At 57.8% G+C, this 57671-nt stretch carries 46 protein-coding genes and 4 tRNA genes (2 of these 50 cut by a window edge); 40 read left to right on the top strand and 10 right to left on the bottom strand.

Going from position 1 to position 57671, the window contains the following annotated elements; genetic code table 11:
• On the bottom strand, window positions 1–10 hold the 5' end (the start) of the coding sequence (locus tag PVT68_RS03960; protein ID WP_280321322.1) for an adenylate/guanylate cyclase domain-containing protein. The gene continues 1385 nt to the left of window position 1, outside the view; only the first 10 of its 1395 coding nucleotides appear in the window; the start codon lies at window positions 8–10; its stop codon lies off the left edge, out of view.
• A 470-nt stretch (window positions 11–480) separates the two neighbouring features.
• On the opposite strand from PVT68_RS03960, the gene PVT68_RS03955 reads away from it, so the two are divergent.
• The 3 genes from PVT68_RS03955 (at window position 481) to PVT68_RS03945 (ending at window position 2676) form a co-directional block, all read left to right on the top strand.
• Entirely contained in the window at window positions 481–1041 is a 561-nt protein-coding gene (locus PVT68_RS03955) for a nitroreductase family protein (protein ID WP_280321320.1), read from the top strand.
• A 188-nt stretch (window positions 1042–1229) separates the two neighbouring features.
• Window positions 1230–1317 (top strand) — tRNA-Ser (locus PVT68_RS03950).
• A 453-nt stretch (window positions 1318–1770) separates the two neighbouring features.
• A complete protein-coding gene (locus PVT68_RS03945) occupies window positions 1771–2676 on the top strand; it encodes a DUF2279 domain-containing protein (RefSeq protein WP_280321319.1) in 906 nt (301 codons plus the stop codon).
• 108 nt (window positions 2677–2784) lie between these two features.
• Here the strand turns inward: PVT68_RS03945 and PVT68_RS03940 are convergent, their stop codons facing one another.
• Both PVT68_RS03940 and PVT68_RS03935 read right to left on the bottom strand, forming a co-directional pair.
• Window positions 2785–4461 (bottom strand): GMC family oxidoreductase, encoded by a 1677-nt coding sequence (locus PVT68_RS03940; protein WP_280321318.1) that lies wholly within the window; start codon window positions 4459–4461, stop codon window positions 2785–2787.
• Window positions 4462–4516: 55 nt separating this feature from the next.
• Window positions 4517–5152 carry a TetR/AcrR family transcriptional regulator gene (locus PVT68_RS03935; RefSeq protein WP_280321317.1) on the bottom strand — a complete coding sequence of 212 codons (636 nt, stop codon included), beginning with the start codon at window positions 5150–5152 and terminating at the stop codon, window positions 4517–4519.
• A 279-nt stretch (window positions 5153–5431) separates the two neighbouring features.
• On the opposite strand from PVT68_RS03935, the gene PVT68_RS03930 reads away from it, so the two are divergent.
• The 10 genes from PVT68_RS03930 to roxA all read left to right on the top strand — a co-directional run bounded on the left by PVT68_RS03930 (window position 5432) and on the right by roxA (window position 21254).
• On the top strand, window positions 5432–6583 hold the full coding sequence (locus PVT68_RS03930) for an acyl-CoA dehydrogenase family protein (protein WP_280321316.1): 1152 nt from the start codon (window positions 5432–5434) through the stop codon (window positions 6581–6583).
• A 67-nt stretch (window positions 6584–6650) separates the two neighbouring features.
• Window positions 6651–7625, top strand: a complete 975-nt coding sequence (locus PVT68_RS03925; RefSeq protein WP_280321315.1) for an NAD(P)H-dependent flavin oxidoreductase — start codon at window positions 6651–6653, stop codon at window positions 7623–7625.
• Window positions 7626–7727: 102 nt separating this feature from the next.
• A complete protein-coding gene (locus tag PVT68_RS03920; protein WP_280321314.1) occupies window positions 7728–10529 on the top strand; it encodes a LuxR C-terminal-related transcriptional regulator in 2802 nt (933 codons plus the stop codon).
• Between the two features lie 209 nt (window positions 10530–10738).
• Window positions 10739–13072, top strand: a complete 2334-nt coding sequence (locus PVT68_RS03915; RefSeq protein ID WP_280321313.1) for a TonB-dependent receptor — start codon at window positions 10739–10741, stop codon at window positions 13070–13072.
• A gap of 91 nt (window positions 13073–13163) precedes the next feature.
• Window positions 13164–14378 (top strand): phosphotransferase family protein, encoded by a 1215-nt coding sequence (locus tag PVT68_RS03910; RefSeq protein WP_280321312.1) that lies wholly within the window; start codon window positions 13164–13166, stop codon window positions 14376–14378.
• A gap of 44 nt (window positions 14379–14422) precedes the next feature.
• The gene (locus PVT68_RS03905) at window positions 14423–15565 is read left to right on the top strand and encodes an acyl-CoA dehydrogenase family protein (RefSeq protein ID WP_280321311.1); all 1143 of its coding nucleotides are present in this window, start codon (window positions 14423–14425) and stop codon (window positions 15563–15565) included.
• Window positions 15566–15687: 122 nt separating this feature from the next.
• A complete protein-coding gene (locus tag PVT68_RS03900) occupies window positions 15688–17382 on the top strand; it encodes an AMP-binding protein (RefSeq protein WP_280321310.1) in 1695 nt (564 codons plus the stop codon).
• A gap of 28 nt (window positions 17383–17410) precedes the next feature.
• Window positions 17411–18517 carry an NAD(P)-dependent alcohol dehydrogenase gene (locus PVT68_RS03895; protein WP_280321309.1) on the top strand — a complete coding sequence of 369 codons (1107 nt, stop codon included), beginning with the start codon at window positions 17411–17413 and terminating at the stop codon, window positions 18515–18517.
• Window positions 18518–18526: 9 nt separating this feature from the next.
• Window positions 18527–18997 carry a DUF4334 domain-containing protein gene (locus PVT68_RS03890; RefSeq protein WP_280321308.1) on the top strand — a complete coding sequence of 157 codons (471 nt, stop codon included), beginning with the start codon at window positions 18527–18529 and terminating at the stop codon, window positions 18995–18997.
• A gap of 217 nt (window positions 18998–19214) precedes the next feature.
• The gene (gene roxA, locus PVT68_RS03885) at window positions 19215–21254 is read left to right on the top strand and encodes a rubber dioxygenase RoxA (RefSeq protein ID WP_280321307.1); all 2040 of its coding nucleotides are present in this window, start codon (window positions 19215–19217) and stop codon (window positions 21252–21254) included.
• A gap of 78 nt (window positions 21255–21332) precedes the next feature.
• Here roxA and PVT68_RS03880 read toward each other — a convergent pair whose 3' ends face one another.
• The gene (locus PVT68_RS03880) at window positions 21333–22337 is read right to left on the bottom strand and encodes an AraC family transcriptional regulator (RefSeq protein ID WP_280321306.1); all 1005 of its coding nucleotides are present in this window, start codon (window positions 22335–22337) and stop codon (window positions 21333–21335) included.
• A 169-nt stretch (window positions 22338–22506) separates the two neighbouring features.
• On the opposite strand from PVT68_RS03880, the gene PVT68_RS03875 reads away from it, so the two are divergent.
• From PVT68_RS03875 to PVT68_RS03845, 7 genes are all read left to right on the top strand, one after another.
• Window positions 22507–23715: an acetyl-CoA C-acetyltransferase gene (locus PVT68_RS03875; protein ID WP_280321305.1), complete on the top strand. Its 1209-nt coding sequence runs from the start codon at window positions 22507–22509 to the stop codon at window positions 23713–23715.
• A 39-nt stretch (window positions 23716–23754) separates the two neighbouring features.
• Window positions 23755–25908, top strand: a complete 2154-nt coding sequence (locus tag PVT68_RS03870) for a 3-hydroxyacyl-CoA dehydrogenase NAD-binding domain-containing protein (RefSeq protein ID WP_280321304.1) — start codon at window positions 23755–23757, stop codon at window positions 25906–25908.
• Between the two features lie 10 nt (window positions 25909–25918).
• On the top strand, window positions 25919–27091 hold the full coding sequence (locus PVT68_RS03865) for an acyl-CoA dehydrogenase family protein (RefSeq protein WP_280321303.1): 1173 nt from the start codon (window positions 25919–25921) through the stop codon (window positions 27089–27091).
• Between the two features lie 20 nt (window positions 27092–27111).
• The gene (locus tag PVT68_RS03860; RefSeq protein WP_280321302.1) at window positions 27112–27882 is read left to right on the top strand and encodes an SDR family NAD(P)-dependent oxidoreductase; all 771 of its coding nucleotides are present in this window, start codon (window positions 27112–27114) and stop codon (window positions 27880–27882) included.
• Between the two features lie 198 nt (window positions 27883–28080).
• Window positions 28081–29244: a CaiB/BaiF CoA transferase family protein gene (locus PVT68_RS03855; protein ID WP_280321301.1), complete on the top strand. Its 1164-nt coding sequence runs from the start codon at window positions 28081–28083 to the stop codon at window positions 29242–29244.
• Window positions 29245–29267: 23 nt separating this feature from the next.
• On the top strand, window positions 29268–30059 hold the full coding sequence (locus tag PVT68_RS03850; protein ID WP_280321300.1) for an enoyl-CoA hydratase/isomerase family protein: 792 nt from the start codon (window positions 29268–29270) through the stop codon (window positions 30057–30059).
• Window positions 30060–30098: 39 nt separating this feature from the next.
• Entirely contained in the window at window positions 30099–30878 is a 780-nt protein-coding gene (locus PVT68_RS03845; protein WP_280321299.1) for an SDR family NAD(P)-dependent oxidoreductase, read from the top strand.
• 192 nt (window positions 30879–31070) lie between these two features.
• Here PVT68_RS03845 and PVT68_RS03840 read toward each other — a convergent pair whose 3' ends face one another.
• Both PVT68_RS03840 and PVT68_RS03835 read right to left on the bottom strand, forming a co-directional pair.
• Window positions 31071–32129 (bottom strand): phosphotransferase family protein, encoded by a 1059-nt coding sequence (locus tag PVT68_RS03840; protein ID WP_280321298.1) that lies wholly within the window; start codon window positions 32127–32129, stop codon window positions 31071–31073.
• Window positions 32130–32143: 14 nt separating this feature from the next.
• Window positions 32144–33367, bottom strand: a complete 1224-nt coding sequence (locus PVT68_RS03835; protein ID WP_280321296.1) for an acyl-CoA dehydrogenase family protein — start codon at window positions 33365–33367, stop codon at window positions 32144–32146.
• Between the two features lie 150 nt (window positions 33368–33517).
• Here PVT68_RS03835 and PVT68_RS03830 point away from each other — a divergent pair, with 150 nt between their 5' ends.
• Window positions 33518–34417, top strand: coding sequence for a LysR family transcriptional regulator (locus PVT68_RS03830; RefSeq protein ID WP_280321295.1), 900 nt, complete (start codon window positions 33518–33520; stop codon window positions 34415–34417).
• A gap of 68 nt (window positions 34418–34485) precedes the next feature.
• Complete coding sequence (locus PVT68_RS03825) at window positions 34486–35550, top strand: isoaspartyl peptidase/L-asparaginase family protein (RefSeq protein ID WP_280321294.1); 1065 nt, start codon at window positions 34486–34488, stop codon at window positions 35548–35550.
• A gap of 23 nt (window positions 35551–35573) precedes the next feature.
• On the opposite strand, the gene PVT68_RS03820 is transcribed toward PVT68_RS03825, so the two are convergent.
• A tRNA-Arg gene (locus PVT68_RS03820) sits at window positions 35574–35649 on the bottom strand.
• Window positions 35650–35788: 139 nt separating this feature from the next.
• A complete protein-coding gene (locus tag PVT68_RS03815) occupies window positions 35789–36472 on the bottom strand; it encodes a 2OG-Fe(II) oxygenase family protein (protein ID WP_280321292.1) in 684 nt (227 codons plus the stop codon).
• 452 nt (window positions 36473–36924) lie between these two features.
• On the opposite strand from PVT68_RS03815, the gene PVT68_RS03810 reads away from it, so the two are divergent.
• The 11 genes from PVT68_RS03810 to PVT68_RS03760 all read left to right on the top strand — a co-directional run bounded on the left by PVT68_RS03810 (window position 36925) and on the right by PVT68_RS03760 (window position 45868).
• Window positions 36925–37197, top strand: a complete 273-nt coding sequence (locus PVT68_RS03810; RefSeq protein WP_280321290.1) for a PA3496 family putative envelope integrity protein — start codon at window positions 36925–36927, stop codon at window positions 37195–37197.
• Window positions 37198–37475: 278 nt separating this feature from the next.
• Window positions 37476–37820 carry an STAS domain-containing protein gene (locus PVT68_RS03805; RefSeq protein WP_280321289.1) on the top strand — a complete coding sequence of 115 codons (345 nt, stop codon included), beginning with the start codon at window positions 37476–37478 and terminating at the stop codon, window positions 37818–37820.
• 16 nt (window positions 37821–37836) lie between these two features.
• The gene (locus tag PVT68_RS03800; RefSeq protein WP_280321288.1) at window positions 37837–39615 is read left to right on the top strand and encodes an ATP-binding SpoIIE family protein phosphatase; all 1779 of its coding nucleotides are present in this window, start codon (window positions 37837–37839) and stop codon (window positions 39613–39615) included.
• Window positions 39616–39648: 33 nt separating this feature from the next.
• A complete protein-coding gene (gene ccmA, locus PVT68_RS03795) occupies window positions 39649–40347 on the top strand; it encodes a cytochrome c biogenesis heme-transporting ATPase CcmA (RefSeq protein ID WP_280321287.1) in 699 nt (232 codons plus the stop codon).
• A complete protein-coding gene (gene ccmB / locus PVT68_RS03790) occupies window positions 40337–41083 on the top strand; it encodes a heme exporter protein CcmB (RefSeq protein WP_280321285.1) in 747 nt (248 codons plus the stop codon). Before ccmA ends, ccmB begins: the two co-directional genes overlap by 11 nt.
• Window positions 41084–41151: 68 nt before the next feature.
• Entirely contained in the window at window positions 41152–41904 is a 753-nt protein-coding gene (locus tag PVT68_RS03785; protein ID WP_280321284.1) for a heme ABC transporter permease, read from the top strand.
• A 10-nt stretch (window positions 41905–41914) separates the two neighbouring features.
• On the top strand, window positions 41915–42148 hold the full coding sequence (gene ccmD / locus PVT68_RS03780) for a heme exporter protein CcmD (protein ID WP_280321283.1): 234 nt from the start codon (window positions 41915–41917) through the stop codon (window positions 42146–42148).
• A gap of 62 nt (window positions 42149–42210) precedes the next feature.
• Window positions 42211–42660, top strand: coding sequence for a cytochrome c maturation protein CcmE (locus PVT68_RS03775; protein WP_280321281.1), 450 nt, complete (start codon window positions 42211–42213; stop codon window positions 42658–42660).
• Entirely contained in the window at window positions 42657–44660 is a 2004-nt protein-coding gene (locus tag PVT68_RS03770) for a heme lyase CcmF/NrfE family subunit (RefSeq protein ID WP_280321280.1), read from the top strand. The genes PVT68_RS03775 and PVT68_RS03770 overlap by 4 nt, the downstream gene beginning before the upstream one ends.
• A gap of 61 nt (window positions 44661–44721) precedes the next feature.
• Complete coding sequence (locus tag PVT68_RS03765; protein WP_280321279.1) at window positions 44722–45303, top strand: DsbE family thiol:disulfide interchange protein; 582 nt, start codon at window positions 44722–44724, stop codon at window positions 45301–45303.
• Window positions 45266–45868: an IMPACT family protein gene (locus tag PVT68_RS03760; RefSeq protein WP_280321278.1), complete on the top strand. Its 603-nt coding sequence runs from the start codon at window positions 45266–45268 to the stop codon at window positions 45866–45868. The genes PVT68_RS03765 and PVT68_RS03760 overlap by 38 nt, the downstream gene beginning before the upstream one ends.
• Window positions 45869–46101: 233 nt before the next feature.
• Here the strand turns inward: PVT68_RS03760 and PVT68_RS03755 are convergent.
• Both PVT68_RS03755 and PVT68_RS03750 read right to left on the bottom strand, forming a co-directional pair.
• Window positions 46102–46178, bottom strand: a tRNA-Asp gene (locus PVT68_RS03755).
• Between the two features lie 50 nt (window positions 46179–46228).
• Window positions 46229–46304 (bottom strand) — tRNA-Val (locus PVT68_RS03750).
• A gap of 175 nt (window positions 46305–46479) precedes the next feature.
• On the opposite strand from PVT68_RS03750, the gene PVT68_RS03745 reads away from it, so the two are divergent.
• From PVT68_RS03745 to PVT68_RS03715, 7 genes are all read left to right on the top strand, one after another.
• A complete protein-coding gene (locus PVT68_RS03745) occupies window positions 46480–47028 on the top strand; it encodes a cytochrome c-type biogenesis protein (RefSeq protein ID WP_280321277.1) in 549 nt (182 codons plus the stop codon).
• A complete protein-coding gene (gene ccmI / locus PVT68_RS03740) occupies window positions 47021–48325 on the top strand; it encodes a c-type cytochrome biogenesis protein CcmI (protein ID WP_280321276.1) in 1305 nt (434 codons plus the stop codon). The genes PVT68_RS03745 and ccmI overlap by 8 nt, the downstream gene beginning before the upstream one ends.
• A 230-nt stretch (window positions 48326–48555) precedes the next feature.
• Window positions 48556–52059 carry a chromosome segregation protein SMC gene (gene smc / locus PVT68_RS03735; RefSeq protein WP_280321275.1) on the top strand — a complete coding sequence of 1168 codons (3504 nt, stop codon included), beginning with the start codon at window positions 48556–48558 and terminating at the stop codon, window positions 52057–52059.
• Between the two features lie 120 nt (window positions 52060–52179).
• A complete protein-coding gene (gene zipA, locus PVT68_RS03730) occupies window positions 52180–53670 on the top strand; it encodes a cell division protein ZipA (protein WP_280321274.1) in 1491 nt (496 codons plus the stop codon).
• A gap of 143 nt (window positions 53671–53813) precedes the next feature.
• A complete protein-coding gene (gene ligA, locus PVT68_RS03725; RefSeq protein WP_280321272.1) occupies window positions 53814–55847 on the top strand; it encodes an NAD-dependent DNA ligase LigA in 2034 nt (677 codons plus the stop codon).
• A 232-nt stretch (window positions 55848–56079) separates the two neighbouring features.
• A complete protein-coding gene (locus tag PVT68_RS03720; protein ID WP_280321271.1) occupies window positions 56080–56514 on the top strand; it encodes a hypothetical protein in 435 nt (144 codons plus the stop codon).
• 188 nt (window positions 56515–56702) lie between these two features.
• On the top strand, window positions 56703–57671 hold the 5' portion of the coding sequence (locus tag PVT68_RS03715) for a class II fumarate hydratase (RefSeq protein WP_280321270.1). It continues 423 nt past the right edge of the window; only the first 969 of its 1392 coding nucleotides appear in the window; the start codon lies at window positions 56703–56705; its stop codon lies beyond the right edge, outside the window.

Below are 57671 nucleotides of genomic sequence, written 5' to 3'. Positions count from 1 at the left end.
GGTTCTGCATGAACGAAGGATCTTTCCGTGTCTATCTGATCGGGCTCAAGCCCTGGCGCTTGTAATTCTTTTCTCATCAACATTCGTTGCGCGGGCCCATATCTCTTCGAATATGGCAGCTGAGATGTCCATCTCCGGCACCTTCAGCTTGATGTAGGCGGCGCACTGAATTTGCGACACAACCTTCTGCGCTACTTCGTTGAGGGTGGTCTCTGCATTGAGATGTGGGCTTTGCTCCGTCGGCCTCGCGATTCTGTTTCACGAATTTTTTTTGATAACGAGGCTTGCGTCACTGAATGGCGCAAAGTCTACCTTTATGTGCTAGTGAAAGCGATGGTTAATGCGTCGCAGGTCAAATGTTGAGCGGTTGTTCTGCAACAGCGATTCGTCGAATAGGGTAGAATCGCCGCCGGATTTGCGGTCACTGTATCAGTGGCTATTGTCCATAGGATCAAACGTTCAATCAGCTCTGGAGACAAGATGGACGCATTGCAGGCCCTGCACAATCGGGTATCGGTCGGTGTCCTCACTGAACCTGCCCCGGACGCTACCCAGCGGGATAATATCTTTCGCGCTGCCCTGCGCGCTGCAGACCACGGCAACCTGCGGCCCTGGCGCTTTCTGGTGGTGGAGGGTGAGGCCCGCAATCGTCTGGGGGAAATTTACCTCAGTGCCAGTGATGCTGATGGTTCGCTCCCCCAGGCCCAGCGCGAGCGCTTTCTCGCCATGCCCCTCCGAGCCCCCCTGATCGTGGTGGCCATCACACGCCTTGAGGAGCACCCCAAGGTGCCATTTGCCGAGCAGCGTATGTCCACTGCCGGTGCCGTCCAGGCCATGCTCACCGCTGCCTTCGCGGAGGGGGTTGGGGCCTATTGGCGAACGGGTGAACTGGCGGAAAACCGCCTGGTCGCTAGTGCCCTGGGGCTCGCAGATAATGAAGAAATCAGTGGCTTCATCTATATGGGCACCCCACAAAAGGCCCCACGCCCCGCGCCAGAGCTTGCAGTGGCCGATTTCTTTGCCGACTGGCAGGGGGCCTGATTCGCAGAGTGGAGGCGGGTATCAGGTTTTTTTTCAAAATGCACTTGCACCCGCCGCCGCCTTTTTGTAAAGTGCGCGCTCGCTGATCGGGGCGCTATGTTACTGATTAGCAAGGCAAAAAAGCCAACGAGCCCGCAAGCGTGCGGACGGCAAGCTCGCTAAACAAACCGTGACAACGCATACAATTTGGTGAGGTGTCCGAGTGGTCGAAGGAGCACGCCTGGAAAGTGTGTATATCGAAAGGTATCGAGGGTTCGAATCCCTCCCTCACCGCCACTAAATGAAAAAGCCCGGCTATAAGCCGGGCTTTTTTGTTTAATGCTGTCGAGGTCGGGTAAGAACCCTCGCAGGGTTCGATCAACTCGCGCAAGCGAGTTGAGACCGAGGCGCAGCCGAGCCCTCTGGGTCAAAGCACGCCCAAGCGTGTTTTGAGTCCATCCCGACCGCAGCCCCATCGTAATGTCATCTGCCAATCATTCCGTCTTGTAGCGTCAGGGTCCGATCCCCCCACTCCAACAATCCGCAGAAACCATAAGCCGGCTGAAAAATTACCATTCAGACGCTATGCTAGCCGCCTCCGGAACCAATGATTGATACCCAGTGCAGAAAAAATGCACAGGTGTTGGGGGGGAAGGGCATTGAGTAAAACTTTTTATAGTCACCGGAATGCACTGTGAAAGTGCCGCTTTCGTAACTCGCAAGGCAATAATTTTTATGGCGAGGTATCCGTTGTTTATTCGTACGTTTTTTGTGTTGCTGGCACTGCTCCCGCTATCAGCGATGAGCGCCGAAGCGGCTGATTCTGAGTTGGTGCAGCAGGGGGCTTATCAGGGAGATTACCGGGGCTTCTGGCACGCAAGCCTGGAAAACTGGCAGGAAATCGGCCTGCTGGCCGGGGGTATTACCTACCTCGGGGTAAAAGAGTGGAACTGGGGGAATGCGGAGTTCAAGGTAAATGGAGAGGGCTGGTTTGGCATGGACACCGGCAGTGGTGGCAGTGACAAGCTGGGCCATTTGTATTCGACCTACGTGATGACCGAGTTTCTGACCCATCGGATGATGGAGAAAGGCTATAACGCGAGTTCCTCGGCGCTGTACAGCTCTATGGCTGCCTCGGCATTGATGCTCTATGTCGAGGTGTTTGACGGCTATTCAGCGGATCACGGTTTCTCGTACCAGGATCTTACGGCAAATACGATTGGTACCGGCATCTCCTATCTGAAGACCCGATACCCGGATACCCTGGGAGATACCCTGGATCTCCGTATTGAATATTTGCCCTCTGATGCCATGGATGGCTTCCACCCGGTCACGGACTATGCCGGTATGAAATATATGGCGGTGGCCAAGCTGAATGGGATCAATGCATTCAGGGATACCCCGTTGAAGTATTTCGAGTTGCAGCTGGGCTATTTTGCCCGGGGGTTCCTGAAAAATGAGCTTCCCTATGAGGACTACCGCACAACCGAGGCTTTTATCGGTATTGGTCTGAACCTGGATGAGTTGTTGTTCAAGCCTCTGGCGAAGCAGTTGGGGAGCGTGGGGCGGTATGGCAGTACGTTAACTCATTACTACCAGGTACCCGGAATATCACTGCGCTCTGATATTCACCAGCGGCAGGGGCCTACCCTCTGAGGCGCGAAGCAATCTGGTATCTGACAAGGCCCGGGAAGTGATTTTCGGGCCTTTTGTTTTGGGGTTTATCGCTCCCGCTGCTGATGTGCCGTCGGTCGCAGGCTGGTGTCAGGTGGTGGATGATAGTGCGGGGGTGCGAGACTTGTCCGTGTCGGCCTCTAGTTGGCTTTCAAGTATCAGGTCTGCAGCCCGTTCAGCCAGTGCAATAACCGGCGCATTGGTATTTCCGCTTACGATGTTTGGCATGACCGAGGCGTCAATCACGCGCAATCCTTCCAGTCCGTGCACTTTCAGCTCACTGTCTACAACGGCCAATTCGTCCCGGCCCATGCGGCACGTGCCGACCGGGTGATAGACGCTCTCTCCGTGCTGGCGAATAAACGCCTCGATCTTGTTGCGATCGTCGAGTCTGCCGTCCGGTAACCACCATCCTCGGAAATATTGCTGCAGAGCCGGCTGCTCGATGATTTCCCGCGCTTGTTCAACCCCTTCGATCAATACCTGCAAGTCTTCTTCTGCGTCCAGGTAATTAGCGTCGACAAGCGGCAGGTCTCCGGGATTGCCGGATTGCAAGCGCACGCTCCCGCGGCTTTTGGGGCGCAGGCCGCACACGTGCAGCGAATAACCGTAGCCACCGGGGCGCTGGCGGCCGTGATCAAATAGCGGTGCCGAAGTCAGGTGAAATTGCAGGTCGGAATATCCGCGCGCAAACGACGAGCGGGAAAAGCCGCCGGCCTCCGCGCCATTACTGGTGAGCATGCCTTTGTTGCGCCAGAGGAAGTCCGGCAGGCTGGCGGCCGCTTTGAGTGTGGGCCAGAGGGAATTGGAGAAAGTGATGGGGCGATTGACCTTCACCACCTGCGTTACGTCGAGATGGTCCTGCAGGTTCTCACCTACGCCTGGCAGATCCAGAAGCGGATCGATGCCCACTTGCTGTAGCTGTTGCGCGTTGCCGATACCTGAGAGCTGTAGCAATTGGGGGGACTGTAGCGCACCAGTGCTCAGAATGACTTCGCGACTGGCGTGCACGGTGCGACCGTCCATCAGTTTTATACCGTATGCCCTGGTGCCCCGGAACAGAATTCTGGCCGCTCGCGCATGGGTTATTACGGTGAGGTTCTGGCGGACTCTGGCTGGTTCCAGATAGGCGGTCGCGGCGGAGCAGCGTTGGCCGTTTCTCTGGGTAACTTGATAGAAACCGAAGCCAGACTGGGTGTCGCCGTTGAAGTCGTTATTGGGTTCGTGTCCAGCGCTCAGGGCGGCTTCAACAAAGGCGGCGCCGGCTCGGGTTTTCCAGCGCAGATCGGAGACCGTCAGCGGACCTGTGTCGTTGTGTAACCCGCTGCGGCCCCGCTGGTTACCTTCGGCCTTAAGGAAGTAGGGCAGCAGGCTTTTCCAGTTCCAGCCCGGATTGCCGGCATTTTCCCAGTCGTCGTAATCCCCGGGATTGCCACGGATGTACACCATGGCATTGATGGAGCTGCAGCCGCCGAGGGTTTTCCCTCGGGGCCAATAGAGGCTGCGGTTGTTCAGGTGCTTTTGTGGTGTGGTGTGATGGGGCAGGTTGTACTTGTCGCCGGCGACAAGAAAACCGATTCCAATGGGCATGCGGATCAGCAGGCTGTCATCGGGTGGGCCCGCTTCCAGCAGGCACACACTGAAGCGGCCATCGTTGCTCAGGCGGTTTGCCAGTACACAACCTGCAGAGCCTCCACCGACAATGACGTAGTCAAAGGAGTCCTGATTTAACCTTTCCTTGCGCGTAGTTCGTGTAGTTGCTGTCATCACCGTCTCCTTGCCGTTGTTATTGCTGTATTTTTCGGGCCGACAGTTCTGGAAATTAGCCGCCGGCAATTCTCTGCAGGCTGTACTTGCTATGCTGCAGCAGCTGATCGAGGTTGATGCGCTCCGGGCATACCAGCCACTGGTAAATGCCTCCAAAGATGAGTGCACAGTACTGTTCCGCAAACGCTTCGGCAGACAGTGGGCTAGCGGAAAACTCCGCGCATTCGGTAATCCAGCGCAGCGCCTGTTTGCGCTGGTTGTGGTGGATTTCCTGGAGCTTCTGGGTGATTTCCGAGTGGTGGTCAATGGTGTGGTAGTAGAGCTTGTACATGGCCCGCAGGTGATCGGGATCCGAGCGCACGAAGTTCTGCAGTGCAGAGACTGCGGCGATGATGGTGTCGAGACCGCTGGTGCCGGCGATGGACTTGTCGAGTTCCGCGCACCACAGCATATGCAGATGCTCGATCAGGGCGGAATAAAACACGTCTTTGGTCTTGTAGCGATAGGCGGCGAGACCGCGGCTATAGCCCGCACTGGTGCCGATTTCCGCCAGCGTGGCGCGCTGTGGTCCCTGATCCACGATCAGACGGATGGCGGCGTCAAACATCTGACGGTCCGACTGCGCACTGCGCTCGGCCTGGGTCATACGTGATCGGCTGCCGGTTACGGAATTACTCCCCGAATTATTCATAGTGCCCCTGATTCTTGTGTGCGAAAGGCGGTCGGATCTGCGGCAAGCGATGTCTGCTGGACCGCTGCAATGCTTGTCAGTCTAAACAACAAACAAACTTGTCACAAGCAAGTAAGTGTGTGTATGCTGCCGGCAGTGGCGGTAACGAAGGTAAGCCGAGGCGCCAATCCTGTTCGGGAGTGACGCCCCGTCAGAGAGCGTTGACCGCCAGGGCTGTCAGCCGCGTCAGGGCGGCGACACGGGCCCCAGCAAAGGAATTGGCAAGACAGGAGATGGCTCATGCTGGCAAGACCCCTGGAGAGTGATCACGAAATGTTCCGGGATTCCGTGCGCAAGTTTCTGCAGGCTGAAGCGCTGCCGCACATGGAGGAATGGCGCAGGCAGGGTGTGGTGGACCGGGAAATTTTTCGCAAAGCGGGCGACAACGGCTTCCTGTTCATGTGGGCGGAGGAGCGCTTTGGCGGTCTCGGCCTCAATGACTTCCGTTACGAGCAGGTACTGATCGAAGAGCTATATCGGGCCGGCTGCGGCGATATCTTCATCCCTACCCACAACCGTCTGGTCGGGCGATACCTCGGCAACTTTGCCTGCGAAGAACAGAAAGACCGCTTTTACCCCGGCTGTATCAGTGGCGAGACCATTCTGGGAATTGCCATGACCGAGCCGGATACAGGTTCGGATCTGGCGGCAATGAAAACCCGCGCGCTGGATTGCGGTGACCACTGGCGATTGACTGGCGCCAAGACCTATATCTCCAACGGAATCATCGGCGACCTGTTTGTCGTCGCGGCGCGCACCAGCGATGCCAAGCACGGGGTGGGATTGTTTCTGGTCGAGCGGGGCATGGAAGGGTTTAGTCGCGGACGCAACCTGGACAAGCTGGGTATGAAAGCCCAGGACACTGCGGAGTTGTTTTTCGATAACGTGCGTATCCCCAAGACCAATCAACTGGGGGAACCGGACAAGGGGTTTTACTACCTCATGCAGAACCTTGCCGAAGAGCGCTTGCAAAGTGCCATATGCTCCCTTGCCAACGCCAATGCCGCGCTGGATGAAACACTGGAATTTAGCAAGGAGCGCAAGGTTTTCGGCAGTCCGGTGGCGAGTTTTCAGAACAACCGCTTCCAGTTTGCCAGCATGCGCACGGAACTGGATGCCGCCCAGGTATTTGTGGATTGCTGCGTGCAGGCGATCAACGCGGAAGAATTAGGCGGTGCGGATGCCGCCAAGGTAAAACTGCTTTGTTCGGAGCTGGAAGGGCGTGTAGTAGACCAGTGTCTGCAGTTTCACGGCAGTGCCGGATACATGGATGAGTACCGAATTTCCCGGCGCTACGCTGATGCGCGTATTTCACGTATTTACGCCGGTACCAGTGAGGTGATGCGGGAAATTATTTCCCGGGACATGGGCCTGGACTACCGTAAGAAATAGTTCTGTATCGAGGGCGTTAAAACAGTCGGAAAACGTTTCTATTTTTCAAGCTGCCGGAGGTCGTAACGTGAAGACAAAAATTACTGAAATGCTGGGTATCGAATACCCCATTGTGCAGGGTGGCATGATGTGGGTGGGGCGCGCGGAGCTGGCGTCTGCCGTATCCAATGCCGGCGGTCTGGGAATCCTCACCGCCTTGACCCAACCAACGCCGGAGGACCTGTACCGGGAAATCAAGCGTTGCCGGGAAATGACCGACAAACCTTTTGGGGTAAACCTCACCATCCTGCCTACCATCAAGCCGGTGCCTTATGAAGAGTACGCGGAGGCTGCCATCGGAGGTGGGGTCAAAGTCATTGAAACGGCGGGGCGCAATCCGGTTGAGTTTATTCCCCTGTGCAAAAAATACGGTGTGAAGGTCATACACAAGTGCACCTCGGTGCGGCATGCGCTCAAGGCGGAGTCTGTCGGCTGCGACGCCGTGAGTGTGGACGGTTTCGAATGTGCTGGGCACCCGGGAGAAGACGATGTCACCAATCTGGTGCTGTTGCCGGTGGCTGCATCAAAGCTCACCGTTCCGATGATCGCCTCCGGCGGCATCGGCAACGGCTACCAGCTGGCCGCGGCGCTGATGCTGGGGGCGGAAGGGGTGAATATGGGCACCCGATTTGTCGCTACCAGAGAGGCGCCGGTACACCAGAATGTAAAGCAGGCCATGGTGGACGCGGATGAGCGCCAGACCACCCTGATTTTTCGCAGCCTGCGCAACACCGCGCGGGTATTCCGCAACTCCATTGCCTCCGAAGTGGTGTCCATCGAGGCGCGCCCGGGAGATACGGAGTTTGCCGACCTGCAGCCACTGGTGGCCGGAGTACGCGGGCGCGAGCAGGTGTTGGAGGCCGGTGACGTGGAGGGCGGCATCTGGACCGCTGGGCAGGTTATCGGATTGATCAATGATATTCCCAGCTGTGACGAACTACTGGCGCGCATGATGGAGGAGGCGAGATCGGTGATCCGCGCGCGGGCGCAACTGCTCGGGTAAGCCGCACTTTGTGACTGTTTCCTCAGGGGGTGCCTGAATCGCGGTTGACAGGTACGGGCGCCCCACTTATTTTCAAGCGACATAATAACTACAAGCCGGCCGATGATAGAGTCCGTAGCCAAGCTCTCCGAGCAACCGCGCCCACCCGCTGAGTCTGAGCATCGTCAGCGCCGGGTAATGGCGCAACCCGCCAAACTGTGCTGTCCGCAGGCACCGCCTTTTCAGATATTCCGTAACACACTCAACGACCAACTTTGCCGTGGCAATGACCACGGTGATGGCAAGAGCGCACGCGTCTCTCTGGTGCGCGCGCCGGCGGGGTTTGGCAAATCCACCCTGATGCGGCAGGTGTACGAGCAGCTCACCGCGCAGGGCGTCGCCACCGCCTGGATGCGGCTGGATATGGCGGACAACGACAGCGCGCGGCTGCTACATTTTCTTGCCCGCACCCTGGACCAACTTTCGCCGGAGGAAGCTGAGTGCGCGGGTGACGCGCCCGGTGCGGCGGCCATGGATCTGCTAGACCGGGTGGAGATGCTGCCCGGTCCCTTCGCCCTGTTTCTCGATGACCTTGAAGTAGTGCAGAACAGCGTGGCCCTCGCCTTTATTCGCCAGTTGGCAGAGCGATTGCCTCCGCATGGTCGCCTGATCCTGGGATCGCGCACCCAGCCGGATATCGGCCTCGCGCGGCTGCGGGCCCGCGGGCAGTTGCAGGAAGTTGATGCCAACAGCCTGCGTTTCAGCGCCGAGGAAACCGCGCAGTTTCTACAGCGGGAGTGCGGGCTTGAAATTGCCCCGGAAGATATCGCCAGTCTGCACCAGACCACCGAGGGCTGGGCTGCGGCCCTGTGGCTTGCCTACCTCGCACTGGAGCAGTGTCGCGATCCGGCAGCACTGGTGGCCGGCTTTTCAGGTTCCAATGCGCTGGTAGCAGACTATCTTGGGGAAGAGGTGCTGGCGCGCCAGCCCGACGAACTGCGGGAATTTATGCTTGCTACCAGCATCCTTCCGCAACTCTCCGCCGAGCTGTGCGATGCGGTGTGTGCGGGCAATGGCAGTCAGGAAAAGCTGCTGGCCCTGTCCCGCAATCGCTTTCTGCTGGAACCCATGGACGAGGAGGGGCGCTGGTTCCGCTATCACAGTATGTTCGCGGTTTTTCTACAGGGGCAATTGCAGCAGCGGTATCCACAAAAGTTGCCCGCACTGCACCGCGCCGCGGCGGAAGCCTACCTTGCCCAGGAGCGGGTTGTAGCTGCCATTGAGCAGGCGCTCAAGTCCGGCGATATGGACTATGCGCTGCCGCTGTTCGCCCGGCATGCGGAGCGCCTGCTGGGCGATGGCCGCGGCCTGTTGCTTACCCGTCTGATGGCGATGGTGCCGGCGGGCAAGCTGCAGCAGTGGCCGGGCCTACAGGTGGTGCACGTGTGGGCCATCGCTTTTACCCGCGGCGCCGCGGAAGCCATGACGCAGCTGAACGTATACGAACAGGACGCCCCGATGGAGTCCCAGGTACACCTGCACGGTATGGCGCTCCGGCCCATGCTACTGTCGATGCTGGATCGTCACGACGAGGCCTACCGCATCGCATCAGACTGCATCCATCGCCTGCCGGTGACGCAGACGTTTCCCCACGCCATCCTGCGCACCTCGCTTGCCTACGTGGCACTTGTGGTGGGTAATTACCGCGAGGCCCAGGACCTGCTGGACGAGGGGCGGCGCCTGCAGGTGATCGACTGTACTCCGTTTACCCACATCTACGCTCAGTGCGTTGAAGGCGCCATCGAACTGCTGCAGGGACGCCTGCGCCAGGCTACAGCGCGTTTCCGCCTCGCCGCCGGTGTCAGCGAGCGCAACGGTCGCCCGGTGACCAATGGCAACGCCATGGCGGCGGTACTGCTGTCGGAGGTGTGGTACGAGTGCGGGCAGTTTGCGGATGCGGAGCGTCTGCTGCAGGTGTATGTACCGCTGGTGCAGGAGCAGGGCGTGCCGGACCATCTGATCTGCGGTCACCGCAATCTCGCGCGGATTCTCTACGCCCGCGGTGATCACGACGGCGCCTTCCAGACCATTACCGAACTGGAATACTTCGGTTACCGCAACGAATTGCCGCGGCTGGTGGCGAGCGCGCGCCTGGAGCGCAGCCGGATTTTTCTGCTCGAGGGGGATAAGCAATCCGCCCGCGATGAGTTGAAGCGCGCTCAGTCCGCCGGTGAGTGGGACAAATTTGACCACTGGTCCCTGTTCGGCAGCGACCTGGATATTCCCGCCGATGCGGAACTGCGCTGGAAAATCCACTTTGCCGACAGCGATGCCGCGGCGCGCCAGCTAAAAGACCAGATCGGCCAGGCCGAAGGCACCGGGCGCGGGCGTCGCGCGCTCAAGCTCCGCCTGCTGTACGCCCTCGCCCTGTACCGCACCGGAAATGGAAAGGCCGCGCTGCGACAGCTGCGCGATGTGCTGCGCATTGCCGCTTCCGAACACTATGTGCGTCTGATTCTCGACGAGGGTGAGCTGGCCGTGCAGCTGTTGCAGCGCCTGGCCAATCAGCAGAGTGTGCCCTTCGATCCGGAGCTGTTGATACGCGAGCCCCAAGCCCTGTTCCGACAGTTGGTTCGCGAGTTATCGCCCGGCACTGGTATTTCTGGTGATGCAGCCAGCGCCCATGCCAATAGCCCGACACTTACACAAACCCCGGATGGCAAGCCGCTGGAAAAGCTTACCCGTAAAGAGTTCCAGGTTCTGTGCCTGCTGGGGGAAGGACTTTCCAACGGCGCCATTGGCGAGCGTATGTTCGTTTCCGAAAATACCGTGCGCACCCACCTTCGCAATATCAACGCCAAGCTGCACACCCAGACCCGCACCGAAGCCGTGGCCGTTGCGCGCAAGCTGAACCTCATCGGCTGAGCGAATTCCAACCGGCTGGCTGTGCACCAGCCTGGTTCAGCCTCCCGTGAAAAGGGGGTGAAATTTCATCGGAATGGACGAGTTTTTTTTGTTATCGCCTTCGCATACTGCAACCAGTCCAATAAAAACTGAGCCCAGTGTGAGGATAAGGCGCGGCCAAGCCGTATCAGCGCCGCCATATCAATAAAGATAACGAGGAGATGTCTCCCATGGCGATGAATAGCAAACCAAACCGTATTTCCAGCAATCCCGTGTTTCGGGCCAGTGCCCTGGCTACCGCTATTGCTGCTGCAGTGCCGGTCATGGCGCAGGACGGAGCGGGGCGTCAGCTGGAGGAAGTCGTAGTAACTGCCCAGCGGCGTGCCGAGAGTATGCAGGACATTCCGGTGGCGGTGACCGCCGCTACCGCCGAAGATCTGGCGATGGCCCAGGTGGACAGTATCGCGAACATTCAGCAGATCTCCTCGAGCATCAAGTTTGATGTCACCAACAGTGCCGCCAACAGTGCCAACATCATGATTCGCGGTATCGGAACCGTGGGTAACAGTCGCGCGTTTGAGGGTGCTGTAGGTGTCTTCGTCGACGGCGTATACCGTACTCGCGCCGGCCAGGCCATGCAGAACTGGCTGGATATCGGCGGCCTGGAGGTCCTGCGCGGCCCGCAGGGCACGCTGTTTGGCAAGAATACCTCCGCCGGTGCGCTGATCCTCAACAGCGTGGCGCCCAGCACCGATGCATCGGAGCTGGACTACGAAGTAACCGCCGGCAACTACGGCCGCCAGATGGTGCGCGGCGCAGCCAACATGCCAGTGACCGACGATTTCGCCGTGCGCATCGCCGGGCTCTGGGGGCAGCAGGATGGCTACATCAAAGATCCCAACGGGGGCAACTACAACGAGCGCTCTCCACGTGCGCTGAAAGCGCAATTCCTTTACGAACCGTCGGAAACCTTCTCCGCGCAGTTGATCGCCGACTGGTCCGATGAAAGCAACAACTGCTGTTACGGCCAGATGGATGTGGTAGACGGCCCCATGCAGCCGTTTATCAGCAACGTGCTGATTCCCGCTCGTGGCCTCGAAGCACCGTCGGCAGATTTCGACGATTACGAGCAGGTGCTGAGTGGTGACACCGACCAGAACATCACCGACAAGGGCGCAGTGCTCAAACTGCAGTGGGAGCTTGCCTCCGGCCAGACCGTCAACTCGGTGACCGGCTATCGCGACTGGAGCATCTCCCAGTGGAATATGGACGCGGACTTTACCGGCGGAAATATCCTGATCATCAATGAATCCCTGAACACGGAAATGCTCTCTCAGGAATTCACCCTGAACGGCGTGATCGACAGCTTCGGTCCCTTTGCCGGCGCCGACTATGTGGCCGGTATCTACTATGCCAAGGAAGATATTGCGGCACACCACGAACTGGGTTGGGGTGACCAGGCCCAGGCCTACTTCGATGTCTACCTCGGTGCTGCCGGAATTCCAGCGGGCTACGCTGACGCCAGCACGGGTATCTGGAGCAACATCGATATGCCGGCGGATAGTACCACCTATGCTGTCTTCACCCACTGGAATCTGGATGTGACCGAAAAATTCGGTCTGACCGTCGGTGCGCGCTACTCCAAGGATGAAAAGGCAGGAGCGATGGTGCGCAACTATTTCTCCCCTGCCCCTACGGCTGTCTTTCGCCTGCTCGGCGTACAGCCAGGGCCGGAATACGACGATACTTTTAAAGACAGCGCAGTGAGCGGCACCCTCGCGGCCCGCTACCAGATCGATAACGCCATGATGGCCTACGCCTCCTACAGCCGCGGCTACAAGGCGGGCGGGGTGAACATCGATAACACCGCTGCCGGTACCCTCGCCAACAACCCCGCTGAAGTGCCCGGCGCCGTACCGTTGGATCCTACCTACAAATCCGAATTTGTGGATGGCTACGAGCTGGGTCTGAAGAGTGAATACGCCGGCGGCCGCGCACGTACCAACGTCGCAGTGTTCTATAACGAGATGAGCGACCTGCAGATCGCGCAGTTTATTGGAACCCAGTTCACCATCGACAATGCACCGGAAGCCACTGCTTACGGTGTCGAAGTCGAAAACCAGTTTTTGCTAAGTGATGCTTTCAGCCTCAACTTCGACGTTACCCATATTGCCGACGCCAGCTTCGGCAGCGACCCGGTACTGGGATCTCTGGCGGAGCGGGAATTTGCCCACGCTCCTGAGTGGGCGGGCAACCTGGCGTTGAGCGTGGACCAGCCGCTGTCCGGCGCCTTCAGCCTGTTCGGCCGCGTGGGCATCAACTACTCCACCGACCTGTACACCAACACCTCCAACGACCTGATGCGCGATAACCAGGGCGAAGTGGCAGCCAATATCGGCGTGCGTTCTGAGTCCTCGGGCTGGACGCTGGCCGCCTGGTGTCAGAACTGTACCGACGAGCGCTACGTAACCCAGCATTTCAATTCTCCGCTTCAGGGAAATGATGCCAACGGTTATGTATCCGCGCCACTCACCTACGGCGTTACCCTGCGCGGATCTTTCTGATCCGCAGTGTGGGTAAGTGTACGGCCGCGGTGCAGGGTTGCCGCGGTTGAACACAGGAGTGAATCGAGAAGAATTTGAGTCAGGTGAAGTCATGAGCCAGATACTGACCACAAAGGTCGAGAAGGATCCGGGCGAGCGGCCGCGGCAGAGGGAAAATGGTGTGCTTTTTCCTCTCGCGGATCGATCGGGGGACTTCAACGCGTGCAAATTGGCATCCGGCGTTGCGGCACTGGCATCGCCGCAGGCGTTGACCGAATCCTGGTTGAATACCGCCCTGCGTTTGCACAATCCGGCATGGCCAGCGGTTGTGGGATTTACCTGCGAACCGGTGTCTGCGAATGACTTCGACATACTTGTACGGTTGCATCTGGGATATGCCGACAGCTGCTCAGTAGGACCTGCGACCATCCTCGCCAAGTTTTCCCGTCCACTGCCGAGTCCGCAGTGGGAGGAATTTATTCGCCATTCCTTCACCCGCGAAGCCTCCGCCTATCAGGAGCTGAACAGCCACTACGCCTGCCGGGTCCCGGGCTTGTTGTTCGCCGCTGCCGATGGCCAGCATTTCAATCTGTTGTTGGAAGATTGCGGCGGTGAAAGCTATGCGGTAGATGAGAGCCCGGATGAGCACCTGCCGGAACACGAGGCGGTGTTGCAGGAGCTGGCACAATTGCACGGTTGTTTTGTACGCACGTCGCCGGCGTCCGCTCCCCAATGGCAGTTGCGCCAGCGGGACAGCGCCCGCTTTATTGCCCATCGCTACCGCGTGGGGGTGGAAGCGCTGCGCGCTGTTTACGGCGGCTGGCTGACACCGGGGCATTTTGCCCTCGTGGAAAAATTTGCCGATTACGTGGCGGACTGGCACCGCTATGAGCGCCATATCCTCACCCTGAGCCATGGCGATGCGCGCCTGGAAAATGTGTTGTTTCAACGAGACGGCGGCACCTGCCGCGGCAGTCTGCTCAGCTGGAAGCTCGCAGGCGTGCGCAATCCCATGTACGACGTGGCCAGCGTGCTCTCCAACGACCTTTCCTATGTGGCCCGCAACAATAGCGAAGCGGCCCTGTTACAACGCTATTGCCGGGTATTCGAACAGAGTGGATCCCAGTATCCGTTCCGCGAGGCCTGTGAAGATTATCGCTTCAATCTGTTCGGCCCGCTGATTTTCAATATCTGTGCCAGTGGCTTCCTGCAGGAAAATCTCGCGCAGAACGGAGAACTGATCAAACGCATCCGCAGAAACTGCATGGCCATCTTCGATTGGGATGCCATGTCGCTGATGCAGCAACGACGCAATGTGATTGCGTGAAAATAATTAACGCCGAAGCAAGATCGACGCAGTAAGGAGCCAGCATGATCCCGAGAACCCTGTTCCAGCCCGAGCACGAAGAATTTCGCCGCATGGTCAAACGGTTTCTGGAAACCGAAGTAATGCCTCACCACGAGCGCTGGGAAGAGCAGCAGCATGTGGACAGGGAACTCTGGTACCGCGCCGGTGAACTCGGCTTGCTGTGCATGACCATTCCAGAAGAGTACGGCGGTATGGGTGGCGACCGTATTTACAGCACAGTGTTGATGGAAGAGCAGAGTTACGTCGGCGCCACCGGCCCAGGCTTTACCGTGCACTCGGATATCGTGGCCAATTACATCTACAACTTCGGCACCGAGGCACAGAAGCAGCGGTGGCTGCCGCGCATGGCCTCCGGCGAAGCGGTCGGTGCCGTTGCCATGAGCGAGCCGGGTACCGGCTCCGATCTGCAGGCGATCACCTGCCGCGCGGAAAAAGACGGAGATGACTATGTCATCAATGGCTCCAAGATTTTCATCACCAACGGTTATCTCGCGGATATCGTGGTGGTCGTGGCGAAAACCGGAAACAGCGGAGAGGGCTCCAAAGACACCTCATTGATTCTGGTGGAGGCAGACCGCGCCGGCTTCAGCAAGGCACAGCCGCTGAAAAAAGTCGGCATGAAAGCGCAGGATACCTGCGAACTCTATTTTGAAAATGTGCGTGTTCCCCAGTCCAACCTGTTGGGTGAAGTGGAAGGGCGGGGCTTTATCCAGCTGATGCGCGAGCTCTCCTGGGAGCGTCTGATCATTGCGATCCTGTCGGTCAGCAGCGCGCGCGCTGCATTGCATAACACTCTGAATTACACCCGCGATCGCAAGGTATTCGGACAGCCGGTGGCCAATTACCAGAATACCCGCTTCAAACTGGCGGAGATGAAAACCGAGATCGAGATCGGTCAGGTATTCGTCGACCGCTGTATCGAAGAAGTACTGGAAAACAAACTTGCCCCGGAAGCCGCCGCCGCCGCCAAATTGTGGACCTCGGAATTGCTGTGCCGGGTCGTGGATGAAGGCGTTCAGCTCCACGGCGGCTACGGCTATATGCTTGAGTACGCCATTGCTAAAGCCTATATCGACTCCCGCGCTGGGCGTATTTACGGCGGCACCAACGAGATTATGAAGGAGCTGATCGCACGCAGTTTGTAAGGAAAGCTGTCTGTCGGTCACAGAATGGCGCATGCCTGGCTACAAGGTCTGATTGACAGACTCCGGGAGCGCCATTAGCGTGATTCAAAACAATAAGATAATGAGAGAAGGTGGGTCCTACTATGAGCCGGATCGTTGAATTCGCCGAACCACTGGAATATGTCCTGCGCTGGGAAAAGGAACAGCCTGACAAGGTCTACCTTACCCAACCCCTCGCCGGCGGCGAAGTGGAAAGCTATACCTGGGGCCAGGTAGCGGATCAGGCGCGGCGCGGTGCCGCTTACCTCAATTCACTCGACCTGCCAGAGGGCAGTAATATCGCGCTGGTGGGAAAAAACAGCGCCCACTGGATTATTGCCGACCTCGCCATCTGGATGGCCGGACATGTGCCGGTGCCGCTGTATCCGACCCTCGGTGCCGATGCCTGTACCTATGTACTGGAGCACAGTGAAGCCAGGCTATTGTTTGTCGGCCGCCTCGATGGGGTGAGCGATGGCTGGAATGAGCTGGCTCCGGTTTTGCCGCAGAGCCTCCCTCTTGTAGGTCTGCCCATGTCTCCCAAATTGCGCGCAGAAAATTCCGTTCACTGGGATCAGCTGCAGCGGGATTTTGAGCCGTTGCAGAACGTGGTGCTGCGCGGACGCGAAGCGCTGGCCACCATTATCTATACCTCCGGTACCACAGGGCGCCCCAAGGGCGTGATGCACAATTTCCGCTCGCTGACGGCACCGGCGGGCTGTTCGGTGAGTTTGTGGTTGCCCGATGGCAACGACCGCATGCTGTCCTATCTGCCTCTGGCCCATGTGGCCGAGCGGGTCGCGGTTGAAATCCCCTCGCTGCTTTTTGGTTTCCAGTTATTTTTCAACGATAGTCTAGAGACTTTTCCCGTCGACCTGAAACGGGCGCGCCCCACACGCTTTTTCTCTGTGCCGCGGTTATGGACCAAGTTCTATCAGGCCGTCAACGCCAAAATCCCACCGGCGAAGCAAAAAATACTGTTTGCCATTCCGTTCCTGTCATCGAAAATGAAAAAGAAAATCCTGCAGGAGTTGGGACTCGATAGTGTTCAGGTAGGCCTTACCGGCGCGGCGCCGCTGTCGGCGGATATCATCCGCTGGTACCGCAAGCTCGGGTTGGATCTGCTGGAGGTCTTTGGCATGACGGAAAACTGTGCTGCGTCCCACGCGGCGCGTATTGGCGAAGTGCGTCCCGGCTATGTGGGCACACCGCTGGACGGCGTGGAGTGCCGCATCGACGATTCTGGCGAGGTGTTGGTGAAAAGCCCCGGGCAGATGATGGGTTATTACAAGATGCCCGAGGAATCGCGGGCCTGTATGACGGAAGACGGCTTCCTCCGCACCGGGGATCGCGGCGAACTGGATGACAAAGGCCGGCTGCGGATTACCGGCCGCACCAAGGATCTGTTCAAAACCAGCAAGGGTAAATATGTTGCGCCGGTGCCGATCGAAAATATGCTGGGTGCACACCCGGGTATCGAGGTGATCTGTGCAACCGGTCCGGGGCAGCCGCAACCCTTTGCTCTGGCAGTACTCTCGCCGGGCGCACTGAACCCGTCAAGCGCGGAAGACAAGCATCGTTTCGTGCAGGAATTTTCCTCGCATCTGGATGAAATCAATCAGCAACTGGAAGATCACGAGCGCCTCAATTACGTGGTGATTGTCAAGGAACCCTGGACCATCGAAAGCGGCCTGCTGACCCCAACCATGAAACTGAAACGCAACGAAATCGAAGAGCGCTATATGAAGTTCGCCGATCAGTGGCGCGCGCAGAATCAGAAAATCATTTGGGAAGGTTGAAATGGATTGTCGGTTTTCAGGTGCCCTTATGAAGATTCAGGCTGCGATAGCCCGCCCCGGCGCCATCGTCGATATCGAAACCTGTGAGCTGTCCGCGCCCGCGCGATCCGAAGTGCGGGTGCGGCTGGAGGCCTGCGGCATCTGTCACACCGATCTGCTTGCCATGGGCGGGCAGTTGGGCACGCCGCTGCCCGCGGTGTTGGGGCACGAAGGTGTAGGCATAGTCGAGGCGCTGGGGGAGGGTGTTACCGGACTCGCTCCCGGCGACCGGGTGTTGATGAGCTTCGGCGCTTGCGGTGGCTGTCGCGCCTGTCGCGAGGCGGCGCCGGCCTATTGCAGTTCGGCACTGGCGATGAATTTTGCCGGTCGCCGAATGGACGGCAGTGCGCCCATGTCGTTGGGCAGAGCGCCGATTACCAGTCACTACTTCGCCCAGTCTTCCTTCGCCACCCATACGATTGCGAATACGCACAATATGGTGCGGCTGGATCAGGATTTGCCCCCGGAGCTGATGGCACCTCTGGCCTGTGGCGTACAGACCGGGATGTCCGCGGTATTGAATGTATTGCAGCCGGACAGGGCGGATCGAGTAGCGATTTTCGGCTGCGGCACCGTTGGGCTCGCGGCGGTTATGGCCGCGGCCATTGTCGGCTGTCGGGAAATTATTGCCGTGGACCTGAATCCCGCGCGCACCGAGCTCGCGCTGGCGCTGGGCGCTACTGCAGCCATTGTCAGCCGGGACATAGATCTCGCTTCCGCGTTGAAAAAGTACGGTCTGCTGAATGGCGCGGTGGATGCCACTGGCAGCATTCCGGTAATAGAGACGGCATTCCGCGCGCTGGCGCAGCGCGGTCAGCTGGTGTGTGCGGGTGTAAGCCCCGCGGGGCGCAACCTGTCTATCCCACCACGTGAACTCGTGTTTGGCGGTCGCACCCTGCGTGGAACCGTGGAAGGGGATGCGAATCCGAAAACCTTTATTCCGCGGATGATCGAATATTTTCGCGCTGGCCGGTTGCCGTTGGACAAGCTGGTGCGCACCTATCCCTTTAGCAGTATCAACCGGGCCCTTGTCGATCTCTCCAGCGGAGCGGTAATCAAGCCGGTACTGATGATGTCAGACGAAAATACGTACTGAGGAGGTTATGTGGACACTGTAATGGAAACCGATGACAACTATCTGCTCACTGAATTCCAGAACCTGAAACAGAGTGCGGCTGCCGACGAGCAGCTGTTCGAATTTTTCGACAGTTTGCCAGCGATACCCGCGCAGCGGATGTTGGGTGACTGGACCGGCGGTATTCTGAGCCAAAATCATCCTGTGGAAAAACAACTGAAGACGATGGCATGGCACGGTAAGCGTTTTAGCAGTGCCGATGATGTTAATCCCATCATCAGCCTGAATGACGCGGGTGAGCGCGTGGTCAATGATGTGCTCGGCACTGCGTCACTGCGGGAGGTGGTATTTCGAGGTGTTGCCACTGCGACCATGATCTATGACAAAAGTCCGGTATTCGATCACTTTCGCAAGGTCACCGAGGACCTGGTGATGGGCGTGATGGATCAGAAAGGAAACCAGCGCCCGCTGGTATTTTTTCTCACTCGCCTGAACGCGTGACACGGTTCTCGCCACGTCAAAAACTTTTCACAAATTCAGTGCCACGGCGTCTCTGTAATGCAAACAGGAGCGCCAAATCTTTAGAAATTCATCCATTCAGACGAAGTAAAAAATCATCGGCTTCCCTATCGTCAATCACGATGGTGAGATGCTGCATTCGGTGTTAAGCACTAGTGCATCCAAAAGCATAAAGATAACAACTTTTGGAGTTATTCCGATGATTCGTCAGAAAACGAAGGGTTTCGGCTTGCCCGCAGTTTTGCTGGCAGTTTCGGGGTTGGTTTTGGCCAATGCCGCTGTCAGTGAAGAATTGCCACTGCTGGATCAGCAATCGATCCGCTCCCCACTTATTGCGGGCTGTGAAGATCAGCCAGATAGTTCCCCGATGCCAGTCGATCCACGAACACTGGTGGTGGCGGGAGTAAATAACCCGAGTTCCGCCGTACAGTTCAATGCCTACTGGGTGGATCTGCACAACCCGCCGGCCCCGTTTATTCAGGACCCGGAAAAGCTGCCGCCGAACCCTACCACCTGTGGCGAATTCCGCGCGAGTGTTGCCCGCGGTAAGGAAAACCTTGAGCGCCGCGATTACTTCCAGTTTTTCAGTACTTCGGAAGCTTATTTCAATCTGTACAAGACCTGGGGCTATCTGCTGCGGCCATCGGATTTCGATGAGCAGGTCATCAAGCGCTACGGTTTAACCAAAGCGCCTTTCGACAACCCTTATCCCTATCCTTGGGAAAACCCCAAGTGGACCAATGGAGGCAGCGGCCAGCTGCCCATGGGGCTGGTTCAGGTAAAGGACGAAGACGGCCGGTACACTGGCATGATTGCGTCCTCCTGCTCCGGCTGCCACGACTCCAAAATCGGCGGCGATAGCGAATCCTATTTCCACTGGGGCCGCGCCAATGACGCCATCGATGCCGGCCTGATTCAGTCTGATCTGTTCCGGGCCAACGTGTTCACACTGCCCCTGCAGCTGGCTCCCATTCCCTGGAGTGTAAACCGCGGCAATACCGATGCGATTGGCATTATTGATTATCTGCCGGCCCTGTTCGATATGGACACCATGATGCTGGCTCCAAGCCTCCTGGAATATTTCCCCAGCCATGCGGGCGGTCAGACCAAGGCGCCGCACTGGTATCACCGCGCGTTCAAAACCCGCCAGTTCTGGGATGGTGCCCTGACTTCGGACAACGTGCGCTCGGAAATGGCATTTGGTGTGGCGAATCTCACCCGCAATGCCGCAGAGCGACGCGCGTTGACCCCGGAATTTGAAGATATCGACAACTTCCTAATTGCCATGTCACCGCCCACCTATCCCAAGGCGATCGACACGGCGCTGGCAGAGCAGGGCGCTGTCATTTTCCACGAGCGCGACCTGTGGGCCGATGGCGCAAACGCGGATATCCCCAAGGCCGCAGGAAATGGCTCCTGTGCCAGCTGTCACGGTGTTTACTCGCCGCGTCACGCTGCCGATACCAACTATCTGCCCGATCCGCGTCTCAAAGGTATCGCTGGGGTAATCACTCCGCTGGAAACCATTGGCACCGATCCCCAGCGTGCAAACCTGATGGCGGACGAGAAAAAACGTCGAGCCTGGAATACCTCTTTCCTTGCGTACAACGATCTCAGCCCGGATCACACCGGATTTGTGGACAGCCTGGTGGTGAGTGAGCTGAACCGGGTACCGCGTTCGGCCTACGACCGCGGTGAGGGGCCGGTATTTTCTCCGGTAGGTCCGAATGAGTGGATAGAGCCCTTCGGCTATATCGCGCCGCCGCTGTATGGCGTATGGGGCAATGCACCCTTCTTCCACAATGGCAGTGTTCCGGATCTGTGGGGTGTACTCAAACCATCGGATCGAGCACGGATCTGGAAGCGCCAGCAGACAGCTGCGGGGACTTTTGGCAAGAATCGCGGCCTGGATATGAGTTTTGCCGCGTTTGACTGGAGCAAACTGGGGTGGAAGTACGAGGCGCTGGAGTGCAGTAATAACCTGCTGACGTCGCCCTACCTGCCCTGTACCAACGATATGGCGACGTCGGATATCCTGTTTGCCAGCGTCGCCAACAAGGTGGCGGAGTTCAATTCACTGGCTTACCAGTCTCCGCCGCCAATTACCGACAAGCAGATCAAATCGCGCATGATCTTCAACAGTTATCTGTACGGCATGGGCAACCAGGGACATGAGTTCACCCAGTCCCTCAGCGATGAAGAACGCTACGCGCTGATTGAGTATATGAAAACGCTTTAATTTCATACACCGATGATGTCACCACCACTCGACGGTTGTTAATGTGGACTTGGCCGCTCGCTCTTGGGGCGGCCTTTTTTAATAATATTTTTTGCGGTAAGCGTGCGGCGTATATCCTGTCCATTTTCTGAATGCCCGGATAAAGGTCGCGGATTCGGCAAAGCCGGTGAGAAACGCCACCTGTTCTACCGACATTTCACCGTCCGCAAGGTGTTGCATGGCAACGTCGCGGCGCAGCTGTTCCTTGAGTTCACCGTAGCGGATGCCTTCATCTCCGAGTTGCTGTCGCAGCCGTTTCGGGCTGGTACCTAGAGTTTCGGCGACATCCACAAGCGTGGGCATTTCAATCATATTCTGACGGAGTACCGAACGGGTTCTGCCGATCCAGCTTTGCAGGTTGTAGTTGCCGAGCAGAAGATTGCGCTGGGGATTTCGGAGAAATTCGTCGAGGGTATCCTGTGTCTGGCGAATGGGTTTTTGTAAAAGGTCGCGCCGAAATTGCAATTCGCAATGCTCGGTCGAAAACGCAATGGGAGCACCGAGAAAAATGGCCCGGTATTCGCGGGCGTGGTCCGGCGCGGGATAGTTAAGCGTGACCTGGTTGATGCGCAGGTTGTGGCGGGTGAGCCAGGACGCAAATCGGTGCAGACCAAACATGACCATCTCAAACGCGTAAGGCTCGGGCTGTCGCTGGTCGTCCCACAGCGAAAATCGCAACTGTGCAATATCCCCAGTCAGAAGCAATTGGGGTTTCAGACCGCGTTCAATCATGCCGTAAAAATGACAGTAGCGTTTGAGTGCCTGGCCGAGATTGCGGGTATGGATCATCCAGTGTGACAGCGCTGCACCGGTGCCCAGTTTCATCGGTGGCTGGGTATAACCGAGAATTTCATCCCCCATTTCCCGCATCGCCAGGGTCTGCAAATCCGCATATTGTCGTGCACTCACACGCGCAGTTTCGTCCTGCAGGATTTTCGGAGGGATACCACAGCGCTGTAACAACTTTTCTGCGCTCAGGCCATGTTCTGGGGCGTAGCGTAACACTGCGTGTAGAAATGAAACCGGGATGGAAAAGTCCTGCATCTGCGCCTCGTATTTATTTTTATACCGCTAAATGCATTTTGCGCGCCGGGAACAAAATGTCAATTTATGGGGCGGTATGTTCTTGTTGGACCGGGTTTTCGCACACCATAATGCATAAAAGGTTCATATTTCGATTTGTAAAACATATTGGGAATAACAGGAATCCGCGATGACACATACCGCCTATATCTACGACGCCATTCGCACTCCGCGGGGCAAAGGAAAAAAAGACGGCTCCCTGCATGAGGTAAAACCGGTTGCTCTGGGTGCCGGTCTGCTGCGGGAATTGCAGAACCGCTTTGACCTGGATACCAGTCGGGTAGACGACGTGGTCATGGGATGTGTTTCTCCGGTGGGCGAGCAGGGCGGCGATATTGCCAAGACCATCGTGCAGTTCGCCGACTGGGATGAAAGTGTTGCCGGCGTGCAGCTGGACCGTTTCTGCGCTTCCGGACTGGAAGCGGTAAATATTGCCGCAATGAAAATTGCCTCCGGTTGGGAAGACCTGGTCGTGGCCGGTGGTGTGGAATCCATGTCGCGAGTGCCTATGGGTGTTGCCGGTGGTGCCTGGCTTATCGACCCGGAAGTGAACGTGCACGATGGAGCTGTACCTCAGGGCATCGGTGCGGACACCATTGCCACTATTGAAGGTTGGGATCGTGAGGCAATAGACCGCTACGCGCTGGCTTCACAACAGCGCGCGGCAAAGGCACAGAGTGAGGGTTATTTCGACCGCTCAGTGGTGCCGGTAAAAGACCTGAATGGCATGACAATTCTCGCCAAAGATGAATTCATCAAACCCAGTACCACACTGGAAATTCTCGGCCAGCTGAAACCTTCATTTGCCGGTATGGGCGGTATCGGTTTTGACGACCTGATGTTGCGTAAATACCCGCGCCTGCCGGCCATCAATCACGTGCACACTCCGGGAAATTCCTCTGGCATCGTTGATGGCGCATCCGCGGTGCTGATCGGCAACGAGAAAATTGGTAAGGATTTGGGGCTGACACCCCGTGGCCATATTGTCGCCACCGCGGTACTGGCCACAGATCCCACCATCATGCTGATCGGCCCCGGTCCGGCGGCGAAAAAGGCGCTGGCGAAAGCCGGGATGACCACCCGCGATATTGATCTGTTCGAAATCAATGAAGCCTTTGCCGCGGTGGCGCTGCGATTCATGAAGGACCTGGATATCTCTCACGAAATCACCAACGTCAACGGTGGCGCCATTGCCATGGGGCACCCGTTGGGCGCCACCGGCGCCATGCTGGTCGGCACCATGCTCGACGAGCTGGAAAGACGCAATCTCAAACGGGGTCTGGTTGCACTCTGTGTGGGCGGCGGCCAGGGCATCGCCACCATTATCGAGCGCGTGTAACGGCGAACGACTATTAACAAATTTGAAACGGTGAGAGCAATGGCTGACAAATACAACGGATTTATCTACGACAAAGACAGCAACGGTATCGTGACCGTCACCATGGATATGGATGGCCCGGTCAATGCCATGAATGAACAGTACCGCGCAGGGATGGCGGAAACCCTGGACCGCCTCGAAAAAGAAGAAGGCCTGACCGGCGTGGTGCTGGCCTCAGCGAAAAGTACTTTCTTCGCCGGTGGCGACCTCAAGGCATTGTCCAGTGTGGCGCCGGGCGGTGAGCCCGAACAGTTTGCAATGATCGAGTCTGGTGTGAAGGCGCCGCTGCGCCGTCTGGAAAAACTGCCGGTGCCGGTGGTTGCGGCAATCAATGGCGCGGCGCTGGGGGGCGGACTGGAAATCTGCCTGGCTTGCAACCATCGCATTGCCTGGAGCTCGCCCAAGGTCTCCATCGGCCTTCCGGAAGTGACGCTGGGATTGCTGCCCGGTGGCGGCGGCGTGGTGCGCTCCATCCATATGCTCGGGCTGGAAAAGGCGCTGCCGATCCTGCTGGAAGGCCGGCATATGAAAGCGCGTGAGGCGCTGCAGGCTGGCCTGGTCGACGAACTTATCGAAGTGACCGAAGACCTGGTTTCCGCGGCGAAAAAATGGATCGCGCAAAATCCGCAGGCAGCGGTGCAACCCTGGGACCAGAAAGGTCACAAGGTGCCCGGCGGTGATATCTGGAGCCCGAAGGTGGGTGCCATCCTGTCCAGCGCGCCGGCCATGCTGTTCAAGAAAACCCGCGGCCTGCTGCCCGCCCCGGAAAAAATTCTCGATGTCGCAGCACAGGCGGTTACCGTGGATATCGACACCGCGCTGCGCTACGAATCCCGTGCCCTCGCGTATCTGATTACCACACCCCAGGCGGTGAACCTGATCACCACTGGCTTTTTCCAGATGAACAGCGTCAAGAGCGGCGCCAGTCGTCCCAAGGGTATCGAGAAAACGTCGGTGAAAAAGGTCGGCATTCTCGGCGCGGGCATGATGGGGCAGGGCATTGCCTACGCCTCAGCGGCGAGCGGTATTGAAGTGGTGTTGAAAGACATCAGCGTCGAAGCCGCAGAAAAAGGCAAGGCGTACTCCGCCAGGTTACTGGACAAGCAGATCGAACGCGGTCGCGCGACCGAAGAGGAAAAGCAACGGCTGCTGAACCTGATCAAGGCTACTGGCAATTACGAGGATCTGCAGGGTTGTGACCTGATCGTGGAAGCCGTGTTCGAGAATATCGAACTCAAGGCAAAGGTTACCCAGGAGGCGGAGCCCTTCCTCGCCGCGGGCGGCGTGTTCGGCTCCAATACCTCGACGCTGCCGATCAGCCAGCTCGCGGAAGTCAGCAAGAAGCCGGAAAACTTTATCGGCATCCACTTTTTCTCGCCGGTCGACAAGATGCCGCTGATCGAAATCATCTGCGGCAACCAGACCAGCGATGAGACCCTGGCCAAGGCCTTTGACTACGCGCAACAGATTCGCAAGACGCCGATCGTGGTCAACGATTCCCTCGGTTTCTTTACCTCCCGCGTATTCAGTACCTTCCTCGATGAGGGCGCGCGACTGCTGGTGGAAGGGGTAGACCCGGTCCTGATCGATGCCATGGGCAAGCAGGTGGGTATGCCGGTGGGTCCACTGACTATCCAGGATGAAGTGAGCCAGGAGCTGACCCGCAAGGCGGCGGAAACCCACCGCGCCATGGGTGTGCTCGGTAGCAAGGGTGATAACAGCTGCAATATCGAGGTGTGCGAGCGTTTGATCAGTGAGTTCGGCCGTGGTGGCCGCTATCACGGTGGCGGTTACTACGAGTACGCCGCCGATGGCAGCAAGCAGGTTTGGCCGAAGCTCTACGAACTCTATTTCAACCCGGACGTGGACATGCCTGCGGACGATATCAAGGACCGGTTGCTGTTCCGTCAGGTGATCGAAAGTCTCAAGTGCCTGCAGGAAGGCGTACTGCGCAGTGTGGCCGATGGCAACGTGGGATCGCTGCTGGGTATCGGCGCCCCGAGCTGGACCGGTGGTTTTATCCAGTTCGTGAACACCTACGGCCTGCAGAAATTTATCGACCGTGCGCACGCGCTTGCGGCGCAGTACGGCGATCGTTTCCTGCCACCGCAGATCGTTGCCGACACCCTGGCCAAGGGACAAACCTTCCGCTGAGGGCACAGGTATGCTGAAGAGAAATTTCACCGAAGAACAGGTGATGTTCCGCGATGCCTACCGCAAGTTCCTGCACGAGGAAATCGTGCCGTACATGGAAAGCTGGCGGGAGGCAGGCATCGTTGACCGCCAGGCCTTCCGCAAGGCGGGGGAAATGGGCTTCCTGATGGTGTGGCCGGAAGAGCAATACGGTGGTCTCGGGGATGATGATTTCCGCTTTGAGCAGATCATCATCGAGGAAAACCAGTACGCCCTCACCGGCGACTGGTATACCACCTTGCACAGTCGGTTGGTTGGGCCTTACCTGAAGCGTTTCGGAACCGAGGCGCAGTTGCAGCGTTTCCTGCCGGAGTGTGTGCGCGGCGATACCATTCTCGCCATCGCCATGACCGAGCCGGATGCGGGCAGCGACCTTGCCGGCATGCGCGCCACGGCAATTGATCAGGGGGATCACTTCCTGCTGAACGGCAGCAAGACGTTTATCTCCAACGGCATCAATGCCGACCTGGTGATCGTCGCGGCAAAAACCGACCCGGTAAACAACCCCCGCCAGATCGGGCTGTTTCTGGTGGAACGGGGTATGGAGGGATTCGAACGCGGCCGCAACCTGAAAAAAATGGGCAAAAAGGCCCAGGACACCGCCGAGTTGTTTTTCAACAATGTGCGCATCCCGAAAGCGAACGTGTTGGGTGATCCCACTCGCGGGTTTTCCCATTTGATGGAGGCACTGGCGGAGGAGCGTCTGATCGCCGCTACGGAGTTTATCGCTGCGGCGCAGAAGGCGTTCGACCTGACCCTGGAGTTTGTGCGTGAGCGCAAGATGTTCGGCCGCTCACTGGCGGACTTCCAGAACTCCCAGTTCAAGCTGGCGGAATTGCGCGCGGAGCTGGATATGCAGCAGGTGTATATCGACCAGTGCGTGGCCGCGGTGAATGAGGGAGCTCTGACCGCAGTGGATGCAGCCAAGGCGAAACTGGTTACCAGTGAGTTGTTGTGCAAGGTGGTGGATGAGGGCGTGCAGCTGCACGGCGGCTCCGGCTATATGGATGAGTACCCCATCTCCAGAATGTATACCGATGCTCGTGTTACGCGTATTTATGCTGGAACTTCCGAGGTGATGAAAATACTGATCAGCCGGGATTTCCTCCAGCAGGATTTCAAACCTTTTGTCGACAGACTTTAAAAACTCCGGGATTAACAGCTATGGATATCAAGAATAAAACAGCCGTTGTTACCGGTGGCGCTTCCGGTCTTGGCAAGGCCACGGTGGAGCGCTATATCGCCGACGGCGCTAATGTGGCGATCTTCGACCTGGATGAAAAGGGCGGACAGGCGCTGGCCGAATCCCTCGGCGAGCGCGCTATTTTTTGCAAGGTGAATGTGGCCGATGAGGCGTCCGCGGCAGCGGGGATCACCCGGGTTATTGAGACCTTCGGAGCACTGCATATCCTTAACAACTACGCCGGTATCGGTCCGGCCTGCAAGACCTACGGCAAGAATGGCCCGCACCCTCTCGACCTGTATATGAAAGTGGTGATGGTAAACCAGGTGGGCACGTTCAATATGGCGCGCCTGGCGGCGGAGCGCATGGCCGCCAATGAGCCGGTGAATGAAGACGGCGTGCGCGGGGTCATCATCAATACCGCATCGGTCGCTGCCTACGAGGGGCAGATCGGTCAGGTGGCTTACAGTGCGACCAAGGGTGCGGTGGTGGGCATGACGCTGCCCATGGCGCGCGAGCTGGCGAGCTACGGTATTCGGGTAAACACCATTGTTCCGGGTCTGATCCATACGCCGCTGTTTGAAACCGTGGAAGAGTCCTATTACAAGTCCCTCGAGGCCTCAACGGTATTTCCTCGTCGCCTTGGCAAGACCAGTGAGATCGCGGCGCTGTCCGCGCATATCGTGGAGAACGACTATATCAACGGCGAGTGTATTCGCATGGATGCGGGCATCCGCATGCAGCCGCGCTGATAACTCAATGGTTTTCTATATGCTGAACTTGCTGCGAAGGTGTCGGTACCGGGTACAGTTTTGTGAGACCTTCAAAAACAGGATGTTTTTGCAGAGCCCCCATGGATGGGTTTACGGCGTGTCTCACAAAGCTGTACCCGGTAGCGGCACCGCCACGGACTCGTTCTGGGAACAATATTCCGGTGGTGGGAGGTCGTTATGGGTGTATTGAGTGGGTTTCGAGTCATCGAACTTGCGGGAATGGGGCCATGTCCCATGGCAGGCATGTTGTTGGCGGATATGGGGGCGGAGGTGGTCTGTGTCGATCGCAGTCTCGATGCCGATCCCATGTACGCCAAGGACATGAGCCGTCGCGGAAAAAAATCCGTGGTGCTGGATCTTAAAAGCGAGCGCGGGCGCGAGCTTTTCCTGAAGCTGGTTTCCACCGCGGATGTGCTGATCGAAGGCTTCCGTCCCGGGGTTATGGAAAAGCTCGGTATCGGTCCGGAGGAGTGCTTCGCGGTCAATCCTGAACTGATTTTCGGGCGCATGACCGGCTGGGGCCAGGATGGCCCGCTGGCCAAGAATGCCGGCCACGATATCAATTACATTTCCCTCACCGGCGCACTGCATGCCATCGGTCGCAAGGGTGAGCGTCCTGTGGTACCGCTCAATCTTGTAGGCGATTTCGGCGGTGGTTCGATGTTTCTGGTGATGGGCATTCTCGGCGCATTGCTGGAAACCGGTCGCTCCGGCAAAGGCCAGGTAGTCGATGCGGCGATGGTGGATGGTGTGGCCAACCTCATGTGGATGTGCCACAGCTTTAACGCCGTGGGTCTGTGGAACCTGGCAGAGCGCGAGAGCAATCTGCTGGACGGTGCGGCGTTTTTCTATGACACCTACGAAACCGCCGATGGTAAATATTTGGCCCTGGGCTCCATCGAACCGCATTTCTTTGCCCGCTTTGTGGAGCTGGTTGGCCTCGATAAAACCGTTTTCAACAGCAGTGCACAGGCGGATCCCAGCCAGTGGCAGGCGCTCAAACAGGAACTGGCAGATGCCTTCCGCCAGAAGCCCCGCGACGAGTGGTGTGCGCTGTTGGAAGACAGCGATGCCTGTGTGTCCCCGGTATTGACTGCCGATGAAGCACCCCATCACGCACACAACAGCGCCCGCGATAGCTACCTGCCCATTGATGGCTACCTGCAGCCGGCGCCGGCGCCCCGCTTCAGCCGCACGCCGTCGTCGGTATTGCACGGCCGGCGTCAACAGGGCGCGGATACCCGCGCGGTGCTCACTGCGCTCGGCATTCGCGGGGATGATATCGAACAGTTGGAGGCGCAGGGCACCGTTGCCTGTGCTCGTTCGCCGGAGGCGGTTTGAGCCTGACTATTTAGGGATTTTTTATGGAATTGTTTGAAACCATCCTGTACAGCGTTGAGCAGGGCATTGCCACCATTACCCTGAACCGTCCGCAGGTACGTAATTCACTCAACCAAAAATTGCGTCTCGAACTGCGTGAGGCGGTGGAAAAAGCCAGTACTGATAAAAATGTACGAGCCGTGGTGCTGGCGGCGTCCGGGCAGGGGTTTTGCGCAGGGGCGGATCTGACTGAGCGTCTTCCCGGCGCCGATGAGGACGGCTTTGTCACCCGCTTGCTCAACGAGGAATACAACCCGTTGATACTTGCGATCAAGCAATCGCCCAAGCCATTTGTGTGCGCAATCAATGGTGCCGCCGCCGGGGTCGGTGCATCGCTGGCGATGGCCTGTGACCTGATTGTGATGGCGGAGGATGCCTACCTCTACTCCGCGTTCGGTGCGATCAGCCTTATCCCCGATGGCGGCGCACACAAGTTTTTGCTGGAGCAGCTGGGCAGCAAGCGCGCTTATGAAATGATCGCGCTGTCGCAGAAACTCGCCGCTGCACGTTGTGTCGAGCTGGGGCTTGCCAATCGGGTGGTGCCGGCGGAGGAGCTGCTGGCGCAGGCGATACAGTTTGCGCGGCAGGTGGCGGCGGCCGCACCACTGACCCTGCAGTATTCAAAGCAGATTCTGCGTGAGGCGCAGTCCTATGATCTGGAATCGGTGATGGCACTGGAAGCGGAAATCCAGAACCGGCTGATTCGCAGCAAGGATTTTCGCGAGGGTTCCATGGCCTTTTTTGAAAAGCGCAAACCGGAATTCGAGGGTTGCTGAGCGACCTGTAGCGATAATAAAACCGATAATGAGGCGGGTATGACGGATCGGATTTCAGAACTGTTTTCTCTGCAAGGCAAGACGGCACTTATTTCCGGTGCTTCCAGCGGGCTCGGTGCCTATTTTGCCGAGGTGCTGGCGGATGCGGGCGCGGAGGTAATTCTGGCGGCGCGCAGGGTGGAGAAGCTGGAGGCCCTGGCGAGCCGTATTGCCGATAAAGGTGGACGTGCCCGTGCGCTGGCGCTGGACGTGACTGATGGCAATAGTGTGGAAGCGGCATTTGTTGCACTGGATGGAATGATCGAGCGGTTGGATATCCTGGTGAATAATGCGGGTATCAGTACCACGCCACAGAGGTTTGTTGATCAGGATGAGTCGGTCTGGGGCGATCTGTTGAATGTGAACCTGCAGGGTGCCTGGCGGGTGGCGCGGCAGGCGGCGGTGCGTATGCGAGCGCAGAAGTCGGGCTGCATTATCAATACCGGTTCGATTTACAGTCTTTGTACCGGGATTATGAAGACGGATTACAACGTGTCGAAAGTGGCTCTGGCGCAGTTGACTCGCAATATGGCGCTGGAGTTGGGGCGGTACGGGGTACGGGTGAATACCTTATGCCCGGGTTATTTTGCTTCGGATATCAATGCTTCAGAGTTTGCGACGGAGCGGGGGCAGGAGTATATCCGGCGGCTTGTTCCGCAGCGGTTGGGTGAATACCGGGAGCTGGCTGGTCCTCTATTGTTACTTGCCAGTGATGCTGGAAGTTTCGTTAATGGGATTGAGTTGCCAGTGGATGGTGGGAGCCTTCTCAGTCCAATCTGAGATATGTGGTATTGGGTTTGTGGCTCGGTTCTAGTTCTGTGGCGGTTCGGCTGCCGGGTGCAGTTTTGTGAAACACGCCGTGAACCCATCCATGGGGGCTCTTCCGCGAGGTCCCTCTCGCGGAAGGTTTCACAAAACTGCCCCCGGCATCCGCACCTTCGCATAACGTTTTTAGCTTTGTTCTGTCTTTATTTAAATCGCGACGGCGTTTTCGATCTGTTCTACGCCCATTGTTGTTAGTGGCTGTACCAGTTTTCCCATTTTCATTGCCTTTTCACTGGATGCATTGCCTTCCAGTGCACGCTTTTTGACGCCCTGCAATATCGCAGCGAAGCGGAAGAAGCAAAACGCGAGATAGAAATTCCAATGCGGGATTTCTTTAAACCCCATTCGCTTGCAATAACTCTCTATGTATTCCTGCTCAGTAGGGATGCCGATACTTGCTCTGTCGATACCGCCGAGTCCCGACAATACGCTGTTGTGGGGCATGCGCAGTTGCATGCATTGATAGGCGAGATCGAACAGGGGGTGCCCGAGGGTGGAGAGTTCCCAGTCGACGAGGGCGAGTACGCGGGGTTCTGTGGGGTGGAAGATCATGTTGTCTAGGCGGAAGTCGCCGTGGACCAGGGTGGTTTTTTCTTGGCTGCCATCCTGGGGAATGTTTTCCGGGAGCCAGTCGATCAACAGGTCCATTTCGGCGAGCTGTTCGGTTTCCGATGCGCGGTATTGCTGGGTCCAGCGGTTGATCTGGCGCTGGTAGAAATTGCCGGGGCGGCCGTAGTCGCATAAGCCCGCCTTTTGGATATCGACGGAATGGAGAGCGGCGAGGACGCGGTTCATTTCCTGATAGATATCACTGCGCTGCTCCCGGCCCAGATGCGGCAGGGCCGGGTCCCAGAATACGCGGCCTTCGATGTAATCCATCAGGTAAAACGTGCTGCCTATGATGCTGTCGTCTTCGCACAGGTGATGGACCTTTACTACCGGAACGTCGCTATCGGCGAGGGCGGCGATGACACGGTATTCGCGGTCGACGGCGTGGGCGCTTTTCAATAGCTGGCCCGGTGGCTTGCGGCGAAGGACGTAGTTGCCACTGGCGGCGCGGATCAGGTAGGTGGGGTTTGACTGGCCGCCGGCAAATTTTTCTGCAGTCAGTGGGCCGCGGAAGTCGGCGATATTTTTTTCCAGATAGCCAGCGAGTATCTGTTCGTCGATATTGAAAGACGAGTTTGGCGTGGTATTGACGGACATAATCGGTGCTCCGCTTATTGTTTGCCGTACTGTTCGATCAACTGTTTTCCCAGGGCCATCTGGTGTACCTGGTCGGGGCCGTCCGCCTGGCGGCACCAGCGGGCGTAGTTGAAGGCTTCGGCAAAGAAGTAGTCATCGGTGAGGCCGCCGGCGCCGTGCATCTGCATGCAGCGGTCGAGTATTTCCTGGACCATTTTCGGCACGCTGATCTTACTTGCGGCAATCATGTCGCGCGCTTCGCGCGCGCCGACTTCATCCATTTTCTGGCAGGTTTCGAGCACCAGCAGGCGCGCCATCTGTATCTCGGCAAAGCTCTTTGCAATGTCCTCGCGTACCGACTGGTGCTGGCTCAGTTTGCGACCGAAGGTCGTGCGGCTTTCCACCCGTTTGCAGGTTTCTTCCAGTGCGCGCTGGGCGGCGCCTATGAGACGCATGCAGTGGTGGATACGTCCCGGGCCGAGGCGGCCCTGGGCGATCTCAAAACCCCGGCCTTCGCCGAGCAGTACGTTTTCCAGCGGGACCCGGACGTTATCGAAGCGGATTTCCGCATGGCCGATCGGGGCGTCGTCGTAGCCGAGGGTGGTGAGGGGGCGTACCAGGGTGATTCCCGGGGTGTCCTTGGGTACCAGTACCTGAGTCTGCTGTTTATGGCGATCCGGGTTTTGCGGGTTCGATTTGCCCATTACGATAAGGATTTTCGTGCGTTCATACAGGGCGCCGGTAATAAACCATTTGCGGCCGTTCAACACCCATTCATCGCCGTCGCGTTGGACGCGCAACTCAATGTTGGTGGCATCGGATGAGGCGACCTGGGGCTCGGTCATGGCGTATGAAGAGCGAATCTCACCACTCAGCAGCGGGGTGAGCCACCGGGACTGCTGAGCGGGTGTCGCATAGCGCATGAACACTTCCATATTGCCGGTGTCCGGTGCGTTGCAGTTGAATACTTCCGGCGACCAGATTACCCGCCCCATCTGCTCCGCCAGTGGCGCGTAGTCGAGATTGGAGAGCCCCCCAAAGGCGCTGTACTCGCTGTGGGCTTTGGGCACGAACAGGTTCCACAGGCCCGCAGTCTGTGCGCGCTGTTTCAAGTCATCCATCAACGGCAGCGGTGCAAAGCGGTTTTCCGCCGCGGCCAGCTGCTCGCGATAGGGTATTTCGTTGGGGTAGATGTGCTCGTCGAAGAATTCACGCAACTGGTATTGCAATGTCATGGATAAGTCGCTGAATCGGAACATGGGCTTTCTCCGCCTCGAATATTTTTCCGCTTGCTGTCGTTGACAGGCTGGTCGAAGAACTATAAAAAAATGCAGGTAATCATCCTAATTTATTAAAGTTATCCGGCTGCATAGATTTAAGTGATGCGACGGGTGCCGGGAGAAGATGCCGTGCGGCTTGAAAAAGTGGACCTGAATCTGTTTGTGGTCTTCGATGCGCTCTACCGCGAGCGCAGTGTGACCAAGGTGGCGCAATTGCTGAATCTCACCCAGCCGGCGGTGAGCAACGCCCTCGGCCGTTTGCGCCAGACCTTTGACGATCACCTCTTCGTAAAGACCCGTGAGGGCATGAGTCCTACCCCGGTGGCGGATAGCGTTGTAAAGGATGTGCGCGAGGCACTTTCCTTGCTGGGGCGCAGCGTCGGGGTTAATGCGCGCTTTGATCCTTTCCGCTCCCAGAAGGTGTTTCGTTTGGGGATGAACGATCTGGCGGAATCTCTGTTGCTGCCACGGCTGCATGAGGCGGTGCGGGATGTGGCTCCGGCCATCGCCATCACCAGCTATTACGTAGAGCGGGAAGCTGCGACGGCGGAGCTGAAGGGTGGTGTGATCGACCTGCTGCTGGATGCGCCGGCGGTCAATGCCCGTGAGCTCGGCCACAAACATATCGGTGAGTTGCCCTATGTGGTGGCCATGCGCCCCGGGCACCCGCTGGCGGGCGGCGACCTGTCGCTCGAAAATTACCTCGCGGCGGAGCACATCCATGTTTCCAGTCGCCGCAAGGGCAGGGGACAGGTGGAAATGGCGCTCCACGGCATGGGCTTCCAGCGTACCATTGCCATGCGGGTACAGAACTACCTGGTGGCTTCACGGATTACCGAGGGCACCGAACTGCTATGGACAGTGCCGCGAGTACTGGCGGAAACCCTGCCGCTGGCAGTGGTCGAACTGCCGTTCGCGGTGGAACCACTCAGCTGGCAACTGTTCTGGCACCGCAATGCGGAAGATGATCCGGCCAGCCGCTGGATGCGGGAGATGATTGAATCGGTTTCCCGCACGGTACTCAATTGAGGTGGCGCAGATCGTAGAGGTGCTTTATTTTCTTCGGCAACGATAACGATAAATCGCCGGGGAAAACCATGAAGCGAATCCTTAACCTTACTTTCAACCTTTCAATTGCCGCACTAGCGCTTTGCAGCCTCAACCTGCACGCACAATCACCAGCGGCTTCCGAGTCGGCCGCGCCGAAGTTCGCCATCGCTATTCACGGCGGTGCCGGCACGATTAAAAAATCCAGCATGACCCCGGAAAAGCAGCGCGACTATGAGGCCAAGCTGGAAGAGGCGATCAATGCCGGTTATGTGGTGCTGGAAAAAGGCGGTTCCAGCCTGGACGCGGTGGTGGCCGCGATCAACGTGATGGAAAACTCACCACTGTTCAATGCGGGAAAAGGCGCGGTCTATACCTACGACGGTACCCACGAGCTGGATGCCTCCATCATGGACGGCCGCAATCGCCAGGCCGGGGCAGTGGCAGGGGTCAAGCGCATTGCCAATCCGATCAACCTCGCGCGTATGGTGATGGAGGATTCTCCGTTTGTGATGTTGGCTGGTGCCGGTGCCGAGGAATTCGCCCGCAGCCGCAGTGTGCCCATGGTAGACAACAAAATTTTTGATACCGAGCAGCGCCGTGAGCAACTGGAGCGTGCGAAGGAAAAACTCGATAAGGAAAACAAACAGGACAAGGACTATCGTGCGGCGGTTGACGCACTGCCAGTGCCGTTCAGAATGGGTACCGTAGGCGCCGTCGCCTTGGATCAGCAGGGCAACCTTGCCGCCGGGACCTCCACCGGCGGCATGACCGCCAAGCGCTTTGGGCGTATCGGCGATTCCCCGGTAATCGGCGCCGGCACTTTCGCCGACAACAGTTCCTGTGCGGTCTCCGCTACTGGCCATGGAGAATATTTTATCCGCTACAACGTTGCTGCGGATATCTGCACACGGGTTGCCTACCAGAACAAGAGCGTGGCGCAGGCGGCGGATGAGGTGATCAATCAGATACTGCTGCCGGTGGGCGGCACCGGTGGTGTGATCGTGCTGGATGCCAAGGGCAATATTGCACTCACGTTCAACACTGCGGGTATGTACCGTGCAAGCCGTGTGGCAGGGAAGGCGGCAGAGGTGGCGATTTTCAACGAGGGCTGATCGTTCGCATTGATCGGAAAAGCTGGCGTCCCCGGCCCGACTCGAACGGGCAGTCCGGACTTAGGAGGTCCGTGGTTTATCCTGTTAACCGACGGGGACGTAAATAGAAAGGCGGCCATTCTAACGGCTGGGGTACAGGATGTCATGCCGAAAATCCCAGAGGTATGCCAGGGGGGGCGATATGGAAGCGATCGCGAAAGTTCCGCGATAAGGTAAGGTTCCGTACCTCCAGAAGACGTTACTTCCCTCTCAATTTGTCTCCCAGCCAGGCCTGCAGTTGTTTCAGTCTGTGCGCGAGTTGTCCGCGTTTTGCCTTGCGAGATTTGTGTTCGGAGTCCGTAAGCCAGGCAACCTGAATGACGCGGCGCTCGCCCTCAAACGGCAGGTGGCCGTGGAATGAATTGTCTGCACGCCTGAATGCGGCCAGAGTGCCGTAGACCGGAGGAATTTCCGGCACCACCATATCCTCAAAGTCGTCTATGCGGTTGAGAAAGCGCAGGCACCCTTGCTGGACCTGTGTCCAGTCGCCGTTGAGGTACAGGAGAGCTGTCGCAATTTTGGATTTGCCATCGGTGTGAATATTACCGTGACGTTTCTTGAGCCTGCCGGAAATGGATACATAGGTGGGGTACTGGGACATTTGCTCGATACCGAGGCGGGCCCCCAGTGTGTCGGCAAATTCAGGCTCTAATATGCTGTCGATAAGTGCGTTTATTGAGGTGCCGCAATCTGCTCTTTGATAGGGCAAGTATCCCGCGCCCTTCAATTTGGGGAAGGCGGCCAGCAGTGTCTGCATTGCGTTCCGTGGCAGCATATTGCTGGACACCAGGAAGTTGAAGGGCTCGGATCTCACCAGCGTCGTGGGGTGGGTGAGGGTACTTGCTTGCAGTCGGGGGTGGACGTCGATATCGAAATCGGTCATGGATTTTGGGCCCTGTTTTGCGGGTCGCTGCGCTCAAAAACTCCTCGGGTACCGGCAGCCTGACGGTGACCACACAAACATAGCAGAGGGTATTTATTCATCCAATGCTGTTTTCGGCTACCGCCGCCAAGGTTTCCCCAGGTTCCGACAAATTGGTGTGACACCCATTTCCCGCGGGTGGGCTGCCTGCCGACCCCAGTACCCATTCCTTTTATTTTTGTAGAGACGCTGTAACCAACAGTAACGCATCTTGCGCACGGTTACCGTAGTTCACCTTTTTCATGGCGGAGTAAACCTGGTTGGGCAGGAAAAAATTGTCCCGAATTAGTAACAATTTTTAGGTATTTTGGCGCCAGCTGTGGGGGTGGCAGGTTGACACATTTCTGCGCGCCGCGAGCCCCAAAGCAGGGCGGTGTAACCCTGGGAAAAAACTTGTTTCCACAGCATAAAAGTTGCTTGACCAGGAAAGCCAGGGCTGGCTAATCTGCGACGGCACAACAACAATAGACAAAGTGTTTCTGCCCTGGCAGATCGAGATTGTGGAGTTTTCTATGAGCGGCAACGTTATCGAAAATGACATGGATTTTGATGAATCTGATTCTTCTGCGACCGAGGACCTGCTGTATACCCCTCAAAGCCCCAGGGATGCACGGCGGATGGTCGAGGATAAACTGGAGGAAATGCGCCTCAGAAGGGAGCTTATGGACTACCAGTTTGATTGCTGACGCAGAACTGTAATTCATCAGGGCGAAAAACACCGATCGGGGCCGGGCCCTGCTTAATTTATACCGTGGTTTGTAGAACTGGCCGGTTGCTCAGGTGAATTGTGGGTGGGCTAAAAAAAGGGTGCCTTAGTGCACCCTTTTGTCTGTCGGAAGCATTTCTGGCTATTGCCGACCGGCTACCGGTTTGCATGCTCCCTGGTGGGGTGTATATTTGGTCGGATTGTCAGGCCCGCGCTACATAAGAAGCTATAGCAAAGCGCAGAAATAAGGATTTTCAGATGGTGGTGTCCGACAGGCTCGAAAGCCGGGTGATCTCCGAAATTTCCGACAGCGGTGATACCGTGGTTATTCGCGTGGCCGGTAATTTCGATTTCAATGTGCACCGGGATTTCCAGAGGGCTTATCGCAACCTGGCACCTCCGCCCAAAATATTTCTCGTTGATCTCTCTGCAACCGAGCACCTGGACAGCGCAGCTCTGGGAATGCTGTTGTTGTTGCGGGACTACTGTGTGGAATTGGAGCGCGAAGGCTTCCGACCCGAGGTGGAACTGATCAACGCAAATCCACATGTCTCGCATATCCTGGCGGTTTCCAATTTCGATAGGATTTTCAGCATCCGCTGAAAACAGGTCCCAGACTATGGCGGCCTTTCGAGTCCTGATAGTAGAAAGCGATACACGCGAGGCGGCAGAACTTCAGCAGCTGATTCGTAGCTGGGAATACACCAGCGCTACCGGGAGCCGTGAGCCTGCGGAAATCTGTCTGGCAAGCAGCGCTGCCATGGCGCTGGGTGCCTACGATGAGTTCTTGCCCAACCTGCTCATTTTCGGCCCGGTTGCAGCCGCGCAAACGGCGAACCGAAATGTCCGGCAACTGCGCCAGCGCGGCGGTATTGAACCTGTCCCTATTCTATGTGTTCAGGGAGCCGGGGTGGCGACACAGGCGCCGCCCATTGAATGCGACGATATTCTTACCAAGCCCTATAGTCCTGCGCTGGTTCAGTTAAAGCTGGCCTCCATTCGCCGCTTTTGCGAATTCAGCCGCTCCCTGATGGCGCAGCGCGACAGGTTGCGCCGACATCATGCGGACTTTCTGCAAGAGCAGGCCAATGCGCGGGAAATTTTTGACAATCTCGGTAACGAGAGTTGTCTAAACGATACTCCGGCCATCAGGTACCACCTTTCCCCCCGCGCGGTACTCAATGGCGATCTGCTGGTCGCGACCCACTCGCCAGACGGCAAACTGGTTTTGATGCTGGGTGATTTTGCTGGCCACGGTTTGGCGGCGGCGGTGGGCGCTGTGCCACTCACGTCCATTTTCTATTCCATGGTCCCCAGGGGGTTTTCCATGACCCGGGTGCTGAGGGAGGTCAATGGCAAACTCTTCGATATTCTGCCGCGGCAGATGTTCTGCTGTCTGGTGATGCTGGAATTCGATCCTCGCCGCAAGCATCTGCGGATATTCAATGCGGGTATGCCGAGCCCGTGTCTCAAGCGCGCCAGCGGCGAGCTGGTCATGCTTGAGTCCCGCCACTTGCCGCTGGGGGTATTGCCGGGAGATCAGATCGACCGTGCGTTGGTCAATCAACGGGTGTTGCCCGGAGACCGACTTTACCTGTGGAGCGATGGCGTTCATGAGGCTCGCAATGGCAGGGGCGAGCATTTCGGCGAGAGCCGTCTGCTGGAGTTGCTACGCATGGACGGGCAGGAGGGCCCCGAAATTTTTGACCAGATTCTGGTGGCGGTCAGCGCCCACGCGGCCGAGCAGCACGATGACCTATCGCTGGTAGAACTGGATCTCTCGGATCCCGTTCTGAGTCGACGCGAGTGGTCGCCGGTTGCGCCCGATGGTCAGCGCCAGGGTGGGCGGATTGGTGATTGGTCGATCAGTTTCAGGCTCTCAGAGCAGGAGCTGAGGGACGCAGACCCGTTGCCGTACCTGTTGAGTGTGGTGGGCCAGATGCCAGGCGCCGCTCGTTTCCATGAGGACCTGGCCACTGCCCTCGGGGAGCTGTTCCGCAATGCGCTTGAGCACGGGGTTCTGGAACTGGATTCTTCCCTGAAGTGTACCGATGAAGGGTTTGTGCGTTACTACGATCTGTTGGCAGAGCGCCGTGGGGCGCTGAGCGGAGGGTGGGTGAGTGTGTCGCTCTCCTGCAGCCAGCACGACCAGGATGGCGTCCTCAAGATCGTGGTGGAAGACAGTGGTGTCGGCTTTCCCCACGTCCAGGAGCCCAAAGGGGTATACGCTGGCCGGGGTTTGGGGTTATTGCAGACGGTTTGCGATGAAGTGCGCTATGGCCCCGGCAGCAGTCGGGTGGAAGCTGTTATTCGTTGGGGAGCGGAACCCGCGAGTGCGGAAGATATTGAAAGCAAAGGACTGGCCAGAGCCGTACAAACCCCGCCGGTGCCGGTATAATGCCGGTCAGTTTTTCGTCAGCTGCGATGGGCAATGGTCTCTCTATCCTCGGAATATCCGCAAAAAACCTCCGGCGCGCCCGCTGCCGGTTCCCTTCTTGCCGTTAGCGGACTGTCCTGTGAGCGGGATGGTCGTATCCTTTTTTGTGACCTGGGCTTTACCCTGGCAGCGGGCGCCGCTCTCCAGGTTGAAGGAGCCAACGGCGCCGGCAAAAGTACCCTGATCCGCACGTTGATTGGCAGTGCCTCGGACTTCGATGGTGACATCCGCTGGCGTGGTGAATCCTATCCGCGCGCCCTCACCGCAATGCGCGCCTCCCTTTTGTATATTGGACACAATGCCGGGGTACGTCGCGGGCTTACGCCGCTGGAAAACCTCGCCTGGTACGGGGCTTCCGGGGAGCACGCCATGCAGGCTCTGGAGGCTGTAGGGCTGTACGGTTTCGAGGATGTGCTGTGCCAGCAGTTATCTGCGGGCCAGAATCGACGCGTAGCCCTGGCGCGCTTGTACCTGCCTTCTTCACCTCTGTTGTGGGTGCTTGATGAGCCTCTGGCGGCACTGGATGTAGCCGGGGTGACCAGCCTGGAAGCGCAGATGGGCCGGCATCTCAAGCGGGGTGGGGGTATCCTGTTGACCTCTCATCAGCCGGTCAACCTGATGCCGTTGGCGAAAGTGAACCTGGCAGACTTTCAGCCGGATACGGAATCCCTGGGGATTACCTATGCAGGCTGAGCAATTGCAGACTAGTGTGTCGGCGCACCGCGATCTTCCCTTCGACACTGACGTGGCGACAGTGCACGCCCCCGGCTTTTTTACCCTGTTGCGTACCGAGCTGACGCTGGCGGTCCGTCGCCGGTCGGACATCGTCAACCCACTGCTGTTTTTTGTCACAGTGCTGGCCATGATGCCCCTCGGGATTGGGCCGGATCCAGAAGTGCTCTCCCGTATGGCGGCGGGCCTGATTTGGGTGATGGCATTGCTCGCGACGTTGCTGTCTCAGGAGTCACTCTTTCGCGGAGACTATGACGACGGCTCGCTCGAGCAACTGGCACTGCAACCAGAGCCGCTGTATTTCCCGGTGTTGGCCAAGGTGCTGGTGCATTGGCTGGTGACGGGTTTGCCATTGTCCCTGTTGTCACCGCTGCTGGGCATGATGCTGAACCTTGGGGGGGCGGGGTATCTGCCGTTGCTGATCTCATTGGCGCTGGGCACTGCGAGTCTCAGCCTTATCGGCGCTGTCGGCGCCGCCCTGACCGTCGCCCTGAGGCGGCCAGGGCTATTATTGGCATTGATCATTATGCCGCTCTATGTGCCCGTGTTAATCTTCGGCACCGGAACGGTGCAGGCGGCGCTGGATGGCTATAGCTATGCGCCGCAACTGGCGATTCTTGGCGGCATTCTGGCCGCCGCTGCCGCGTTGGCCCCACTGGCGGCTGCCGGCGCTATCCGTATCAGCTTGGAAAATTGATCCTGCTCGACCTGGTTACTGCTTGCGCTGTGATGACCGGGCGAGAGGAGGGCATAGGAGAGAATGTTTTGTCCTGGCAATGGTTTCACAGATTGGGCTCGCCCCGCTGGTTTTACCAGAAGTCTGCTGCCTGGCTGCCCTGGCTGGGTGTTGCCAGCCTGATATTGTTGGTGATTGGGGCTGTCTGGGGTCTGGGGTTTGCGCCTCAGGATGCCAAGCAGGGCAATAGCTATCGCATCATTTATATCCACGTGCCAGCGGCATTTCTCGCTCTGGCGGGTTACTACATTATGGCGATCTGCGGCGCCATTGGCCTGATATGGAAAATGAAGCTGTCGTTCGTCGTCATGCGTGCGGCGGCACCGATCGGCGCTGCGCTCACATTTGTCGCGCTGTTTACCGGTGCGGTTTGGGGCAAGCCTACCTGGGGCACCTATTGGGTGTGGGATGCCCGCATTACTTCGATGCTGATCCTGTTTTTCCTGTACCTGGGGGTGATGGCACTTTCCGGCGCTTTCAGTCGTGAGCAGTCGGGAGACAAGGCCAGCGCGCTGCTGGCTCTGGTGGGGACGGTCAATATTCCCATTATCTACAAGTCTGTAGACTGGTGGTTCACCCTGCACCAGCCGGCGACGCTGAAGCTGACCCAAGCCAGCACCATCGACCCCAGTATGTTCTACCCGCTGATTACCATGATTGCCGGCTTCTACCTGTTTTTTGCCTGGGTGCTGACCATGCATACCCGCACTTTGGTGCTGCAACGCGAATCGCGCACTCAATGGGTGCGTGAGCTGCTACAGCCGCCGGCGGCGAAGGCCTGAGGAGGGGATAGTGCAATTTCAATTCGATAGTCTGGCCGATTTCCTTGCCATGAGCGGACATGGCCCCTATGTATGGGGCAGTTATTGCGTGACCCTGCTGGTAATGGCTGCGCTTGCTGTTGTCCCACTGTTGCGACAGCGCACTCTGCGTCAGGCGCTTGGCCGCCAGTTGCGCCAGGAGGAAGCTCGCCGCCGTGCTCTGACGGCGCGGCAGGCACATCCGCAGCCAGAAATCGCAGACTGAATCGCGCCAACTTCACGGTTGCGACCACGCCAATCAATTTTCATTTTTAAAGCAGGATAAAGATGCATCCAGCCCGCAAACAACGCCTGATACTGGTCATTCTGCTGGTGGCGCTTTCCAGCGCCGCCGTGGGATTTGTCGCCTACGCGATGCGCTCGAATATGGACTATTTTTACGCCCCCAGCGCGTTCGCGGCGGGTGAGGTTCCGTTTGAAAAACGTATTCGTGCCGGTGGTTGCGTGGTCCCGGGCAGTGTTGTGCGGGATGGCAGCTCGCTGGATGTGCGCTTTACCCTGACCGATGGTGCGGCAGAGCTGGAGGTGGTGTTCGACAAGATATTGCCGGATCTGTTTGCGGAAGGCGAGGCGGCAGTCATTACCGGGAAGCTTAAGCAGGATGGCTATGTGCGCGCTGACCAGGTCCTGGCCAAGCACGACGAGTCCTACACGCCGCCGGAAGTGGCGGATACCATGCACAACAAGGCGAACTGTAAAGGAGGTCCGAAGATATGACTCCTGAGCTGGGGCACTTTGCCCTGATTGTGGGCCTTTTGCTTTCAATCGCTTTGGCGGTGTTGCCGTTGCTCGGCACCTACACCGGGCGTGTATTGTGGATGGATAGCGCGCGACCGCTCTCCTATGGCGTATTCGTGTTTACCGCACTGGCCTTCGTGTGTCTCACCGTGGCCTTTATAAACAGCGATTTTTCAGTGACCTACGTGGCCCAGAATTCCAATAGTATTCTGCCGATGGTCTACAAGGTTACTGCGGTGTGGGGCGGGCATGAGGGCTCTATCCTGCTGTGGCTGCTGATGTTGGCGGGTTGGACTTCAACGGTGGCACTTTGCAGTCGTCAGTTGCCAGAGGTGCTGGTGGCGCGGGTGCTGGCAGTGCTGGGAATGCTGCTGATCGGCTTTTTCCTGTTTATCCTGATGACCTCCAATCCGTTTGATCGAATCCTGCCGTTTCCTCCCGGTGATGGCAGTGACCTCAATCCGTTGCTGCAGGATCCCGGGATGATTATCCATCCGCCGCTGCTGTATATGGGGTATGTGGGATTCTCCGTGGCTTTCGCCTTTGCGATTGCAGCTCTGCTCGAGGGCCGGCTCGATAGCGCCTGGGCTCGCTGGGCGCGCCCCTGGACTGCCGTCGCCTGGGCGTTTCTTACCCTGGGTATCGCTCTGGGAAGCTGGTGGGCTTACTACGAACTGGGTTGGGGTGGCTGGTGGTTCTGGGACCCGGTGGAGAACGCCTCTTTTATGCCCTGGCTGGTGGGGACCGCGCTGTTGCATTCCCTTGCGGTTACGGAAAAGCGCGGTCTTTTCCGCAGCTGGACCATTCTTCTATCCATCTTTGCGTTTAGCCTAAGTCTGCTGGGTACATTTTTGGTGCGTTCCGGGGTGCTGACTTCGGTGCACGCGTTTGCGACAGATCCGCTGCGCGGTGGATTTATTTTGGTGTTTCTGGCAATTGTTGTGGGGGCATCCCTGTTGTTGTTCGCTGTGCGGGCACCGACGGTGAGTGCGGGCAGTGTCTTTTCATTTCGTTCGCGGGAGACATTCCTGCTGGGGAACAATGTCCTGTTGATGTTGATCATGGCCGTGGTTCTCACGGGTACTCTTTACCCGCTACTGGCGGACGCTCTCGACTGGGGCAAGATCAGCGTCGGACCACCGTTTTTTAATATGTTTTTTGTGCCGCTGATGTTGGTACTGTGTATTTTGTTGGGGCTGGGTATCCACGCCAACTGGAAGGACAGCCAGTTGCGCAAGCTGGTGAAAGCCTGGGGGTTGCCGGCTCTGGTTGCGGTAATCGCATCGCCACTGATAACCCTGTTGGCGGGTGATTTCCATTGGGGAGCTCTACTGGGAGTGTTTGCGGGAATCTGGGTCGTTGCCGCCAGTGTTGCAGATGTCCTCGCCAAATCACGCAATGCGGTCAGTGTCTGGGCGGGTTTGAGGCGTCAGCGTGCAAGTTACTTCGGTATGCATCTGGGGCATATCGGTCTCGCGGTTTCCGTTCTCGGTGTCGCCCTGACAACCGTCTACAGCGTGGAAAAAGACTTGCGCATGTCGCCAGGGCAGAGCGCAGAAATGTCTGGTTATGAATTCACCTTTGAGGGAGTTCGCCAGGTACAGGGGGCCAATTATCGCGCGTCCGAAGGTGTGATTCTCGTGCGGCGCCACGGCAAGGTTGTTACTGAGCTGCACCCGCAAAAGCGCAGTTACCTTTCCGGCGGTAATGTGATGACTGAGGCCGCTATCGAAACCAGTCTTTTCCGTGACTTATATGTGGCACTGGGTGAGCCCATGGATAAATCAAATATCGGCGGAGATTGGGCTGTACGTCTGCAATACAAGGCTTTCGTGGTGTGGATCTGGCTGGGTGCAGCCCTGATGGCCCTGGGTGGCGCCGTTGCGGTCGCGGATAAGCGTTATCGCAAGGTGACAGCCGCGCGCGGGCAGTCGGCGGTTGACCGGCCTGTTGGCGACGGCTCGCTGGCAGGTGCCTGATGCTCGGGTACCTTGTGGTTTCGCGCTTGGATTTAGTAGGGCATAGGGAGCAGGTTACCGAATGGCAAGGCTGAAGCTTTTTTTACCACTGATTATTTTTGCTGCGCTTGCGTTGTTATTTTGGCGGGGCCTGTCCCTAAACCCGCAGGAAATGCCCTCTGCTCTGGTGAACAAGCCGGTGCCGGACTTTGCCTTGCTGGATGTGGAGTCCAACCGCGAGCTGAATAAGGCGGACCTCCCCGACAAGCCGCTGTTGCTCAATGTTTGGGCCACCTGGTGCGTTTCCTGTCGCGTGGAACACCCCTATCTCAACAAGTTGGCGGAAGAGGGGGTGCCCATTGTTGGCATCAACCTGAAAGACGATAACGAAGCGGCGTTGAAATGGCTGGAAAAATTCCACAACCCTTACGTATTTTCAGTTGCGGATGTGGAAGGCCGGTTGGCGCTGGACCTTGGTGTATTCGGCGCACCGGAAACGTTTCTGGTGGATGCCGGTGGCACCATCCGCTGCAAGCACGTGGGCGTCGTAGACGATCGGATCTGGCAGACGAAGTTACAGCCACTTTACGATCGATTACAGAAGCAACCCTGGGACGCATTTGCCGGTGAGCTATCAGATTCTCTGCTCTCCCGTTGTCATTGAGACCGAAGAAAAAAAGAGCCGCTTTATCTGCTGGTTGGGACCAGTAACGGATAAAGCGGCTTTTTTGCGACAACTGGAAATTATTCGCGCGCTGTACCCGGATGCTTCGCACCACTGTACGGCACTGGTCATCGGCAATCCGAGTAATCCCGAAATGATGCAGGCGGACGATGACGGTGAGCCCGGTGGAAGCGCCGGTCGTCCGATGCTTGAGTTACTGCTGAAGCAGGAAGTAGGTAATGTCGGTGCAGTCGTGACCCGGTATTTCGGTGGTACCAAGCTTGGTGTCGGCGGGTTGATGCGGGCATACCGTGGCGCTGTGGGCGCGGCACTGAGGGTTGCTCAATTGCAGCCGTTTGTTGCCGAGTGTCAGGTCATTGTGGCCTGTGAATTTGCGCAGGAATCCCGTTTGCGATTTTTGGTGGGCCAGTATCGGGGTCATTGTCTGGAGGCGGACTACAGCAGTCGCGTGCGTGTTGGATTGCAATTACCGGAAGATCAGTGGCCGCTGTTGCAGGAGCAATTGCTTGCCGAAGGGTTTCTGATTCTCGAGGATGGGGGTTAACGGATTTAACACCCTGGTCGAATGCGGTGCATATGCGCAGTATATAAATGAGCACAGGCGTTTATGTGAGTTCTTTTGATTCGCGGGGGTATTGATTCGCACCTGCGGTGCCCACCCTTCGGGCTCCTGCAACGACCTAAATCCCGGCGGGATTTGGTAGCGCGGGGATTTTCGCGCGTGGGTCCAGCGCATACAAAAAAGGCCCACACTTTCGTGTGAGCCTTTTCTGTATGTGGCGGACCGGACGGGACTCGAACCCGCGACCTCCGGCGTGACAGGCCGGCATTCTAACCAACTGAACTACCGGTCCGCATTCCTGACATTCCTTTGAGCAATCTGCCTGGCAGACGTAAAGGAAAATGGTGGGTGGTACAGGGGTCGAACCTGTGACCTACGCCTTGTAAGGGCGCCGCTCTACCAACTGAGCTAACCACCCCGCGTCAGGAGCTGCGTATAGTAATGATTTTTTTTGGGGCGTCAACGCTTTCTGAAAATTTTTTTGTCTTTCAAAGAGTTAAGCCGTTCTGAAGCGAATCAGGCCGCCGTCTTTAAGCGGTGTAGGGGCGTCGTCACGCTGCTATAATCGCCGGATATTTTGCCGGAGAAACCCAGTGCTCAAACGAAAGAAACAGAGGTCCCCGCTTGTCGCGCTGCCCCTGCTTGCGCTCCCTTTTCTGTTGGTGGCGTCTCTGTTGGTGGCGACCCATTCCCGGGCGTCGGTTGAGGTGGAGCAGCTTTCCAGTCCGGAGTTGCAGGCCCGCTATCAGGTTCTGATCGAAGAGATGCGTTGTCCGAAATGTCAGAATCAGAATCTTGCCGGCTCCGACTCCATGGTGGCGACGGATCTGCGACGGGAGATTCGCCGTCTGCTGGAGGAGGGTTTCAGTGATCAGGAGGTCAGTGATTACATGGTGGCCCGCTACGGCGACTTTGTACTTTATCGCCCGCCGCTTCAGCGCAATACCCTGGCCCTCTGGCTGGCGCCCGGTGTATTCGCGGCGCTGGGATTGTTGAGCCTTGTGATTGTTGTGGCGCGCTCCCGTAATGGTCGCGGCGGCATTCAGGGCGAAGCGACTCAGGAATTGAGTGTGGAAGAGCAGCAGCGATTGGCGCAGATACTGGATGATGGCGAACAGGGCGGAAGTAAGCACAATGATTGATCTCTGGTTGATTCTGGTATTACTGCTGCTGCCGCTGGCGGTGTTTGTCGCCTGGCCGCTGTTGCGGTGGCGTGCTGGTAGTCCGGCGGGCGAGGCCCAGGTGCTGTCTGCGCAGGCTGTGTTGTTCCGGGAGCATCTGGCGGAGCTGGAAGCTTCCCGTGCCAGCGGCGCGGTCGATGATGCGCAGTACCAGTCGATGAAGGCGGAGCTTGCGCGCAAATTGTTGGCGGAAGAGGGCGAGGGCTATCGCCTGAAAGAGCGGCGCAATGGTGGCCGCGGCCTGTTAGCCGGCCTCGCGCTGCTGATTCCCCTGGCGGCAGTGGGTTTGTATTTTTACTGGGGTGCGCATAGCGACCTGGCGCTGTATCGGGAAATGTTGGCCAGCCAGGCTGGGGAGACCGATATGGTGGCGGAGGCGCGCATCACTCAGCAGTTACGGGAGCGGGCCACTACGCACCCGGAGGATATTTCCAGTCGCTACGTGTTGGCGCAGCGCCTGATGGTAAGCAACGACATCGATGGTGCCGTGACGCAGTACCGGGAAATTTTGGCTCGCGAACCGGGTGCATCCAATATTCGTGCAGAGCTGGCTCAGGCGCTGTTCTTTGCTGGTGGCTCACAGGTGACCGCGGAAGTGGCTGAGCAAGTTGCCCGGGTCCTGGATGCCCAGCCTGCTAACCCGACCGCCTTAGGGTTGGCCGGTATTGCGGCCTTCGAGCGTCGTGAGTTCGAGGCGGCGCGCAATTACTGGCAGCGGGCGCTGGCGCAGATGCAGCCGGGCTCCAACGCTGCGCAGGCACTCGCCGCCGGTGTGGTCCGTGCGGAAAACGCCATGGCCGAAGCGGGAGCTGGTTCCGCAGCCCCCCCCGGTTCTGAACGCCCGGCTCAGAGCACCCCCGCGCAGCTGGCGGATTCCGCTCACTCGCAAATTGAATCTGCTGTTGCGCCTGAGAAAACTGAAAACAGCATTCGCGTGATGGTTTCGCTGGCGGAAACCGTGAACGCGTCCCCGCAAACCCCGGTGTTTGTATATGCGCGCACAGCAGATAGCCCGATGCCGTTGGCAATTGTGCGCCTGACCGCGGCGGACCTGCCCACTGAGGTGGTGCTGGATGAGTCCAGGGCGATGATGCCCGGGCGGTCACTCAAAACGGTGGATCAGGTGCGGCTTGTTGCCCGTCTGGCCGTGGGCGGCAATGCTCGCCCGGCACCCGGTGACTGGCAGGGGCAGATCGAAGTCCTGCCGCGCAGTGACTGGACCAAACCGGTGAATATCGCGATCGACCAGCAAATCTGATTGCTGCCGCTGGTTTTGCCGGGCTCTGGCCCGTTCCTCAGTGTGGCATCGGCAGGTTGCGAAATTAGCGCTGAAACCGCGCACGCAGCCATGTACAATCGGCGGTTTGCGGTGGCAAAACGGCAATTCGACTGCACTGTGCGGTCAGATTAAGTAGCAAAACAGATTACAAGAGCGTTCGGTGGCCGTGTTGGCTGTACGGGCGCCGGGTATTACCGAGTTTCAAGACCATGCGTTTGAAGTGCATCAAGTTGGCCGGGTTCAAGTCCTTCGTCGACCCGACCACCGTTTACTTCCCCTCTAACCTTAGCGCCGTGGTCGGCCCCAATGGTTGTGGCAAGTCCAATACCATCGACGCCGTACGCTGGGTGATGGGCGAATCTTCCGCAAAGAACCTGCGGGGTGATTCCATGACGGACGTAATCTTCAACGGCTCCAGTGGCCGCAAGCCCGTTGGACAGGCTTCAATCGAACTCGTGTTCGACAATTCCGCAGGCAAGCTCACCGGCGAATACGCTGCGTTCAGCGAGATTTCCGTCAAGCGTAAGGTGACCCGTGACGGTCAGAACAACTACTACCTGAACGGTGAGAAGTGTCGTCGTCGGGATGTGACCGACCTGTTCCTGGGTACCGGTCTCGGCCCCCGTTCCTACGCGATTATCGAACAGGGCATGATCTCCAAGTTGATCGAGGCCAAGCCTGAGGAACTGCGAGTATTCATTGAGGAAGCTGCAGGTATTTCCAAGTACAAGGAGCGCCGCCGCGATACTGAAAATCGTATGCGTCGCACCAAGGAAAATCTCGAGCGGTTAACGGATATCCGCGACGAACTCGATCGCCAGTTGTCCCGTCTTGAACGCCAGTCTGCTGCCGCAGAGAAATACAGCCGCTTTAAGGAAGAGGAGCGCACGCACAAGGCGCACTTGCAGGTTCTCAGATACCGCGACCTGGACGAACAGGCGAAGGCTAAACAACAGCAGATTGGTGAGCTGGAACTCACCGTCGAAGAGCTGGTCACTCGCCAGGTAAGTTGTGATACCGGCATTGAAGAGCAACGGGTGGCCTATCACGATCTGTCCGATGCGTTCAATGAAGTTCAGGGGCGTTTCTATTCCGTGGGCGCAGATATCGCGCGCCTGGAGCAGAGTATTTCACACGCGCGCGAGCGCAATGCCCAGTTGCAAGCAGATTGTGCCCGTACCGAGCGGGAATTCGGCGAGTCCCAGTCACTGCTGGCCGCGGATCAGGAGAGGGCACTGGAGTTCGATGCCGAGCTTGAAGTGATTGTGCCGGATCTGGAAATGGTACAGGCCGCGGAGGAAGAGTCCGCCCAGACCCTGCTGACCGCCGAAGACCAGATGCGCGACTGGCAAAATGAATGGGACCAGTTCAATCAGGGGGCTTCAGGCTCCCGGCAGAGAGCCGAGGTGCAGCAATCCCGAATTCAGCACCTGGAAACCTCGACTCAGCGTCTGCAGGAACGCATCAGCAAGCTCAAAAACGAGGGCGATAGCCTCGCCGGTAGCGGCGATGACAGTGAGCTGGACCAACAGAACGAGGAACTCGCCGAACTGGATATGCAGCTCGCCGAGCTGCGTGAATCCGTTGCCGAACAGTTGGAGCAGCTGGCGGACATGCGCCGTCAGGAAACCGAAATTGCTGCCGAGCTGGACAAAGAGCGTCTGCAGCTGCAGACCAGTCGCGGTCGCCAGGCCTCGCTGGAGGCGCTGCAGCAGGCGGCCATGGGGCAGGGTAAGTCGGTAGCCAGTTGGCTGGAGCAGCAGGGGTTACAGGATCACCCACGCCTGGCGGAGCAAATCAGCGCGCAATCCGGCTGGGAAACCGCGGTAGAAACGGTCCTTGGCCCCCAGTTGCAGGCAGTGTGCGTCGAACAGATCGAATCGCTGCGGGAGTCGCTCGCTAGTCTCGAAGGCGGTCAGGCGGTATTTGTCGATGGCCGCAGTGTGGCTCCGGCTGGTGCTGGTAGCCTGCCGAAACTGGCGGATGTGGTTCAGGGCCCGATTTCATTGATTGGCCTGATTGATGGTATCTACACCGCCGAGGACCTGACCACGGCACTGTCCCAGCGCGAACAGCTCAACGGTGGCGAGTCCATCGTTACCCGCGACGGTCTCTGGATCGGTCCCAATTGGCTGCGGGTCAGTCGCGGCGCTGATGCGGAAGCCGGCGTGCTGGCGCGCAAGCAGGAACTTGAACAGCTTGAGAGCGCCCTGGCGGAGTGCGAGGCTCGCATCGAGGAACTGTCGGATACCCGCGAGCAATTACGAACACGTGCCGGTGAACTGGAATCCGGTATCGAGCAGTCGCGCAATAACGCAGAGCAATTGAACCGTCGCACGGGTGACCTGCGTAGCCAGCTGTCCGCGCAGCGCGCGCGCCAGGAACAGATGGATGAGCGTCGTCGCCGTATCGAGCAGGAAATGGCTGAAGTGCGCGAGCAGATGGATGTGGAGGCTGAGTCCATTTCAGAGGCCCGCATCGTGTTGCAGGAAGCGCTGGAAGCGATGAGCGACGATACCGATCGCCGCGAATCCCTGCTGGCCCGCCGGGAAGAATTGCGCGAAGCACTCGATGCCGCTCGCCAGCGCGCGCGGGAGGACAAGGATCGCGCCCATGAGCTGGCCATGCGCGAGCAGTCCGTGCGCACGCAAAAGGTTTCCCTGGAGCGAACCCTGCAGGTATTGAGCGAGCAGGTACAGAGACTGCAGGATCGTCGCGAGGAGTTGCAACAGCAGGTCGAGGACGCCCAGGATCCCTCCCAGGATTTCCAGGGGGAACTGGAAGAAAAGCTCGCGCAGCGGATTGATGTGGAAAACGAGTTGAGCGAAGCGCGCAAACAACTTGAAGACGTCGAGACCAGTCTGCGCAGTCAGGAGCAGGAGCGCCACAAGGCGGAGTCTGCGCTACAGGGGGTGCGCGCCCAGCTGGAGCAGCAGCGCCTTGCTGCTCAGACCCTGGAAACTCAGCGCAATGGCCTGGTCGAACAGCTGCGTGAATCCGATCACGATGTGGCGGTGTTGCTGGAAGAGCTCCCGGATGGCCTTACCATAGACGCGGTGCAGCAGGATATCGAGCTGGTTGCTGCGCGTATCTCCCGTCTCGGCCCGATCAACCTCGCCGCCATTGACGAGTACAAGCAGGAATCCGAGCGCAAGAATTATCTGGATCGGCAGTTCAACGATCTCAACGATGCTCTCGAAACCCTGGAAAATGCCATCCGGCGTATCGATAAGGAAACCCGTACCCGCTTCAGGGAAACGTTCGACCAGGTAAACAGCGGTCTGCAGGAACTCTTCCCGAAAGTCTTCGGCGGTGGCCACGCCTATCTGGAATTGACCGGGGAAGATCTGCTGGATACCGGGATTGCCATCATGGCGCGCCCACCGGGCAAGCGTAACAGCACCATTCATCTGCTCTCGGGCGGGGAAAAGGCGCTGACGGCTATCGCTCTGGTATTTTCCATTTTCCGTCTGAACCCGGCTCCTTTCTGTATGCTGGATGAGGTGGATGCACCACTGGATGATGCGAACGTCGGTCGTTATGCGCGTATGGTGAAAGAAATGTCGGCCCACGTGCAGTTCATTTACATTACCCACAACAAGATTGCCATGGAAATGGCTGACCAGTTGCTTGGGGTTACCATGCATGAGCCGGGCGTATCGCGCCTGGTATCGGTGGATGTGGAAGAGGCCGCGGAGCTGGCGTCGGCATAATGAAGACAACAAGTTGTTTAAATCGGAAGATCCCGGTGAATCACAACACATGGAATCAGAGCCTGCAGAAGCCATGTTTGCAGCTCCCATGGATGGCGGCGTAGGGAGAGGGAAGCACAAATGGATAACTGGCTGATCAATTTACTGGCACTGGTCGTGTTCGCCGTAGTGCTTGACGGTGCGCGCCGCGCTTACTTGAAGCACCGGGATAGCGTAAAGGTTTCCCGCAAACTCTCTCGTTCCATGCGCAGGGATCTGGATGACTACGACAACGACATCCTGTCGCCAGCACGCCCAGTGGAGCCGGCACAGGATGTTCCCATGGCTGCTCCTAACCTCAATGCCAAGCCTGGTACGACACCCGCGGCCAAGCCCGTCCCTAAGCCGCTAGTTGCATCTGCGGCGTCGCCTATTGCCGAGTCAGAGCTCGAGTTTATCGATCCGCAAGAGGCGGAAAAGCGTCGACAGATTCTGGCGGAATTGCCGGGTACCGTTCGTGTGGTACAGCGTCGCAAGCCGGAAGATGCCAGTCAGGTTAATCGCCAGGTGCAGCAGAATTTTCAGTCCTCGCGCAAACCACTTGCGGGTAGTAAGCCCGACCGGAGTGAAAGTGAGGGCGCCGAGAATATGACGACTTCGCGGGGAGATACTACCCGCGCGGCGATTCCGGAGCAGGCAGCCCTGAATCTAGACGACCAGGTTCCGACCCTGATGGATTCCGTTGTGGAAGAGTCTGCGACGGGTGAATCCATGGATGGGCATACAAGGGCGGCAGCCGGTGGCCGTATGGCAGTCGCAAGCGCGTCAGACTCTTTAGCTCCCGAATTTAGCGGACCTGCAGTTCAGGAGAAAGCCGCTGAGGAACTTGAGGCTCCGATACTTGCAGACCGTCGCGAGCCTTCTCTGGACGAATCTGTCAGCCTGGAAACGCTGCAGGCAATACCCGAGGAAGAGGTGAACGAAGATCCGGAGGGGAATGTTGCACAGAGGGCGGCAGAGCAGGAACCGACGAAGTCGGCCTGGGCCAGTGCCGAGATCAAACTGCCAGAGCTGAAATTTCCGGAGCTCAAGAAAAACGTGGCGCCCAAACGAGAAGCTCGCGCGCAAACTGCTGCGGATAAGCGGCATGGCGACAAACGCGATGCCGTCTCGGGTAAGCGTCCCGAACGGGCGGTGGAAGAGGTCCTGATCCTTAACATCATGGCGCCCGAGAACGACTGCTTTGAGGGAAATGACCTGCTGCGGGTACTGCTTTCCAGTGGCCTGCGCTTCGGCGATATGAATATTTTCCACTACCACTGCGGTGAGGCGGGGGAGGGCCCTGCGCTGTTCAGTCTCGCCAATATTGTGGTGCCCGGCACTTTCGATATGTCGGAGATGGAAGATTTCACGACGCCTGGTATCAGCCTGTTCCTGGCGTTGCCCGCTGAAGTGGAAGCGTTGAAAGCATTCGACACTTTGTTGCATGCCGCGCGCAGTATTGCCGAACAACTGGGCGGCGAGTTGAAAGATGAAAACCGCAGCGTGTTTACCGCGCAGACTGCGGAGCACTACCGCCAGCGGGTAATGGAATTCCAGCGTCGTAAGGCTCTGGCCAGAGCCCAGGCCTGAACCCGCCGAATCGAACTATCTCCCGTAGGAACCTGCTTGCGGGTGAATCATCCCGGTTTTGAAACCGGGAAAGTTTGCGTGCAGGTTCCTATTGGAATTCTCCTTCTTCACTGGCAAGAATCCCCCATTTTTGCGAACTGAAAATGACAAAAAATATCCCCACTGAAAAACAGCAGCGTGCACAGGAACTGCACGACATTCTCAATCGTGCCAACTACCAATACTACGTGCTCGATAGCCCGGAACTGCCGGATGCGGAATTTGACCGTTGCATGCGTGAACTGCAGCAGCTGGAGGCGGAGTTCCCTGCGCTGATCACTCCGGATTCCCCCACCCAGCGTGTGGGCGCGGCACCGCTGGCGGCTTTTGATCAGATCACCCACGAAATGCCAATGCTGTCGCTGGATAACGCATTCAGCGATGAAGAACTGGAAGATTTTGATCGCCGTATTCGCGAGCGCCTGAATAGTCCGGCGTCGGTGGAATATGCCTGCGAGCCCAAGCTTGATGGTATTGCGATCAGCCTGCTGTATCGCGACGGCCTGTTACAGCGGGCGGCGACCCGCGGGGACGGTAGCGTGGGGGAAAATATCACCCAGAATGTGCGCACCATCCACTCGGTGCCCCTGAAACTGCTGGCAAGTGACGTGCCTGCAGTGCTGGAGGTGCGAGGGGAGATTTATATGCCCAAGGCAGGTTTTGCGGCGCTGAATGAAAAGGCCCGCGCTGCCGGTGAAAAGCTGTTCGTAAATCCCCGCAACGCAGCAGCCGGCAGTCTGCGCCAGCTGGATTCTAGAATTACCGCACAGCGACCGCTGGAGCTGTGTGCGTATAGCGTGGGGCTGGTAGAGGGCGATTTGCCTGAGCGTCACTCTGACATTCTTGAACAGCTTAACCGTTGGGGGTTTCGTATCAACAGCGAAATGGCAGTGGTGGACGATATCAAGGGCTGCATCGACTACTTCCGTCAGCTGGGGGATAAGCGCGCACAACTGCCCTACGATATCGATGGCATCGTATTCAAGGTCAACAGTATTCCGCTACAAAAGCGACTGGGGTTTGTGGCGCGGGCGCCGCGCTGGGCTACGGCTTATAAGTTTCCTGCCCAAGAGGAAATGACCCGGTTGCTGGATGTGGAATTCCAGGTAGGCCGAACTGGTGCGGTAACGCCGGTGGCGCGACTTGAGCCCGTATTTGTCGGTGGGGTAACCGTGTCCAATGCGACCCTACACAATCGCGACGAAATCGAGCGTTTGGGAGTGAAAATCGGTGATACCGTGATCATTCGCCGCGCCGGTGATGTGATTCCGCAAGTGGTGTCGGTGGTGGAAATTAAGCGCCCGGCTGATGCCCGCGACATCGAGTTTCCCACTCATTGCCCGGTGTGTGATTCTCCCGTGGAGGCAACGCCCGGTGAGGCTGTTGCCCGTTGCAGTGGTGGTCTTATCTGCAGTGCACAGCGCAAGCAGGCGATAAAACATTTCGCGGCGCGGCGGGCCATGGACATCGACGGCCTGGGGGACAAACTGGTAGAACAGCTGGTGGATGAGGGTTTGCTGAAATCAGTATCCGGCCTTTATCACCTGTCGCTGCCGCCCCTGATCGCTCTGGAGCGGATGGGTGAAAAATCTGCGCAGAATCTGCTGGATGCGCTGGAGCACAGTAAACACACAACACTGCCAAAATTTCTCTATGCATTGGGGATTCGCGAAGTAGGAGAGGCCACTGCGCGTAATCTGGCGCGGCACTTTGGCGACCTCGAGCATTTGATGGAAGCGGATACGGAAGCCCTGCAGCAGGTGGACGATGTGGGGCCAGTGGTGGCGCACTATGTGGCCGAATTTTTCGAGCAGCCACACAACCTGGAAGAGCTGGCCGCTCTGCAACAGGCCGGGGTGCACTGGGAATCGGAAAAACAGGACACAAGCGCACAGCCCCTGGCGGGGCAGACCTGGGTGCTGACCGGCAAACTGGAGACCCTGTCTCGCAACGAGGCCAAGGATTATCTGCAGCGCCTTGGGGCCAAGGTCGCAGGCAGTGTATCGGCGAATACGCATACGGTGGTGGCGGGACCTGGCGCTGGCTCCAAGCTAAACAAGGCCCGGGATCTGGCGCTGCCGATACTGGACGAGGAAGGCTTGATGGCGATGCTGCGCGAGCAGGGTATCGAGATTTAATTGCTCGCTTTGTCGACAAATTGCCGGTCGGGTAAACATTGGGGTGATGCATGGTTGTCACTGGTGTAAGAGGGATTCCCTGAAATGCGACCGGATAGGTGAATTGCCTGGACGCAATAGTGGCTTTCTGACTGCTGCGCCGTTACAGTTGGCAAAAGAAGATTTTTCTGTAACCGAAGCCCCGGGTAAATCGGGGCGATGGCATTCAGCGGTTTTTCAGGGGTTGTGCAGAGTGATTCAGGGCGATCAGGAATCCATTGTTTACGGCTGTATCAAAGACAGCAGCAGCCTCACCGGCGGCAGTGAGCGCCGCCGGGTCAATCGTGAAGCGATACTCGCTCTTCCCGGTGCTGACGAGTGGCCATTTCTGTGCCGGGATATGTTTTCCACACCCACCATCAAGGTAAAACAATCCCAGTACCAGACTGACGTGATCCACTTCGGTGCATCCTATCGTGCAGTCGAATACGAATGGGATCTTTGGATTCAGAAGTTCGAAGAGTTACTGCGCAGCATGTACTGGGTATCCGCAACGGTACACCTTGAAACAGAACTTTCCGGCACACACTCTTTTACCTGGGAGGCGGCAGGTCTCTACCATGAGCCCGGTTGTGGCGATATGCAGGTGCGCTGTGAGTGGACACAAGAAGGGCGGGTCAGTATGTGAGTCGTCTGTAAATGATCGACCGCTGCTAAACTTTTCCAGTTCGCCTCACTGCACACTATTCTTGCTCTCCCAAGCCGCCGGATTGTCTGGCAATCCGTATTTCAATACTCCGTACCAGTTTTAAAAATCCATGGATCGTTGCTTGTGGACGCCAGTCAAAAGTAAAGGATGTCTGACAGGAGTGAATGATGACGGAGAAATTTCGCACTGAGAAGGATAGCCTGGGGGATGTACAGGTACCTGCAGGTGCGGCCTATGGGGCACAGACCCAGCGTGCGGTAGACAATTTCCCGGTCAGCGGATACGTGATGCCGCATGCTTTTCTACGCGCAGTGGTCGCGATCAAGCGGGCGGCGGCGGAAACCAATCTCAGTCTCGGCCTTCTTAAGGCGGATGTTGCTCAGGCCATCATTCGCGCCTGCGACAGCCTTACCGCCGATAATTATCAGGAGCAGTTTCCGGTTGATGTTTTTCAAACCGGTTCCGGCACCAGCACTAACATGAATGTCAATGAAGTGCTGGCGCACCTGGCGGGGACGCAGAGTGGCGTAACCGTAAGCGCCAATGATCACGTCAATATGTGTCAGAGTAGTAATGACGTCATTCCAACAGCGATACACCTGTCGGCGCTGCTGGGAATACAGAATCATTTACTGCCCGCGCATTTTCACCTGGTGCAGGTCATTCGCGAAAAAGCATCGGGCTTTGAAACGATTGTGAAAACCGGTCGTACCCATTTGATGGATGCGGTTCCCATTACCCTTTCCCAAGAACTTTCCGGCTGGGCTGCGCAGGTGGACTTGTCCATAGAGCGGCTCGAAGCCTGTTTGCCCAGGCTCGCGCAGTTGGCCCAGGGGGGCACCGCGATTGGGACCGGACTCAATGCGCACAAGGATTTCGCCGGGACTTTTACCCGTAAATTGAGTACCGGTTGTGGCGTCGCTGTGCGTCCTGCGGACAATGCCTTTGCCGCTATCGCCAGCCAGGATACCGCGGTGGAAGTTTCTGGCCAGTTAAATGCATTCGCGGTGACATTGATGAAAATCGCCAATGATCTGCGCTGGATGAACAGTGGCCCGCTGGCGGGCTTCGGTGAAATAGCGCTGCCGGCGTTACAGCCGGGCAGCAGTATCATGCCGGGCAAGGTTAATCCGGTC

Origin of the sequence: Microbulbifer bruguierae (assembly GCF_029869925.1) — a bacterium.
In the GTDB taxonomy this organism is placed as follows: domain Bacteria; phylum Pseudomonadota; class Gammaproteobacteria; order Pseudomonadales; family Cellvibrionaceae; genus Microbulbifer; species Microbulbifer bruguierae.
This window is presented reverse-complemented; position numbering and strand designations above follow the sequence as displayed.

Coding starts and splice junctions, on each gene's coding strand:
- PVT68_RS03955 (WP_280321320.1), top strand. CDS start 481: ATGGACGCATTGCAGGCCCTGCACAATCGGGTATCGGTCGGTGTCCTC.
- PVT68_RS03940 (WP_280321318.1), bottom strand. CDS start 4,461: ATGACAGCAACTACACGAACTACGCGCAAGGAAAGGTTAAATCAGGAC.
- PVT68_RS03935 (WP_280321317.1), bottom strand. CDS start 5,152: ATGAATAATTCGGGGAGTAATTCCGTAACCGGCAGCCGATCACGTATG.
- PVT68_RS03930 (WP_280321316.1), top strand. CDS start 5,432: ATGCTGGCAAGACCCCTGGAGAGTGATCACGAAATGTTCCGGGATTCC.
- PVT68_RS03920 (WP_280321314.1), top strand. CDS start 7,728: ATGATAGAGTCCGTAGCCAAGCTCTCCGAGCAACCGCGCCCACCCGCT.
- PVT68_RS03915 (WP_280321313.1), top strand. CDS start 10,739: ATGGCGATGAATAGCAAACCAAACCGTATTTCCAGCAATCCCGTGTTT.
- PVT68_RS03910 (WP_280321312.1), top strand. CDS start 13,164: ATGAGCCAGATACTGACCACAAAGGTCGAGAAGGATCCGGGCGAGCGG.
- PVT68_RS03905 (WP_280321311.1), top strand. CDS start 14,423: ATGATCCCGAGAACCCTGTTCCAGCCCGAGCACGAAGAATTTCGCCGC.
- PVT68_RS03900 (WP_280321310.1), top strand. CDS start 15,688: ATGAGCCGGATCGTTGAATTCGCCGAACCACTGGAATATGTCCTGCGC.
- PVT68_RS03895 (WP_280321309.1), top strand. CDS start 17,411: ATGAAGATTCAGGCTGCGATAGCCCGCCCCGGCGCCATCGTCGATATC.
- roxA (WP_280321307.1), top strand. CDS start 19,215: ATGATTCGTCAGAAAACGAAGGGTTTCGGCTTGCCCGCAGTTTTGCTG.
- PVT68_RS03880 (WP_280321306.1), bottom strand. CDS start 22,337: ATGCAGGACTTTTCCATCCCGGTTTCATTTCTACACGCAGTGTTACGC.
- PVT68_RS03875 (WP_280321305.1), top strand. CDS start 22,507: ATGACACATACCGCCTATATCTACGACGCCATTCGCACTCCGCGGGGC.
- PVT68_RS03870 (WP_280321304.1), top strand. CDS start 23,755: ATGGCTGACAAATACAACGGATTTATCTACGACAAAGACAGCAACGGT.
- PVT68_RS03865 (WP_280321303.1), top strand. CDS start 25,919: ATGCTGAAGAGAAATTTCACCGAAGAACAGGTGATGTTCCGCGATGCC.
- PVT68_RS03860 (WP_280321302.1), top strand. CDS start 27,112: ATGGATATCAAGAATAAAACAGCCGTTGTTACCGGTGGCGCTTCCGGT.
- PVT68_RS03855 (WP_280321301.1), top strand. CDS start 28,081: ATGGGTGTATTGAGTGGGTTTCGAGTCATCGAACTTGCGGGAATGGGG.
- PVT68_RS03850 (WP_280321300.1), top strand. CDS start 29,268: ATGGAATTGTTTGAAACCATCCTGTACAGCGTTGAGCAGGGCATTGCC.
- PVT68_RS03845 (WP_280321299.1), top strand. CDS start 30,099: ATGACGGATCGGATTTCAGAACTGTTTTCTCTGCAAGGCAAGACGGCA.
- PVT68_RS03840 (WP_280321298.1), bottom strand. CDS start 32,129: ATGTCCGTCAATACCACGCCAAACTCGTCTTTCAATATCGACGAACAG.
- PVT68_RS03835 (WP_280321296.1), bottom strand. CDS start 33,367: ATGTTCCGATTCAGCGACTTATCCATGACATTGCAATACCAGTTGCGT.
- PVT68_RS03825 (WP_280321294.1), top strand. CDS start 34,486: ATGAAGCGAATCCTTAACCTTACTTTCAACCTTTCAATTGCCGCACTA.
- PVT68_RS03815 (WP_280321292.1), bottom strand. CDS start 36,472: ATGACCGATTTCGATATCGACGTCCACCCCCGACTGCAAGCAAGTACC.
- PVT68_RS03805 (WP_280321289.1), top strand. CDS start 37,476: ATGGTGGTGTCCGACAGGCTCGAAAGCCGGGTGATCTCCGAAATTTCC.
- PVT68_RS03800 (WP_280321288.1), top strand. CDS start 37,837: ATGGCGGCCTTTCGAGTCCTGATAGTAGAAAGCGATACACGCGAGGCG.
- ccmA (WP_280321287.1), top strand. CDS start 39,649: ATGGTCTCTCTATCCTCGGAATATCCGCAAAAAACCTCCGGCGCGCCC.
- ccmB (WP_280321285.1), top strand. CDS start 40,337: ATGCAGGCTGAGCAATTGCAGACTAGTGTGTCGGCGCACCGCGATCTT.
- PVT68_RS03775 (WP_280321281.1), top strand. CDS start 42,211: ATGCATCCAGCCCGCAAACAACGCCTGATACTGGTCATTCTGCTGGTG.
- PVT68_RS03770 (WP_280321280.1), top strand. CDS start 42,657: ATGACTCCTGAGCTGGGGCACTTTGCCCTGATTGTGGGCCTTTTGCTT.
- PVT68_RS03765 (WP_280321279.1), top strand. CDS start 44,722: ATGGCAAGGCTGAAGCTTTTTTTACCACTGATTATTTTTGCTGCGCTT.
- ccmI (WP_280321276.1), top strand. CDS start 47,021: ATGATTGATCTCTGGTTGATTCTGGTATTACTGCTGCTGCCGCTGGCG.
- smc (WP_280321275.1), top strand. CDS start 48,556: ATGCGTTTGAAGTGCATCAAGTTGGCCGGGTTCAAGTCCTTCGTCGAC.
- zipA (WP_280321274.1), top strand. CDS start 52,180: ATGGATAACTGGCTGATCAATTTACTGGCACTGGTCGTGTTCGCCGTA.
- ligA (WP_280321272.1), top strand. CDS start 53,814: ATGACAAAAAATATCCCCACTGAAAAACAGCAGCGTGCACAGGAACTG.